At 63.0% G+C, this 50,391-nt stretch carries 38 protein-coding genes, 1 tRNA gene, 1 pseudogene and 1 riboswitch; of the genes and pseudogenes, 21 read left to right on the forward strand and 19 right to left on the reverse strand.

All coding sequences use genetic code 11. The annotated features are described in order from the left end of the window. Nucleotides 1-227 precede the first annotated feature (227 nt). The 3 genes from GXP39_06065 to GXP39_06075 are packed head-to-tail and all read left to right on the forward strand — an operon-like array spanning nucleotide 228 to nucleotide 2,250. On the forward strand, nucleotides 228-590 hold the full coding sequence (locus GXP39_06065; protein ID NOZ27605.1) for a Rubrerythrin: 363 nt from the start codon (nucleotides 228-230) through the stop codon (nucleotides 588-590). A 46-nt stretch (nucleotides 591-636) separates the two neighbouring features. Next, a complete protein-coding gene (locus GXP39_06070) occupies nucleotides 637-1,449 on the forward strand; it encodes a bacteriocin family protein (protein NOZ27606.1) in 813 nt (270 codons plus the stop codon). 45 nt (nucleotides 1,450-1,494) lie between these two features. Continuing rightward, complete coding sequence (locus tag GXP39_06075; protein ID NOZ27607.1) at nucleotides 1,495-2,250, forward strand: hypothetical protein; 756 nt, start codon at nucleotides 1,495-1,497, stop codon at nucleotides 2,248-2,250. 22 nt (nucleotides 2,251-2,272) lie between these two features. On the opposite strand, the gene GXP39_06080 is transcribed toward GXP39_06075, so the two are convergent. Next, nucleotides 2,273-3,433 (reverse strand): hypothetical protein, encoded by a 1,161-nt coding sequence (locus tag GXP39_06080; GenBank protein NOZ27608.1) that lies wholly within the window; start codon nucleotides 3,431-3,433, stop codon nucleotides 2,273-2,275. 315 nt (nucleotides 3,434-3,748) lie between these two features. Further along, nucleotides 3,749-3,991, reverse strand: a pseudogene (locus tag GXP39_06085) (hypothetical protein). Between the two features lie 2,720 nt (nucleotides 3,992-6,711). On the opposite strand from GXP39_06085, the gene GXP39_06090 reads away from it, so the two are divergent. From GXP39_06090 to GXP39_06110, 5 genes are all read left to right on the forward strand, one after another. Then, nucleotides 6,712-8,112, forward strand: a complete 1,401-nt coding sequence (locus GXP39_06090; GenBank protein NOZ27609.1) for an extracellular solute-binding protein — start codon at nucleotides 6,712-6,714, stop codon at nucleotides 8,110-8,112. Between the two features lie 68 nt (nucleotides 8,113-8,180). Beyond that, nucleotides 8,181-9,137 carry a sugar ABC transporter permease gene (locus GXP39_06095; GenBank protein NOZ27610.1) on the forward strand — a complete coding sequence of 319 codons (957 nt, stop codon included), beginning with the start codon at nucleotides 8,181-8,183 and terminating at the stop codon, nucleotides 9,135-9,137. Between the two features lie 4 nt (nucleotides 9,138-9,141). After that, nucleotides 9,142-10,059, forward strand: coding sequence for a carbohydrate ABC transporter permease (locus tag GXP39_06100; protein ID NOZ27611.1), 918 nt, complete (start codon nucleotides 9,142-9,144; stop codon nucleotides 10,057-10,059). Nucleotides 10,060-10,183: 124 nt separating this feature from the next. Beyond that, a complete protein-coding gene (locus GXP39_06105) occupies nucleotides 10,184-11,674 on the forward strand; it encodes a radical SAM protein (protein ID NOZ27612.1) in 1,491 nt (496 codons plus the stop codon). A gap of 14 nt (nucleotides 11,675-11,688) precedes the next feature. Then, nucleotides 11,689-12,699, forward strand: a complete 1,011-nt coding sequence (locus GXP39_06110; protein NOZ27613.1) for a methyltransferase — start codon at nucleotides 11,689-11,691, stop codon at nucleotides 12,697-12,699. Nucleotides 12,700-12,708: 9 nt separating this feature from the next. On the opposite strand, the gene GXP39_06115 is transcribed toward GXP39_06110, so the two are convergent. Then, on the reverse strand, nucleotides 12,709-13,992 hold the full coding sequence (locus GXP39_06115) for a prolyl oligopeptidase family serine peptidase (GenBank protein NOZ27614.1): 1,284 nt from the start codon (nucleotides 13,990-13,992) through the stop codon (nucleotides 12,709-12,711). A 217-nt stretch (nucleotides 13,993-14,209) separates the two neighbouring features. Here GXP39_06115 and GXP39_06120 point away from each other — a divergent pair, with 217 nt between their 5' ends. After that, nucleotides 14,210-15,022, forward strand: coding sequence for a hypothetical protein (locus tag GXP39_06120; protein ID NOZ27615.1), 813 nt, complete (start codon nucleotides 14,210-14,212; stop codon nucleotides 15,020-15,022). Between the two features lie 71 nt (nucleotides 15,023-15,093). Here GXP39_06120 and rsmI read toward each other — a convergent pair whose 3' ends face one another. Continuing rightward, nucleotides 15,094-15,930 carry a 16S rRNA (cytidine(1402)-2'-O)-methyltransferase gene (gene rsmI, locus GXP39_06125; GenBank protein ID NOZ27616.1) on the reverse strand — a complete coding sequence of 279 codons (837 nt, stop codon included), beginning with the start codon at nucleotides 15,928-15,930 and terminating at the stop codon, nucleotides 15,094-15,096. Between the two features lie 31 nt (nucleotides 15,931-15,961). Next, nucleotides 15,962-17,305 carry a hypothetical protein gene (locus GXP39_06130; protein ID NOZ27617.1) on the reverse strand — a complete coding sequence of 448 codons (1,344 nt, stop codon included), beginning with the start codon at nucleotides 17,303-17,305 and terminating at the stop codon, nucleotides 15,962-15,964. A gap of 236 nt (nucleotides 17,306-17,541) precedes the next feature. Between GXP39_06130 and GXP39_06135 the strand changes: the two genes are divergently transcribed. From GXP39_06135 to GXP39_06155, 5 genes are all read left to right on the forward strand, one after another. Next, entirely contained in the window at nucleotides 17,542-17,916 is a 375-nt protein-coding gene (locus GXP39_06135; GenBank protein NOZ27618.1) for a hydroxymethylglutaryl-CoA reductase, read from the forward strand. A 60-nt stretch (nucleotides 17,917-17,976) separates the two neighbouring features. Next, nucleotides 17,977-18,087, forward strand: a riboswitch (glycine riboswitch). Between the two features lie 213 nt (nucleotides 18,088-18,300). Then, complete coding sequence (gene gcvT, locus GXP39_06140; protein NOZ27619.1) at nucleotides 18,301-19,413, forward strand: glycine cleavage system aminomethyltransferase GcvT; 1,113 nt, start codon at nucleotides 18,301-18,303, stop codon at nucleotides 19,411-19,413. Nucleotides 19,414-19,514: 101 nt separating this feature from the next. Continuing rightward, complete coding sequence (gene gcvH / locus GXP39_06145) at nucleotides 19,515-19,910, forward strand: glycine cleavage system protein GcvH (GenBank protein NOZ27620.1); 396 nt, start codon at nucleotides 19,515-19,517, stop codon at nucleotides 19,908-19,910. Between the two features lie 61 nt (nucleotides 19,911-19,971). After that, complete coding sequence (locus GXP39_06150) at nucleotides 19,972-21,336, forward strand: aminomethyl-transferring glycine dehydrogenase subunit GcvPA (protein ID NOZ27621.1); 1,365 nt, start codon at nucleotides 19,972-19,974, stop codon at nucleotides 21,334-21,336. Then, nucleotides 21,333-22,793 carry a glycine dehydrogenase subunit 2 gene (locus GXP39_06155; protein NOZ27622.1) on the forward strand — a complete coding sequence of 487 codons (1,461 nt, stop codon included), beginning with the start codon at nucleotides 21,333-21,335 and terminating at the stop codon, nucleotides 22,791-22,793. Before GXP39_06150 ends, GXP39_06155 begins: the two co-directional genes overlap by 4 nt. Nucleotides 22,794-22,899: 106 nt before the next feature. Here the strand turns inward: GXP39_06155 and GXP39_06160 are convergent, their stop codons facing one another. The 7 genes from GXP39_06160 to GXP39_06190 form a co-directional block, all read right to left on the reverse strand. Beyond that, entirely contained in the window at nucleotides 22,900-26,706 is a 3,807-nt protein-coding gene (locus GXP39_06160) for a tetratricopeptide repeat protein (GenBank protein NOZ27623.1), read from the reverse strand. 53 nt (nucleotides 26,707-26,759) lie between these two features. Next, complete coding sequence (locus GXP39_06165) at nucleotides 26,760-27,077, reverse strand: hypothetical protein (protein ID NOZ27624.1); 318 nt, start codon at nucleotides 27,075-27,077, stop codon at nucleotides 26,760-26,762. 328 nt (nucleotides 27,078-27,405) lie between these two features. Further along, nucleotides 27,406-28,491, reverse strand: a complete 1,086-nt coding sequence (locus GXP39_06170; GenBank protein NOZ27625.1) for an ABC transporter ATP-binding protein — start codon at nucleotides 28,489-28,491, stop codon at nucleotides 27,406-27,408. Then, the gene (locus tag GXP39_06175) at nucleotides 28,488-30,794 is read right to left on the reverse strand and encodes an iron ABC transporter permease (protein ID NOZ27626.1); all 2,307 of its coding nucleotides are present in this window, start codon (nucleotides 30,792-30,794) and stop codon (nucleotides 28,488-28,490) included. Before GXP39_06175 ends, GXP39_06170 begins: the two co-directional genes overlap by 4 nt. Nucleotides 30,795-30,902: 108 nt before the next feature. Then, nucleotides 30,903-31,955 (reverse strand): ABC transporter substrate-binding protein, encoded by a 1,053-nt coding sequence (locus GXP39_06180; GenBank protein ID NOZ27627.1) that lies wholly within the window; start codon nucleotides 31,953-31,955, stop codon nucleotides 30,903-30,905. Between the two features lie 409 nt (nucleotides 31,956-32,364). After that, nucleotides 32,365-33,147 (reverse strand): sugar phosphate isomerase/epimerase, encoded by a 783-nt coding sequence (locus GXP39_06185; protein NOZ27628.1) that lies wholly within the window; start codon nucleotides 33,145-33,147, stop codon nucleotides 32,365-32,367. Between the two features lie 47 nt (nucleotides 33,148-33,194). Beyond that, nucleotides 33,195-34,967, reverse strand: a complete 1,773-nt coding sequence (locus GXP39_06190; GenBank protein NOZ27629.1) for a M3 family oligoendopeptidase — start codon at nucleotides 34,965-34,967, stop codon at nucleotides 33,195-33,197. Nucleotides 34,968-35,296: 329 nt separating this feature from the next. Between GXP39_06190 and GXP39_06195 the strand changes: the two genes are divergently transcribed. Together GXP39_06195 and GXP39_06200 are read left to right on the forward strand one after the other, a co-directional pair. Beyond that, on the forward strand, nucleotides 35,297-36,295 hold the full coding sequence (locus tag GXP39_06195; GenBank protein ID NOZ27630.1) for a class I mannose-6-phosphate isomerase: 999 nt from the start codon (nucleotides 35,297-35,299) through the stop codon (nucleotides 36,293-36,295). Between the two features lie 15 nt (nucleotides 36,296-36,310). Next, nucleotides 36,311-37,705, forward strand: a complete 1,395-nt coding sequence (locus tag GXP39_06200; GenBank protein ID NOZ27631.1) for an SAM-dependent methyltransferase — start codon at nucleotides 36,311-36,313, stop codon at nucleotides 37,703-37,705. A 161-nt stretch (nucleotides 37,706-37,866) separates the two neighbouring features. Here GXP39_06200 and GXP39_06205 read toward each other — a convergent pair whose 3' ends face one another. The 3 genes from GXP39_06205 to GXP39_06215 all read right to left on the reverse strand — a co-directional run bounded on the left by GXP39_06205 (nucleotide 37,867) and on the right by GXP39_06215 (nucleotide 41,251). After that, the gene (locus tag GXP39_06205; protein ID NOZ27632.1) at nucleotides 37,867-38,370 is read right to left on the reverse strand and encodes a rubrerythrin family protein; all 504 of its coding nucleotides are present in this window, start codon (nucleotides 38,368-38,370) and stop codon (nucleotides 37,867-37,869) included. A gap of 147 nt (nucleotides 38,371-38,517) precedes the next feature. Beyond that, the gene (locus tag GXP39_06210) at nucleotides 38,518-39,507 is read right to left on the reverse strand and encodes a hypothetical protein (GenBank protein NOZ27633.1); all 990 of its coding nucleotides are present in this window, start codon (nucleotides 39,505-39,507) and stop codon (nucleotides 38,518-38,520) included. 1 nt (nucleotide 39,508) lies between these two features. Beyond that, nucleotides 39,509-41,251: a GTP-binding protein gene (locus GXP39_06215; GenBank protein NOZ27634.1), complete on the reverse strand. Its 1,743-nt coding sequence runs from the start codon at nucleotides 41,249-41,251 to the stop codon at nucleotides 39,509-39,511. 506 nt (nucleotides 41,252-41,757) lie between these two features. Here GXP39_06215 and GXP39_06220 point away from each other — a divergent pair. The 5 genes from GXP39_06220 (at nucleotide 41,758) to GXP39_06240 (ending at nucleotide 46,783) form a co-directional block, all read left to right on the forward strand. Beyond that, nucleotides 41,758-41,830: transfer RNA gene (locus GXP39_06220), tRNA-Glu, on the forward strand. A 267-nt stretch (nucleotides 41,831-42,097) separates the two neighbouring features. After that, nucleotides 42,098-43,579: a hypothetical protein gene (locus GXP39_06225; GenBank protein NOZ27635.1), complete on the forward strand. Its 1,482-nt coding sequence runs from the start codon at nucleotides 42,098-42,100 to the stop codon at nucleotides 43,577-43,579. 280 nt (nucleotides 43,580-43,859) lie between these two features. Next, nucleotides 43,860-44,630 (forward strand): sugar phosphate isomerase/epimerase, encoded by a 771-nt coding sequence (locus GXP39_06230; protein NOZ27636.1) that lies wholly within the window; start codon nucleotides 43,860-43,862, stop codon nucleotides 44,628-44,630. A gap of 33 nt (nucleotides 44,631-44,663) precedes the next feature. Then, nucleotides 44,664-45,578 (forward strand): DMT family transporter, encoded by a 915-nt coding sequence (locus GXP39_06235; protein ID NOZ27637.1) that lies wholly within the window; start codon nucleotides 44,664-44,666, stop codon nucleotides 45,576-45,578. Beyond that, complete coding sequence (locus GXP39_06240; protein ID NOZ27638.1) at nucleotides 45,575-46,783, forward strand: protein-glutamate O-methyltransferase family protein; 1,209 nt, start codon at nucleotides 45,575-45,577, stop codon at nucleotides 46,781-46,783. The genes GXP39_06235 and GXP39_06240 overlap by 4 nt, the downstream gene beginning before the upstream one ends. Nucleotides 46,784-46,832: 49 nt before the next feature. On the opposite strand, the gene GXP39_06245 is transcribed toward GXP39_06240, so the two are convergent. The 4 genes from GXP39_06245 to GXP39_06260 all read right to left on the reverse strand — a co-directional run bounded on the left by GXP39_06245 (nucleotide 46,833) and on the right by GXP39_06260 (nucleotide 49,695). Continuing rightward, nucleotides 46,833-47,180: a hypothetical protein gene (locus GXP39_06245; GenBank protein ID NOZ27639.1), complete on the reverse strand. Its 348-nt coding sequence runs from the start codon at nucleotides 47,178-47,180 to the stop codon at nucleotides 46,833-46,835. 574 nt (nucleotides 47,181-47,754) lie between these two features. Then, a complete protein-coding gene (locus GXP39_06250; GenBank protein ID NOZ27640.1) occupies nucleotides 47,755-48,072 on the reverse strand; it encodes a type II toxin-antitoxin system VapC family toxin in 318 nt (105 codons plus the stop codon). Nucleotides 48,073-48,076: 4 nt separating this feature from the next. Beyond that, complete coding sequence (locus GXP39_06255; GenBank protein NOZ27641.1) at nucleotides 48,077-48,697, reverse strand: hypothetical protein; 621 nt, start codon at nucleotides 48,695-48,697, stop codon at nucleotides 48,077-48,079. Nucleotides 48,698-48,996: 299 nt separating this feature from the next. Beyond that, nucleotides 48,997-49,695, reverse strand: a complete 699-nt coding sequence (locus tag GXP39_06260; protein NOZ27642.1) for a hypothetical protein — start codon at nucleotides 49,693-49,695, stop codon at nucleotides 48,997-48,999. Between the last annotated feature and the right edge of the window lie 696 nt (nucleotides 49,696-50,391).

Here is a 50,391-nt window from a genome sequence, read left to right on the forward strand (position 1 = left end):
AGAAGATGCGTATACAGACACGACACCTTGCCTCGTCCCTGCAGGCGCCATGTATGCCAATATGGACGTTGGACTTTGAAAAGGCCCTAGGGAGGGCTTCTCTGATAGTGCTTTTGCTCCAAGGGGCAGGGCGCGTTATAATGGAAATGACAGGGATGGATGCCCATCTCCTGCGACGGATCGTTGTTGTGTCCTTCGAGAATCTAGTCAAGCAAGGAGAGAGACCGATGCCCGAGTTCCTGAACCCGTTTACTGGCATGGCCCCCGGCCGTAAGCTGACCCGCTCAGAGCTGGCCAGGACCCTCCGACTCGCCATCGCTGCTGAGGAGGAGGCCGTCCACCTCTATGAGGCCATCGCGGATGCTACCGATCACGATCTTGCCAGGAAGGTCTTGCACGATATCGCGAATGAGGAGCGCGTGCATGTCGGCGAGTTCCAAAAGTTGCTGAACCTGCTGTTGCCGGATGAGGAGGGATATCTGGCAGAGGGTGCCGCCGAGGTAGAGGAGATGATGGAGGAAGACTCGGCGGAAGCGTCTTCGGGCTCGTCCGACGAGGGCTCGCTCACCGTGGGAGACCTGAAGGAGTGATCGTTACAGCGGGTTGTGCAGGATCATAGAACCTAAGGAGGATGCCATGTCGCACCATTTCCTTCATCGCGAGGATGCGCCTTTCGGCGATGAAGTCTGGCAGAAGATCGATGAGACCGTCACGGAGGCGGCCAAGAGTCAGCTATGCGCCCGGCGGTTGCTGCACATAGAGGGTCCCTACGGGCTCGGGTTGAAGACCCTGCCCTCGCGAGATGCTCCCGTTGAGAAGGCGGACGTGGAAGGCGTGAGCCTGGAGGCGAGCAGCGGAACCCCGGTAACGGTCATTCGCGGGGAGTTCGCTTTGGGGACCAGGGACATTGCCGCGTTCGAGCAGACCGGGGTACCCCTGGATCTGAGCTCGGTTGCGGAGGCGGCCATCGCTTGCGCCAGACAGGAAGACGCATTGCTCTTCAACGGGTCGGCATCCCTGGGCGTGAGCGGGTTGCTGAACGCAGAGGGGACCCTGTCTACTCGGCTCAAGTCGTGGGATGAGGTCGGCACCGCTGTCGAGGACATTATCGCCGCCGTCATGAAGCTGGATGAGGCCGGCTTTCACGGCCCCTATGCGCTGGCCCTTTCGCCAGGGCGCTATAACTTGCTGTTCAGGCGGTACCCGCAGGGCAACCAAACGGAGATCGAGCATCTACGTATGCTGGTGACCGACGGGATCGTCAAAGCCCCGGCCATCCCGTCTGGCGGTGTGCTGCTGGCGACGGGACGCCAATACGCCAGCATCGTGATCGGGCAGGACCTCATCGCCGGGTTCATAGGGCCGGCGGGCGGTCGTTACGAGTTCACGCTGTTCGAGAGCGTTGCCCTTCGCCTGCTACAGCCTCAGGCGGTGTGCGTGCTTCGGTAGGTGGGTCGCCCGCCTGGCTGCAACCCGGAAGGGAGCGAGGCATCTGTGGAAACCTGGCTGGCCAGGTTCACTACCCTCAGCGCGTGGAGGACAGAACCCGACTTATGGGTTCTGTCCTCGTTCATCCTCTACCTGTTTGGCGCGCAGATCGCCGTTCGCACGGCGATGTTTCCCCCGCAGCACGATTCCTCTCACGGCGCGCGAGCGCTGGTTTGGTGGGCCATACGCCTGGCATATCTGATCGGCATCCCGTATGCGGCGCTGTTGGTCGGTGCCCTGTCGCCTAAGCGAATGGGGCTGAGCGGGTTGGATTGGGTGCGCACGTTGGGGATGGGGATGCCGTTGGCTATGGCGGCCTGGCTGGCGATCCTCATCGGCTGGCGCCGGGGGACAGGAGCACGAAATCGCGTTCCCCCATCGGGTTCTCACCATCGCCTGCCCGCCGGATGGCCCTCGGCCATCGTGGAGGCCGCAGCACAGCAATGGCACTGGGCCTTTTACCGCAGCGCCGCCATCCGATGGTGGGGGCTTTATTGGGGAACGTGGGCGGGTGTCCTCCTCCTTCTCATCGAGTGGTGTGGTCACCCGTTCACCTGGCAGGCGCTGCGCCATCCTGGCCGGATTGGGCCCATCCTCCTGCGCTTGCTGGTGGCCGTGGTCACGGCCTCCCTCTACCTGGTGGTGCCCAACTGGTGGCTCGGGTGGGGGTTCCATGCGCTTGTCCTGTTGGGCACTGGGGTTCATACCTCTCCTGCCCCGGGACCCCAGATGCTCGGGGCCGAGGGCGTGAAAGGCGGATGAGGACCGTGTTCCTTGGGATCCCTCACGGCGCCTGCCGGATCTGCAAGGGCAGGTAGAGTCGGAAGGCGACGGCCTTACCGTGGCTGACGAAGATATCCCCCGCGCCCGTCTTATCCGGGCTGCTCCACACCGCCCATGCCTCGCCGTTTGTGCCGACCACCAGGGTCGGTTGATTGATGCCGTTGGAGTCCTGCCAGACCGTTTCCGGTGGGCTCCACTGGTCATCGAACCAGCGCATCTGAAGCGTGCCGTTGCTCACCCACGCCTGGGCCAGACGGTCTCCCACGGCCAGCGTAGGCTCGCTTAGATCGATCCCCGTCTGAGCCATGGTGGAGGGTTTTCCCCATCCTGTGGTGAGACGGGAGGCGGTCCAGACCTGCCAGCGCCCGCTGACCTTCTCCTGCCAGGTTGCCCATGGCGTGCCTTTGGGATCCAGGACCAGCGAGCCCCGTGTGGAATCCGCGTTCGGTGTGTTGGACACATACTCCGGCCATGTCCACTCGCTTCCCGTCCACCAGCAGTAGAAAACCTCCAACGGATCATCGAAGCTGTATGGTCCCACCCAGAGCACATGAGGGCGCCCCGTCGCGTCCGTTACAACCTGGGGACCGGTCCCAAAGGCATCTGCGATGGGGCCGCTCTCCCAGACCAGACCGTCCGTGGACTCGGCGTAGAAGATCATGGGATCTGTGAGCGCGTTGTCTACCCAGACCACGTGGCGGCGACTGTTCCCGGAGATGGCGATGCTGGGCGTGGCCGAGGCGGCCGTGGTGCGAGAGACGTTGATGGCTGAGGACCACCCTTTGGTCGCATCCCAGGAGCGATATAGGATCTCCGCGTTGCCGCCGAAGACGGCCACGTAGACCAGATGGAGCTTGTTGCCGTCAGCCGCCACGGCAGGCTCCGATCCGGTGCCGATGGCAGATGCGGTCGACCAGCCCGAGTCCGTTTGATATCGATGGTAGAGTTGATCGCCCTCCTCCCAGATGACGTGAAGGCGCCCGTTCACCAGCGCTGCAGCCGGGCTGGTGGAGTCAGCGGTGGATTGGGAGATGTTCTCGGGCTGCGACCAGCCCAGCGGCGTCTCTGCTGTGGGCTGTGCCTGGGCGATCCCGGGATACATTAGAACCACGATCATCAACCCGCTGATCACAAAGCCAAGTGTTCGCCATAAGACACGCATTTTCCATAACACCTCACACGATATGTTGAATAGGCTGTGAACGCGTCGGGAGGCGGGACGCACGGAGCGTGCCCGCCTCCCACGAGTCCTCAGTGGGGGAGAGGCTTAGCGGCTCCGGACGTAGATCTCTTCCGCCTCTACCTGAGAGGTTGAGAGTACACGTCCTTCCACTTTCGCCATCCTCCCCACAGCCGGCGTGCCCTCGATCTCGGTCTCATCCGTCACCATCACCGGGACGCCGCCGACGTTCCACAGGCCGATCACCCCGTCCTCAGGGAGGCTCAGGATCAGCCCCGCGAACTGCACCGTGGGCGGCTCGGGGGTATCGGTCGGCTCCGGAGTGGCGGTCGGTTGTGGCGTCTCGGTGGGCTCAGGAGTCTCCGTCGGTTCCGGAGTCTCTACTGGCCCAGGGGTCTCCGTGGGCTCAGGAGTCTCGGTCGGCTCCGGAGTCTCGCCCGGCCCAGGGGTCTCGGTGGGCTCGGGGGTCTCGGTAGGTTCCGGAGTCTCCGTGGGCTCTGGCGTCTCTGTCGGCATCGGAGTTCCCGTCGGCGCAGGCGTCGGCGTCTCGCCAGGCTCGGCGGACTCCGCCTGCACCTTCACGGCGACCAGGACGTCCCCCTGCTGGGTCGCGTAGATCTCGACCTCGACGCCCACCGCCGGCGTGCCTTCGATGGTGGCCGTGGGCGGGACCTGCACGGAGATGCCGCCGACCACCCACTGCTCACCGTCCATGCTGTAGATGGTGCCCTCGAGCTTCACCACGGTGGGATCGCCCACGCGGGCCAGGACCTTGATGTGTCGGGCGTGCAGCTCCCAGCCGCCCTCGACGGGAACGGACACCGCCTTCACGGCCACGCGGGCCCCGATCTCAGCCGAGCCTTCGTCGGTGTCGATCCGGGTGAACGTATCCACCATGACCCGGATGCCCGAGATGAGCCAGCTCTCATCGCCCATCTCCTGGATGATCCCGGAGAACTTCACCCGATTCTCATCGGGGACCTCCGTGGGTCTGGGCGTTACCGTGGGCTCTGGGGTCGTTGTCGGTTGGGGCGTCGGCGCCTCATCGGACTCCGAGATCTCGACCTTCACCGCGACCAGGGTGTCCCCCTGGAGCGTGGCGATGACCTCTACCCGATCGCCCACGCCCGGCGCATCCGCCGGCGTATCCTCGATGGTGGCCGTGGGCGGGACCTGCACGGGGATGCCGCCGACCACCCACTGCTCGCCGTCCATGCTGTAGATGGTGCCCTCGATCCCCACCACGGTAGGATCGCCCACGCGAGCCAGGACCTTAATGTGTCGGGCGTGCAGCTCCCAGCCGCCCTCAACGGGGACCACCCGAGCGTGGACGACCACGCGCACGCCCACCTCCGCCGGGCCGCTGCGGGTGTCGATCCGGGTGGAGTCGTCCACCAGGACGGTGACGCTGGAGATCACCCATGTGCCGTCCGCCTGGCTCTGGATGATGCCGGAGAACTCCACATCATCCTCATCGGGCTCAGGCCGGGGCGGCTTGACCACGATGCGCGTGGCCACCAGCGTTCCGTCGTCTCGCACGACCGCGTGTACCTCCGCAACGGCGCCGACTTGCGGCTCGCCGACGATGATCGTCTCATTGGTGACGACGACCGCCCGGCCGCTGATCACCCATGAGCCCTCTCCGATGGACTCGATGACCCCCTCGAACTCGATCTGCGCGGGGCGATCCGCGGTATCTTTCACCTCGATCTTGGTCGCCACAAGCTGTCCGTCACGGTATACGGCGTGGACCTCCGCCAGATCTCCCACGTCGGGGGTTCCCTCGATCACCGTCTCGTTGGTCACGAGGACCGGGACGCGGCCGATGATCCAGACGTCGCCGTTCATGGCTCGAATGATCCCGCGGAACTCGATCTCCTGAGGCGGTGGCGCCTTGTGGCGCACCCGGATGGCCTCGGCCAGCAGGTAGTCCGCGTTCTCACGCTCTCGGGCGATCACCTGGACGTAGTCCCCGCGGGCCGCCGGGCCGTTCACGATGCGCGTGTCCGCCGTGACCTCCACTTGTACTGGCCCGCGCCGCGTCTGGATCGTCCAGACGCCCAGGCCGCCATCGGGCAATTCCTGTACGATTCCGGCAAACCTCACCCGGCGCTCCGCCGGTGGTTCTGTAGAGTCCGCCTGGGCACTGCCTACGATCCCGATCAACAGGACAATGATCAGGCTCATGATAAGTGTTGCTTTGAAACGTCGACGAGTCTTCATAGTAACCCACCCTCCTTACATCCTTGATGTTCTCGGTTGTGATATCCGGTCCTTACTTACCTTGCGGTCGCTCCATCTCGAGGTGCGGAGTGATCCGCTTTGCTTCGCAACGATCTTTATGGCGATGCCGTGCGCTTCGGGGCTGCACGGCGCCGCCAGGCGTTACCGCAGATCTCTATCGCGTGCTGGGAGAGTTTTCTTCTCGCTCTTATGCACCGTTCCAACCTCCTAAGTTTATGCTACCTTTACATTGCTCATGTAGCAACGGGACCAAATGCCTAACTGAGCTTATGCTTAGTGGGGCGATCATCTCGCTTCCGAGAAAGCAAACGCCCCCGTTCGTTACGGGGATACGGCGCTCAGACGCCGTATATGGGGGAAACCCGCCTATCCGCATAGGTCAATTGGCCTATACGCGGGAAGGGAGCCCTTTCTTTTCGCCCCTTCCCAGCCCTGACCTCGCTTGCGTCGTTCCGTTGATGTGCGGAAGGGATCTTAGAGTGTGTCTGAGAAATGCCGTCGCTTCTGCTATGGGGAGGATCCCTCCACACCTCCCCCTGTGGATCTGGTCGTTGAGGGAGTCCCTCAGACACCTTGCCGGTAAACTTTCAGACGCGCTTAGCTTGCCATCCTCTTATCGGGATCTCGGATCGTTTCTGTGATTTTGAACAGTTTCCCGCTTTGGTTTGCATTGACACCCATCTGGCGCCGTGATATAATTTATATGTCCCCTCGCACGGGATGCGCACGCACCCGTGCATATTATGCTTGGCTTCCACGATCCCAACCTGGGGCTGCAAACGAAGAAGTGGGGTATACGGATGTGGGTACCGCAGGATATCTTTACGCCCCAACTGGATAGACGAATCGCACCCGAAACGCAAAGGGAAGGATGATATACCCTTTGCGTTTTTTGGTTATTCGGGGATGGTCTTATCCCCTATCTTGGCGGGAGAGGAGGTGATGAGCAAGGGTACTTCAACAGGATCCTCTCGATAGTATCCGGCAATCACAGCATAGTGTAAGGAGGGAAAAAGATGCTGGAGCGAAAGCTGAGTCGGCGGGACTTTCTGCGCGTCTCGGCTGTGACGGCTGTCGGATCTGCGCTGGCTGCCGCTTGTCAGCCAATGGCAGCTCCTCAAGCCGGTGAGCAGCCCAGTGCACCAGAAAAAGCCCCTCCCAAGCAGGTCGTGCTGACTCACACCTTCTGGGGAAGCCCGGAGGAGTGGAAGCTGTGGGTGGCGTTTGACGACCAGTTCAGCGCCGAGAACCCCGACATCACGGTCACATCTGAGCATATCCCCAGCAACTATGAGGAGCAGATCATGCTCCGCCGGGCGGCCGGGGACATGCCCGACGTGCTGAACATCCAGGATGAGCCCTTCCCCAAGTACGCCGATAAGGGAGTCTACACGGCTCTGGATCCCCTGGTCGAGCGGGACAGCGAAGAGTTGATGCTCGACGACTTCTTCCCCCAGGTACTGGATATGTTCAAGTGGGATTCGGAGGCCAAGGCGTGGATGCAGGGCACCCAGTACGCCATGCCCTGGGACGGCGCGGGGATCCTGTGGTTCTACAACATCGACGTCTTCGAGGAAGCGGGGGTGGAGCCGCCGCCCAACCAGGGCTGGGACTGGACCATGGATGAGTTCCTGGACACGTGCCTGAAGCTCGTAAAGTTCGATGCTAACGGTAACATGGTCCGGGGTGCCTTCCCCTTGCCCGGGTGGGTATACCATATGCCATTCATCTACACCATGGGCGGCCGCTACGTGGACCTGGAGAAGAAGAAGTGCATGCTGAATACTCCTGAGTCCATCGAGGCGGTGCAGTTCTTCGTCGATCTGCGCCTCAAGCACCATGTGACCCCGCTCTCCACCGAGTTCTCCGGCATGGGCAGCACAGACCTCTTCCGGGAGGGCAAGATCGCCATGAACCTGACCGGTCCGTGGTGGTTCCCCGATCTGCGGGCGATCCCGGAGGATGAGCTGCGCTGGGATGTGCTGCACTTCCCCAAGAACCCGGCGACCGGCGAGCGCTACACCCGCCAGAGCTGGGACGCGATGGCCATCGGCGAGGGCACCGAGAATGTGGAGGCTGCCTGGAGGTACATCAAGTTCGTTCTGGCCCCCGAAGGGCAGGCTCGCATCGCCCGGTTGGGTCGAGCCATGCCAGCACGACCCTCCGTGGCCAACTCCCCCGCCTTCTTGAACCCGGATCTGCCGCCCGCACACGAGGAGGTCTTCCTCAAAGCGGTGGAATACTACATCGTCCAGCCCATCAACCTGTACTGGAGCGAGATGTGGACCATCATCGGAAAGTACTGGGAGCAGATGGTGCTGGAGGATGTGCAGATGCCTGTGGCCGAGGCGGTGGAGAAGATCTGCGCCGGGGTGGACTATCTCTTCGAGAACGGGGAGATGCCGCCGGAATTCTAGCCTGCGTTGGGATAGCGGCCATTGGGGGGCGATGTCTCCCCAATGGCCGCTCGGCATTGGAGGTCCTGATGACTACTTTGGTTGATCGGTTGTTCCCTACCTCAAGCCGCCTGAGGCGACAGGAGGCGCTTACCGCGTATGCTCTTATCTCACCCTGGCTGATTGGGTTCATCTGGTTCACGGCCATCCCCATGGGGATCGCCATCTACCTGTCGCTCACCAAGTATCAGATCATCAGCCCGCCCGAGTGGGTAGGACTCTCAAATTTCACCAAGCTTTTCCAGGATCAACGCTTCCGGGTCGCGTTGTTCAACACGGCCTTCTACGCGGGTATCTCCGTGCCCCTGTACCTGGTCGCCTCCTTTGTGGCTGCGCTGGCCATGAACCTGAAGATCCGGGGCATCCGCTGGTATCGGACGATCTTCTACCTGCCGTCGATCACCCCGGCCGTGGCCAACGCGATGCTCTGGCTGTGGATCTTTAACCCTCAGTGGGGGTTGGCGAACTCGGTCCTGAAGTTCTTCGGCATCCCGACCCAGGATTGGCTGCTTGATCCCAAGCTCAGCAAGCCGTGTCTGATCTTCATGGGGTTGTGGGGGATCGGCCCTACCATGATCATTTTCCTGGCCGGCCTGCAGAACATACCCGAGCAGTTGTACGAGGCGGCGATGATCGATGGGGCGGGGCAATGGGCGCGCTTCCGCAACGTCACGCTTCCCATGCTCTCCCCGGTGACCTTTTTCAACCTGATCATGGGCATCATCAACGCCTTCCAGATCTTCACTACCGCCTACATCATGACGACCGGCGGCGCGGGAGGCGAACGCTCTTATGGCGTAGGAGGGGTTCTGGATTCGCTGCTCTTCTACGTGTTGTACCTCTGGCAGAACGCTTTTGAGTTCTGGCGGATGGGATACGCTGCTGCCATGGGATGGGTGTTGTTGTTCATCATTCTGGTTCTGACCTATATCCAGTTTAAGCTGGCAGAGCGCTGGGTCTACTACGAAACGGAACAGGGAGGATAGAGGGATGGTCACTGAGGCTGCCGCGGAAGCCAAAAGCGCAAGACGTGAGCAGGGATGGCTGGATCGGATATGGACGGCGAAGACCAAAAGGGTGCTAAAGGAGCTGATTGCTCACCTGTGCCTGATCCCCATCTCGATCACGATGTTGATCCCGCTTCTCTGGCTGTTCAGCACCTCGCTCAAGCCAAAGGGGATGGTCTTCACCTATCCGCCCCAATTGATCCCCAATCCTGTGCGCTGGCAGAATTATCCAGAGGCTCTGACCGTCTTGCCCTTTCACATCTTCTTCCGCAATACGATGATCATCGTCGTCGCCCGGGTGACCGGGCAGATCCTGGTCTCCACGATGGTGGCGTATGCCTTCGCCCGGTTGCGATTCCCGGGGCGGAACTTCCTCTTCTGGATGGTGCTGATCAAGATGATGCTCCCGGGCTCTGTGACGTTGGTGCCTGAGTACGTCATGTTCAACAAGCTCGGGTGGATCAATACGTTCCTCCCGCTGACCGTGCCCGCGTGGCTGCCAGGCTGGTATAGTTCCTCATTCTACATCTTCTTATGTCGGCAATTCTTTATGGGGATCCCAGCGGAATTAGACGACGCGGCCAAGATAGATGGGGCCAGTCATCTGCGCATCTGGTGGCAGATCATCCTCCCCCTGTCCAAACCCGTGGTCACGACGGTGGGGATCTTCTCCTTCATGATCGCGTGGAACGACTTCATGGGTCCCTTGATCTATATCCAGAAGATGAACCTGCGCCCGCTGGCTCTGGGCCTGCAATCCTTCCAGGGAGCGTTCACCACGGAGTGGCACTGGCTGATGGCTGCCTCGACGACGATGGTCGTCCCGGTCATCTTCCTCTTCTTTGCGGCCCAGCGCTACTTCCTGCAGGGCATCACGATGAGCGGGATCACGGGAAGGTAACCCCGAGCACGATCGATCCCCGTTTCCAGGTGGAGCGTCGGGTATGATGTCATCTCCCATCAGGCCCGGCGCTCCATAGTTCATGCTCCCGATTCCCCCGATCTCATCCTGCGAGAGGGATTTCATGCCCGACGTTTTGTATATTCACCCGACCAAATACGGCATCGCGACCCGGGGGCGAAGGATCAGCACCCCATATCCCATCATGCCCATGGGGATCATCCCCCTATCGAACCTGCTGCGCGAGGAGGGGCTGTCGGTCGTCGGCTTGAACTACCCCCTGGAGCTTCGCATAGACCGTTCCTTCCTTCTGGGGCGATGGGTGGCCTCCCAGGAGGGGGTTCGGCTGATCCTGATGGACTTGCATTGGTACGAGCACTCCTATGGGGTGATGGAGATCGCTCAGATCTGCCGTCAGCTCCACCCGGAGGCATGGATCCTGGTGGGTGGGTTCACCGCGTCCCTGTACGCCAGGGAGATCCTCGAGAACTTCCCTCAGATCGACTTTGTGATCCGGGGGGATGCTGAGGTGCCGCTGCGCATGATCGCCACGCGTTTGGGTCGCCGTTCCTCCGCGTTGCCGGACCTCTCGGACGTTCCCAACCTCTCCTACCGGGAGAGTGGCCGGATCGTGGAGAACGCCTTGACGTATCGCGCCGACGGGGAGATGCTCGACCGGCTGAACTTCGTGGACCTCGACTTCCTGGAGCACGCCGATCGATATGGCGAGCTTCAGTTCGTGGCGACCATGTTGACTGCCTCATCGCCCAGGCCGATGCGGGGGCACTGGCTGAGCATCGGCCGGGGATGTCACTTCGACTGTTCCTATTGCGGCGGGGGGGCGCGAGTGCACAAGGCCATCGCCGGCCGGGAGCAGCTCGTCCTCCGATCCGTGGAGGGTGTCGTGGAGGACATCCAGCGGCTGCAGCGGATGGGGGTCGATCAAGTATCCTTCTCCCTGGATCCCGCCATCCTCGGCGAGGCGTACTGGACGCGCCTGTTCTCCGAGATCCGCAACCGGGGCATCCGGATCGGGATATACAATGAGTTCTTCCAGCTTCCCAGCAAGGAGTTCATTGACGAGCTCGTGCAGACTGTGGACATCACTCGCTCGGAGCTGGCGTTTAGCCCCTTGTCCGGGTCGGAGCCGGTGCGCCGCCTCAACGGCAAGTTCTACACCAACCGAAAGCTGCTCCGGACGCTCTCGCTCTTGAAGAGACACGAGGTGCCCATCTACATCTACTTCTCCCTCAATCTACCGGGCGAGGACGAGAGAGCCTTCAGGAGGACCCTGGACCTGGCCAGACGTATTGGGCATCTCTATCCCTCCCACCTGTTGAAGATGATCAACATGTGTCACACCGTCGATCCCTGCTCTCCCATGAGTCACGATTCCCGACAGTATGGCATCGAGGTGAGCTTCCAGAGCTTCATGGACTATTACACCTACTGTCGCTCCGCCTCCACCGAGCAGTCCAGCCTGGATCAGGAGCAGTTTCGAGGCTTCTGGCTCCGTGATGATCAGAAGAGATCGCTGGAGGACATGGCCAATCGGTGGGAGGCGTTCCGGGCGAATGCGAAGTTCCTCTGCTATCCTGTACCCCGTGCCTGGTAGCCAAGGAGCGCGCCGTGGACAGCCGAGAGCGTGTGCGTCGGACCTTGCTGTTTCAGACGCCGGACCGGGCTCCCCGGGAGTTGTGGACGTTGCCCGGTATCGAGATGTTTCGTCAGGAGGAGCTGACGGCCATGCTGGAGCGCTTCCCCCCTGACTTCGCCTCTCCCGATGTTACCTACGGGCGGGGGGAGCGCGAGCGCGGCGAGCCAGCCGTGGTCGGGACCTATGTGGATGCCTGGGGGTGTCCCTTCACCGTGGCCGAGCCTGGCGTCGTCGGCGAGGTGAAGGACCCGCCTCTGGCCGATTGGTCGCAGTTGGATCGTCTCCGGCCTCCTTACGAAATCCTGGAGAACGCCGACTTCAGCCGGGTGAATGCGTCCTGTGCCGCCACCGATCGGTTCGTCAAAGCGGGCACGACGATCCGGCCCTTCGAGCGGATGCAGTTCCTGCGCGGCACCGAGAATCTGATGATGGACCTGGGGTGGGGGGTGCGGGAGGTCTACCGGCTGCGGGATATGGTGCACGAGTTCTTCCTGCGTGAGCTGGAGATGTGGACCCGGACGGATGTGGACGGCATCTCCTTCATGGATGACTGGGGAGCACAAAAGGGTCTGCTGATCTCGCCCGGGATGTGGCGGGAGTTCTTCAAGCCCCTCTATGCGGAGTACTGTCGCCTGATCCACGGTGCGGGGAAGTTCGCCTTCTTCCACTCCGATGGCGACATCACGGACATTTACCCGGATCTGATCGAGATCGGGATTGACGCGCTGAACTCGCAGTTGTTCTGCATGGATATCGAGGAGCTGGGGCGTCTGTACCGGGGGAAGATCACGTTCTGGGGGGAGATCGATCGCCAGGCCATCCTCCCGTTCGGCACCGTTGAGGATGTGCGTCAGGCGGTACGGCGTGTACGTCGGGCCCTGGACGATGGGCGCGGGGGCGTGATCGCCCAGTGCGAGTGGGGCATCAACGTGCCGGCGGAGAATGTCGCGGCCGTGTTCGAGGCGTGGATGGAGCCGCTTTGAGCGGAGGATTCACTCGCCGGACGGCTCGCCTATCGTGCTTTGCAGGAAGTCGATCATGCGCCAGAAAGCGGCGGTCACCTGTGGCGTTGGGTTCCAGGTGTTCAGATAGTGCGACGTGTCCTCGTACAGGATCAGATCGTGAGGAACGTTCGCATCAGCCAGCGCCTGTGCGAAGCGGACCGATTGATTGTAGGGGATCACCCGGTCGGCCGTGGTGTGCACCACTAGCGTGGGGGGCATGTGTCGGGCGAAGAAAGCCGGTGAGTATTGCATGAACCGCTCGGGATGGCGATCGGGGCGCCCGATTGCGGCGATGGCGGCATCATATGGCGGCGGGATCTCCAGCGTCTCGTCGTACAGGGCCTGCACCCCCAGAAAGGCGTCGCTGATCCCGCCTACGGTGATGACCGCCTTGATCTCCGGCATGTCCGGTAGCACCTGGTAGAAATACAGGGTGCTGAAGCTGCCGGCCAGCACGGCCATCCGATCCGGATCGGCGGCCGGAGTTAGTCGGCCGGCGCGCAGGAGCGTGACCGCTTGCAGGAGATCCAACGCGTGGGCCTGGATATCCAGCCCGCGGGCGGCGACGGGGGCGACGAAGAGGACGGTGAATCCCTGGCTGGCGAAGGCCACCGCGGCCGGCTCCCAGTGTGGCTCGTAGCTGGGGAAGGCGATCGCCAGCGTGGGGCCGGGCGTGCGTCTCCCGACGGGCTGGTAGATGCGGTCCACGGCGATCTCGGTCCCTGCTCGCTCGAACCGGAAGTCGATTCGCTCCGCCTCGACGTCGGGCGATGGAAACGTCCCTGTGACGATCGTGCGGCCGGTGATCGTCACGGGGATCTCGGCCGATAGCCGGATAGGGGGGCGCGGCGGCAGCGCAAAGTCGACGGCTTCCACGGTGGCTCCGGGGCGCACACGGATAGAAGGGGCGATGCGCATCCGATATCCCCACGCGGCGGCCAGTGGGACGTAGCGGCCGGCGGGGACGCCTGTGATCCGATAGCGTCCATCGCCGTCGGTGGCATCGTGATACGTCTCGCCCGTTGCCTCGGCCACCAGCACGATCGCCCCCTCGATCGGCTGGCCCATCGTGTCCATCACTCGCCCCGTTAGCCCTCCTCTCCCCTCCGACGGAACCGTGGGCTTTCCCCAGTGTTGAACGCGCCAGTGGCGGAAACGGAAATCGGCCACGTTGTACGCGCGCTGGCCGGTCGGCGTTTGCAGCGCGAGGAGGCCGGCGAGCGCCAGCACGGCCAACACGATTCCCATCCAGATGCCCCACCGCCTGATCATGTGTCCCTCCGGGGCTTTCTCCCACCCGGGATTATAACATCGGGGAAGGGGTGGACAAGCCGTTCCCCCAGGAGCCGATCGGATTCGCTCGCTTGTGTCCAAATCTCGTAAGAGAATCGTGACGGGAGGGTGATATCGTGGCTGTACGGTAGCCATTGGCGGGATCCCAGCGCCTCTGTGCTCCCGGGGTCCTCGCTCGCATCAGGGGGAGGGGGGCATGCCTGTCGATCGCGATGCGATGTTCCGAGGGCTTGTTGCCTGTTTCGTGCTCGCGGCCGTGCTTATCGTGCCGATCACCGTCGGGACGCCGATGGCGGAGGCGGTTGGCGCCTGTGGCGACATCGTGATCAACGAGGTGAAATTTAAGCAGACCTCCACGAACGATCCCAATTACATCGGCGAGGATGAATGGGTGGAGCTCTTCGTGGTCCGCGCCATTGACGAGCCCACCACGATCACCGTAGATGATTTGGAGACGAGCACCTCCGGTCGGTTCCGCCTCACGTTCACGGTGAACAGCGCATCCGCAAACTCGTACATCATCGTGCACGATAACGAGTCGGCAAGTACCAGCGAGCCACTGCCTCCTCAGGCGACGGACGTACAGGAGTTCTTCGGGGCCGGCACCGATGCGGGCCTTCACCTCAACGACTCGGGAGACAACATCGTGCTCTTGATCGAGGGACAGGCCTGCGAGGAGGTTCATTGGGGTACTCGTGGATCAGGCTCCAATAGCAACCCGAATCCACCCGCGATCGTGTATGCCTTCGGATCGACGACCAACATTGGGGCGGGGGAAAGCATCCAGCGAAGCCCCAATGGGACTGGGGGGAACTGGTATCAGGCCGGGACGGGCGCCCCTGAGGTGGGGTATCCGACCACCATGGGATTCGACAACAACGCGGGTGTCGCCACGGCGGTGATCCTGCAGTCGCTCAGCGCCCATAGTGGCAATGGGGCCTGGGCTTACCCTCTGGTGGGGATCGCTTTCGCCCTCACGCTGGCCGTGGCCGGCAGGCGTCGGTGCTGACGCTTACATCTACCTCCCATCAGGGGTTTCAGGACCTCGGGGGACGCAGCGCTGCGTCCCCCGACCCCTTTTTATCCCTCGGCGGTCATCTCCACAGCCATGCGATAGATCTCCCGGCGCGAGCGCCCGGTGAGCTTGCTCAGAGCGCGAGCGGCTGTGGATGGGGATACGCCCTCGTTCAGCAGGGTGGCCAACGCCGCCCGGACGCGTTCGTCCGGCCACGTCTGCTCGGCTGTCTCCTGAGGGGCTCCCCCGATGACCAAAGTGAACTCACCCCGTGGCTCCTCCGCCTCGAAATGCGCCAGCGCCTCCGTCACCCGACCTCGAAACACGGACTCGAAGCGTTTCGTCAGCTCCTCAGCGACGGCGATGGGGCGATCGCCGAGCACCTCGGCGATATCCGCCAGGGATTGGCGCAGCCGGTGGGGGGCCTCATAGGCCACCAGGGTGCCCGGCTCCGTTGCTACAGACTGCAGCAGCCTGCGGCGCTCCGTCCCTCGCCGGGGGAGGAATCCCAGGAACAGAAAGCGATCTGTGGGGAGTCCGGAGATCACCAGCGCTGTCACGGCGGCCACAGGCCCAGGCACGGGAGTGACCTCATGGCCTGCCGCCAATGCGGCCTGGATCAGCTCGTACCCCGGATCGGACAGACCGGGCATCCCGGCCTCCGAGATCAGGGCTACATCCCCCTCATCCAGGGCGCGCAGAATCCGGTCCAGCTTGGCCAGCTTGTTATGCTCGAAATAGCTGGTGACCGGCGTGTGGATATCGAAGCGGGTGAGGAGCACGCGAGCCGTGCGTGTGTCCTCGGCGGCGATCAGGTTCACCTCTCGCAGGACGCGTACCGCCCGAAAGGTCATATCCTCTAAGTTGCCGATGGGTGTGCCCACTACGTACAGGGTCCCCACGTCTTATCCCCTTATGCCGCTCGGCGATCGGTTATGGGAAGGGACCGCCGACCAGCACGTAATCCCTTCGGCCGTCGGTGATGCGTGGCTCCGGCCACACGCCACTCCCGGGATCCGCTCCCATGTCCGGGAGCTGTTCCCGGATGCGTAGGACCACTTCCTCCAACGCGGCATCCCGGTCGTCCGGGTCGAGCCCCGGATAACGTCCCAGCCGCCAGTTGGTCAGCTCCAACCTCACCAATTCCAGCTCTACCTCGTCAGCTTCCAGGGGGTTGACGAGCTTGGCGGCTTGGTGGCGGAGCAGGATGAAGAGGCTGTTCTGGGCGATGGCCAGCGCCTCCTCGATTTCCGGCTCGCTGCCCTCCCACTCGGATACCAGCTGGATCCCAAAGTGGCCGCGCGCCGCCTGGAGCTTGACCAGAAGCCAGGCGACCTGCTCGGCGAGGAGGGTGACCCGCTGCCCGGCGGTGAGCTTTCCCGCCTGGGAGAGCTCCGTGTACCAGGTCACACGAGCCTGCTCTTCCCGTCGCAGGAACTCGGCGAGATCGGCGCGCTCCGGCCCCACGTCTCCTCCCTCCAGTGCGATCCATTGGTTGATCAGAGTGAGGGCGCGCCGTTGTCGTTCCAGCCGAAGACGCTCTAGATCGGGGTTCAGCGGCAGCGGGGCTGCCAGGGATGCGGCCATAGATCGCCGTGGCGTCTGCTGAGGGCGTAGATCCACATCCTCGCTCACGCGCATGCGTAACCGGTTCGCCTCCTTGGGGCCCTCGATCTCGGCCACCAGGCGCGTCAGCCGCTCCAGGGCCTGTCGCCGTTGTACGGGCTGAAGGAGCGCACTGTAGCGGATCAGCGTCTCCGCCTGCTCCAGGCTCAGGGACAGCCCTACCTCGTCGCCGACAGTGAAACGGCCACGTGCGGCCGACAGTGACAGATCGAATCGGACGATGTCCGCCATGTCCGGGCCGAGGGCGGCCAGATCATGGGCGATCTGGAAGCAGAGGGAGGCATCTTCCCGTCTGTCCATCTCGATGAAGCGCTCTCCCACCAACTCCAGCAGGCCGCCGCGGGTGGCGTTGTCCAGGTCGGTCGCATAGATGACGATGGCGAAAGCGGTATCCGGCTCTCCGGCCTCTAGGGCCTTCCGGGCCGCCGCGTCGGAGGGGATTCCGGCCAGGGGCAGAAGCGCCAGATCGGGGCGTATTCGTTTCGCATCGATGACCTGGATCGGGTCTCTCCAGCCATGTATGGTGGCCGTCCGGTGGGCCAGATAGGCATACGCTACCAGGGATACGACTCCTGTGAGGAACAGGAAGATCGCCCCAGCAATGGAAAGGATCAGCAGCCATTTGCGAGCATGGTCGATGCGTCTCAGCATCCGGAAACCTCAGCGGCGATGACGTCAGAGAGCATGATGCAGTATACCATAGCGCGGAAAGGGGTGTCTATTCCAGGCAGGGTAGGGCTTGTATCCGGAGCGGGCCTTCCCTTCGCGAGCGTGGATCCGTTGGAGATGCAGGCCCTCGTTTGCTTGTCATTCATGCGTTCCTTTGCTATACTTGCGAGAAGGGGCGGCGTGTCGCCCCTTTGATCTGTATTAGGAGGGGTGATCTTATGCCCGAGCTGCCGGCCGGCATGCTCCGGCGCCTCTATCAAAAGGGGAGCTTGCGAAACGTCGAGGATGGCTTCGAGTTCGCTCTGCTGAATACGCTGGCGCCGGGTACGATCATCGGGTTGGGGCCGGTGGAGGTGGATGGGCAGGTGTTCCCGCCTGAGCAGATCACCGTGCTCACAGGGAGGTCGGAGCGCTCGGCGCAGCGGGTGAGCGAGCAGGGGCCGGTGATGTTTCCTGTGAACGGGGTGATTCGCCTGCGGGTGACAGGGGATCCTTTGTCACCGGGCCGACATGTCCTGGTCATCAGCGCAAAGCTGAAGGAGATTGGGGCGCTTCAAATCGAGATAGAGGATCATCTGGTTGCTGACAGGTGAGTCGTTGACATCTTTGGCAGCATATGATACACTTTGCGCGACAATAGCATAACTGGCTGGATGAACGGCGCGAGAGAGAATCCCGTTTGCAAGGGATCGCCGAAGGGGCATGGTCGGACCTGGACCGGGGGGGCTGACGAAACTCTCAGGCAAAAGGATCGCGCCGGGACAGCACTCTGGAGAGTCGTCGCAGGCGGATCTGTGACGCACCGAAGGGGCTAACCCGTCACGTGACGGGGAATCTCTCAGGTACAGGACAGAGGGAGACCGGGTGGCACCCACTCGCGTCTCCCTTTTCGTTTGGGATTCCGGTGAGGCGCGCGAGGGAGTGGGGGATCGCATGGGGGACGATGCCCCGGAACACGGTAGCGGGAGTGGCGAAGGATGGCGGATCAGGCGCTGAAACGAACGCGGTTGTATGACTGGCATGTGCGGGCCGGAGCTCGCATGGTGGCGTTCGCCGGATGGGAGATGCCTGTACAGTATCCCACAGGGCCCATCGAGGAGCACAAACGGGTACGCTCCTCGGCGGGCCTTTTCGATATCGATCACATGGGGCAATTCCGGATGAGCGGCCCGAATGCGGAGGCTTTCCTGCAGAGGATGCAGACGTGGGACGTAAGCCGGACGGCCGTTCACCAGGCCCACTATGGCCTGATGTGCTACGATGATGGCGGCGTCGTGGATGACGTCTTCCTCTACCATCTGCCGGATCACTGGCTCGTGGTCGTCAATGCCGCCAATCGGGAGAAGGATCTGGCCTGGTTGCAGGCGCATGTGGGAGATGCCGACGTGACGTTGCGGGACGTCTCCGAGGAGACGTACATGATCGCCCTGCAGGGGCCGAAGGCCCAGGCGATCCTGCAGCGGGTGACGGATGTGGATCTGAGCCAACTGCCGTTCCACGGCGTCATCGAGGGGACCGTGGCCGGAGTGCCGGCGGTCGTAGGGGCCACGGGATACACGGGCGAGTACGGTTATGAGCTCTTCTTCACGGCGGACGAGGCCGTACATGTGTGGGAGGCGCTGCTGGAGGCGGGGGAGCCGGACGGGCTCATCCCCTGCGGCCTGGCCGCCCGGGATACCTTGCGGGCGGAGGCGTGCCTGCCCCTTTACGGGCACGAGATCCACTCCGAGATCGATCCGATCAGCGCCGGGCTGCGGTTTGCCGTGCGCTTCGACAAGGGGAATTTCCTGGGCCGGGATGCCCTGCTCAAGGTGCACCTGGAGGGGCCGGAATACCGGCTCGTCGCGTTCGAGATGGTGGAGAGGGGGGTGCCCCGGCAGGGATATGAGGTGGTGGCCAACGGCATATCCGTGGGAGAGGTGACTACCGGCCTGTACAGTCCCACCACCGATCGGTATGTGGGGATGGCCTATGTGCCGACGGAATTTGCGGCTGTCGGGACCGAGCTGTCCATCATCATCCGGGATCGACCCCGTGCCGCCCGGGTGGTACGTCGGCCGTTCTACGTGCCCGCCTATCGAAGAAGATAACCCTCCCCCCAATCCCCAACACGCAACACGCAACACGCAACACGCAATACGCAACACGCAATACGCAACACGTAACACGTAACACGCAAAAGGAGGCGAAGATGGATTACAAGTTCGACCCTACCGTGCGATATGGCAAGACCCATGAGTGGGCCCGTGTGGAGGGGGACGAGGTGGTCGTGGGGATCAGCGATTACGCCCAGGACGCCTTGTCCGATGTCGTCTATGTGGAGTTGCCGGAAGTGGGGACCACGGTGAAGCAGGGGGAGCCCTGTGCGGTGGTGGAGTCGGTGAAGGCGGCCGAGGACGTGTATTCGCCCGTGACGGGCGAGGTGGTCGCCGTCAACGAGGCATTGGCGGACACGCCGGAGCTGGTGAACGAGGATCCATATGGCAAGGCCTGGTTCTTCCGAGTCAAGATGGCGGACCCGAGTGAGCTGGACAACTTGATGGATGCCGAGGCATACAAGGCGTACCTGGAGAGCGAGGCGCATTGATCCGGGCACGGAGCGTGGAAGCCCGGATGTGGAACGCAAAGAAGCGCGAGGTGATGTGGAGATGAACTACATACCCAATTCGGACGCGGATCGGGCGGCGATGTTGGAGGTCATCGGCGTGCAGAGCGTTGATGACCTCTTCCGTGATGTGCCGGCCGAATATCGCTATCCCAAGCTGGATCTGCCCGCGCCCGTCTCCGAGATGGAGGTCTTGCAAGAGTTACAGGCTCTCAGCGAGGAGAACATAGATCTGGATCATGTCGCATGTTTCCTGGGCGCTGGTGCCTATCGCCATTTCATCCCCAGCGTGGTGGACTTCGTCCTGTCCCGTTCGGAGTTCTACACGGCCTACACGCCCTATCAGCCGGAGATCAGCCAGGGTACCCTGCAGGCCGCATTCGAGTATCAAACCATGATCTGCGAGCTGACGGGCATGGATGTCTCCAACGCCTCCCACTACGACGGGGCCACGTCCACGGCCGAGGCGGTCATTATGGCGTTGAATGTGCACCGCCATCGGCGCCGCAAGGTAGTGCTGTCCCCGGCCGTGCACCCTCAGTATCGGGAGGTGGTTCGTACCTACACGCAAGGAATGGGGCTGACCATCGTCGGCGATGACGGGGTGGGCAATGGCCCGGAAGACCTGGCGGCACTGTGCGATGAGGATACGGCCTGCGTCGTCGTCCAGTATCCCGACTTCTTCGGGCGTGTGTTGCATCCCGACCGTCTGCGAGCGCTGGCGGAGGACGTGCATGCGCGTGGGGCATTGCTGGTCGTCGTGGCCAATCCCATCGCCCTGGGGCTGTTGCAGCCGCCCGGCGCTTGCGGGGCGGACATCGTCGTAGGCGAGGGGCAGGCCCTGGGCAATCCGCTCAGCTTCGGCGGCCCATATCTGGGTTTCTTCGCCTGTCGACAGGAGCATGTGCGCCGCTCCAGCGGCCGCATCGTGGGTGAGACGGTGGACGCCGAGGGGCGGAGAGGCTATGTGCTCACCCTGAACACCCGGGAGCAGCATATCCGCCGCGCGAGGGCGACGTCGAACATCTGCACCAACCAGGCGTTGAACGCGCTGGCGGCCGCCGTGTACATGTCCGCCTTGGGGCGCCAGGGGCTGCGGCGCGTGGCCGAGCTGTGTTATCACAAGGCGCACTACGCCGCCGCTCAGATCTCGGCATTGCCCGGCTATTCCCTCTGGTCCCAAGACTTCTTCCACGAGTTCGTCGTGCGATGCCCGAAGCCCATCGAGGAGATCAACCGTTACCTCCTGGAGGAGTGGGGCATCATCGGCGGCTACGATTTGGGGCGGGATTATCCGGAGCTGGCTGGACACATGCTGGTGTGCGTGACCGAGGTGAACACGCGAGACGACATCGATGATCTGGTGGAGGCGCTGCGCGAGGTGGCGGAGCAGGAGGGGGAACGATGACGGAACCGTTGATCTTCGAGATCTCTTCGCCGGGGCGGATCGGCGCGTCGCTTCCGGACCTGGACGTGCCGGAGGCCGAGGTGCCGGCCGGATGGGCCCGTGACGACCTGCCCCTGCCGGAGGTCGCCGAGGTGGATGTCGTCCGCCATTTCGTGCGTCTCTCCCAGATGAACTACGGCGTGGATGTGGGCTTCTACCCGCTGGGATCGTGCACCATGAAGTACAATCCCAAGATCAACGAGGTGGCGGCCCGGCTGCCTGGCTTCGCCCACGTCCATCCGCTGCAGGCCCCGGACACCGTCCAGGGGGCCATGGCGCTGATGCACGAGCTCCAGCGCTTCCTGGCCGAGATCGGCGGGTTCGCCGCCGTGACGTTGCAGCCCTCGGCGGGGGCGCACGGTGAGCTCACCGGCGTCCTCATGATGCGCAAGTACCTGTACGATCGAGGGGAGACCCAGCGCACGAAGATCCTGGTGCCGGACTCGGCTCACGGCACGAACCCGGCCTCGACGACCATGTCGGGCCTGGAGGTGATCGAGATCCCGTCCGACGACCGGGGCAACGTGGATCTGGAGGCGTTGAAGGCGCACCTGGACGACAGGGTGGTGGGGCTGATGCTGACGAATCCCAACACGCTGGGCCTGTTCGACGAGCACCTGTTGGAGATCACCCGGCTGGTGCACGAGGCGGGCGGCCTGGTCTACGGCGACGGCGCCAACTTCAACGCCATCCTGGGGATCTGTAAGCCAGGGGAGATGGGCTTCGACGTCCTGCACTATAATTTACATAAAACTTTCTCCACGCCGCACGGCGGCGGCGGTCCCGGCTCCGGCCCCGTGGGGGTCTCCGAGGAGTTGGCCCCGTACCTGCCCGGTCCCATCGTCGATCAGGAGATGACGGACGATGGCCCCAGGTACGTGTGGCGCATGCCGGAGCGCAGCATCGGCCGGGTCAAGAGCTTCTGGGGAAACTTCGGCGTGATGGTGCGGGCGTACACGTACATCCGCATGTTGGGGGCGGAGGGGCTGCGGGCGGTGGCCGAGAACGCCGTCATCAACGCCAATTACCTGGAGGCCCGGCTGAAGCACGTCTACCCGGTGCCGTACAGCCATCGCACGTGCATGCATGAGTTCGTGGCCCAGGGGAAGATCGAGGGGGCGCCGGATGTGCGGGCGTTGGACATCTCCAAGCGGCTCATCGACTACGGCTTCCACCCGCCGACGATGTATTTCCCGCTCATCGTGCGCGAGGCGCTCATGATCGAGCCCACGGAGACGGAGAGCAAGGACATGTTGGATGCCTTCGTGGATGCCATGCTCAAGATCGCCGAGGAGGCCCGCACCGATCCGGAGCTATTGCACACAGCGCCGCACAACGCGCCGGTGCGCCGTCTGGACGAGGTGCGTGCCGCCCGCCATCCCGTGCTGCGGTATCGTAAGCGAGAGCCCCGGCTCTGAAACGAGGTAGGGGCGAAGCATTCCACTCATGATGCCTCTCGGAGAGGGATACTGCATCTGGGCGGGTCCTCTCTGTGCGCGCCAATTTGCGGGGAATGCCTCGCCCCTACCCCAGCGCCTCCAGGATCTTGCGCACGATCAGGGCGTCGATGCGATCCAACCCCTCCGTCAGCGCCCACACGTCCCGCTCGCCCGCCCAGATACGGCGGATGGGGTCTTCCAGCCTGTAGCCGCCCTCGGTCAGTTGCGGGAATGCTGCTTCTACCGCCGCTTTCGCCTCTTCATTGCCCTGGGCGGCCGCCACCACCGCCTGCACCACCGGGCCGAACTGCCGCTGCAGCCGCGCCCAGGAGCCGGGAAATGCGGCGAACGCCTCCTGCTCCTTGCGCCGCCAGGCCCGGGCCGCGGCCGCGTCCCCCTTACGCTCCGCGATCTCAGCCAGGATGGCGTAAGGTGCCCAGATTTCCAGAGATGGATCGTTCAGGGATTCCATGATGGCCACGGCCTTCCGCGCGTACTCCTCCGCCGCGGCCAGGTTCGGCCGCGGGCCGTAGGGGGAATCGTAGGACGTCAGCAGCAGGTCGGCGAGGTTGTTGTAGTCCCTGGCGACTTCTTTGGCATTGCCGATTTCTTCATCCATTTCGATCGCCCGGCGGTACCAGCGCTCCGCCTCGGCCGGCCGCCCCGCACCCTCCGCTACGATGGCCAGTTGGTTGCAGGTCTTCGTCGCATTCGCCTTGTCGTCGATACGTTCCCATATGTGAAGTGCCTCGCGGTAACAGTGCTCCGCCTCGGCCCAGTCCCGCCCCTCCTCCGCCACCCTGCCCAACTGGTGCCAGGCAATGGCCTGGCTGCGTTCCTCGCCCAGCGCCCGGAAGCGTGTCAGCGCCTCGCGGTAGCGCCGCCGCGCCTCGGCCAGGTCCCCCTGCAGCATCGCCAGGGTGCCCAGTTGGCCCTGAACAACGGCGATGCCCCGTTCTTCGCCACCGAGTTCCTGCTTGATTGCCAGCGATGCCTCATACTCCGCCCGGGCCTCGGCATAGCGCCCCTGGTCGCGCAGCACGTCCGCCAGGTCGGTGTGGACAATGCCAGTCTCTCGCCGCACCTGGTCCGTCTGCTCCAGCGCTGCCAGAGCTGCTAGTTTCTGCCGGTACACCGCCTCGGCCTCGCCCGCCCGGCCCTGGGCTGCCAGGCTGCGGCCCAGGCGTCCCAGGGTCAGGCAGCGATCGTAGCCCGTATCATAGTCCGCGCCCGCGTCCATGAGCGCCAGCAGGCGGCGAAACACCCCCTCCGCCTCCCGCGCCTGCCCCCGGCTTCGTAGCATCTCCCCCCGCTGGCTTTCCAGCAGGAACTCCGCCTTCGTCAAGAGCCCCTCGTTGCCCCGTCGCCTCGTCGCCTCGTTCCTCACCCTCTCCATCATCACATCCCGCTCCCGCCAGCGCCCGAACAGGTCCAGGAAGTAGGCAATATCGTCGGCCAGGTCCACCGCCGCGTCCCAATCGTGGGCGGCCAGGTGCAGGTCCAGCGCCCGGCGCAGATTGGGCAGCTCCCGCACGGCGATGGCCCGGGTGGGGATAGGGTCCCGGTTGTCGGCGTGGTAGAGGTAGGTTGCCACCGCGTGGTATCGCTTCCGGAATCGTTCTTCCAGGTCGGCCCGCCGCTGAGGATCTAGCAGTCGCGCCAGGTGGGGCGCCAGGGTGGGGTGGAAGTGAGTGTAAGGATATTGAATACCGGGCAGGTGTTCAAGCGTAATCAGGCTTGCCTGCCTCAGCTCCTCCCGAGCAATTCGCCACAAATCTTCATCAAATTCGGTGACGGCCAGTAGATCGTCCTCCATGGCCCGCCCCTGAAATACGGCCAGCGCGGGCAGCAGGGCCCGGGTCTCCTGGCCCAGGCGGCGCAGGGAAAAATCCAGGCTCAGCGTCAGGGACTCGTTGCGCTCCGCGGCCTTGCCCTCCACGAAGCCGGGCAGCATGGCCTCGAACTCGGCGATCAGCTTCCCCACATCGCGTCCGATCTCGGGGTCGGCCAGGTGGGGCAGCACCAGTTGCAGGGACAAGGGATGGCCGCCCAGGAAGCGCAGCAGGTCCTCCAGTTCTCGCCGCGGGGGCCGTTTGATGCCCCGATCCGCCAGGATCTGCCCGGCCAGCTCCAACGCCTCGGCCGGGACCAGGCCGGACAGGGGCAGGTAGGCGGTGGTCGCGCCCGGTTCGAAGGCCGGGTGGCCAAAGTCGGTGTCCCGGGTGGTGATCAGCAGGCGGCTGCCGCCCTGCCCGGCCCAGGTCGCGCCCGCGTCCAGCAGGGCCTTCAGCTCCTCTGGGGGCAACGCCGCGTCGCCCCGGGGCAAAATGGTCTCGAAGTTGTCCCACACCACCAGAGTGGGCTCCGCCGCCAGCGCCTTTGCAATGGCCTGCACCGGATCGCCCTGGTGGATGGTGAAATCCGGGCTCACCAGGGCGTTGCCCAGCTCGCTCAGGGCCAGCTCCAGGCCGCCGCCCCGCTCCAGTGAGAGGAAGACGGCCTGACGGAAGAGGCCGGTGCGCACGAACCAGGCCGCAGCCTCGGTGGCCAGCGCCGTCTTGCCCTGTCCGCCAAAGCCGTGCAGCACCACGACGCGTCGCGTCGCGAAGGTCCGCTCCAGTGTCAACAGCTCCCGGGCCCGACCGTGGAAGCCATGCCGGGGCTTCGGCGGGAAGCCGCCGCGGGCGGGCTGGCGGGGGATGGGATCGGCCGCGATCACCTGTTGCGGCAGGGCGGTCAGGGGCGCGGCCGCAAAGGGTGCGGGGTCGGCCTGCTGCTGGTAGAGCACGGGCAGGAACCAGTCGTGGAGATGGATGATGTCCTCCCGATCGCTGGCGGGGCGGTAGATGCGGTGGCGTTCCGTGTCGGCCAGCAGATCGAAGCGGGCTCGATCCAATGCCTGGCCGATGGTGCGGCCCCGGGCCAGCTCCCGGTAGAAGACGTCAGTGAGACGGCGGGTGGTCTCCACCAGCACGCTGTAGTTCATGGCCAGCACGCTGCCCACGCCCGATTGGATCAGGCGGGCAGCCACGCTGCTGAAGGCGTTGAGGTCGCCCGCCTCGCCCGTCTGGCAGGCGTCCAGCACCATCAGGGGAATGCGGGCCTGGTTGAGCAGGGTGCCCAGGCGGTTGGCGTTCACCGGATCGGGTTGGTGGTCGGGGTCCTCAAAGAGCAGGTAGCCCAGGCCGATGTTGGGATCATAGACGCCGTGGCCGTCGAAGTGGACCACGTGCACCGGCGGTTTGTCGGGGTCGGACAGGCGCTCGGCCAGCGCCTTGAGCGTGGGCGGGCGCAGGAATTCGACCTGGGCCTGATCGCCCAGGGGGGCCAGCGCGTCCAGCAGGGCCACGGCGCTCGAGCGGGGGTCGATGAAGCCCACGCCCTCAGGTCGGCTGATCACCATGAGCACACGCAGGGGCAGGTCGAACTGCACGGGCTGAGCCCGTTTCACCTTGTGCAACCGTCGCCGCACCACGATGGGCGGGCTGGCGTTGAACACGTGGCCATCCTCGTCCGCCAGCAGCTCCCAGGGCAGACGCAGCACGCGCGGCTCCACCGCATCGATGGTGAGCAGTTTGGGGTCATCCGCCGCGTCTAGGAACTGCTGGGCCACGCGCATCGCGTCGGCGTGGCCGAACAGGCTCTGCCACAGGCGGCGGCCCATGTCCTCCAGTCGGCTCTCCAGCTTCTGGGCGCGGGCATAGTCGGGGCCGGTGGGCCAGCGCCAGTACAGTTCCAGGTACCAGCGCAGTTCCGCCAGCTCCTTGTCCGTCAGGGGGGTGATGAAGGGCGCCGGCTCGCTGTCGAGATATAATTCCTGGCAGTGCAGGCTGCAGGTGATGGGGGACTCGGGGTCTTTGGTGTCGGATTGGAAGCGGGCGATGAGCTCCATGGGGACACCTCCGAGGGACAACATGATTGCTGAGGGTGACTGGCCGACTGTTCCTACAAGAGCGTTTTCAATGTCTCCGGGTCGGCTTTGGTCAGTTCGACGCGAGTTCCGTCGGGCCGGATGATGACTATGTCGGGGTGGGAGCCAGGCATGGGATGCTGTCGTGCCCGCCAATCCTGGTAGAAACGATACAGGATGTCCACTGCCTGCAACATGGCCGCGGATACGGTGATGACGACCATCGCGTCTATGCCCTTGGTTACGGTCTGGGATATCACCTGGGCCTGGGCCGTGCCGGCCAGCATGCGTTGCAGCGTTTGGGCGTCGGACGTCGCGTTTGGACCCCTCAGTTCAATCTGAAATTCGAGCATGGTGGTGCTCCTGAAGTATGTATGACGCACTTATTTTGAGTATATCATCGGCAATCATGTCTGCCAAGCGAAGTTTGTGCAAACGGTGGTGTCTCTCTTCCGTAAGAGAGAACCCGGTTCTGAAAGTAAGGGCGAGGCATTCCCTGTAAATTGGCGTGTTCAGAGGGGGTCCGGCGGATGCGACATCTCGTTCTGAGAAGCATCACGGGCGGAATGCCTCGCCCCTACCCCAGCGTTTCCAGGGTCTTGCGCACAGTGCGAGCGTCCGTAACGAAAGAACCCCGGCCTCTCCAAGAAGCCGGGGTTCTGAAGGCGTGCGAAGCCTGCGTCAATGTTCCGGTGGGAGCACGTAGATGCAATCCTCCAGCAGGCCGACGGAGACCTGGCTGCCCTCCGGGTAGATGGTCACCTGACGGGGATCGTACTCCACCGCCGTGATGAGCTGGCCCGCCACCTCGACATCGTACTCCACCTGGCCGCCCAGGTAGGAGGCCCGGCGGACGATGCCCCGGTAGTGGCCTCCCTCCTCCTGCACCCGGATGGCCTCCGGGCGGACCACCAACGTGACCTCCGTCCCAACCGGCGGCGTGTGCTCCACCTTGGGCACGTGTAGCGTCCTCCCCAGCACGTCCAGGCTCACCTGCCCGTCCTCAATTCCCGTCACCCGGCCGCGCATGAAGTTGGTACGGCCGATGAAGTCGGCCACGAAGGCGGTGGCCGGCTGGCGGTAGATCACCTGCGGCGACCCGATCTGCTCGATCCTCCCCTCGTTCATCACCACGATGCGGTCCGAGAGCGTCATCGCCTCGATCTGATCGTGGGTCACGTACACGCTGGTGATCCCCAGCGTCTTCTGGATGCGGCGGAGCTCCGTGCGCATCTGCTCGCGCAGCTTGGCGTCCAGGTTGGAGAGCGGCTCGTCCAACAGCAGGACCTTGGGCTCCATGACCAGGGCTCGGGCCAGGGCCACGCGCTGCTGTTGCCCGCCCGAGAGCTGGTTGGGTGCCCGGTTCTCCAGGCCCGTCAGCTCGGTCAGCTCCAGCACCTGCGCCACCTTCTGCTCGATCTCGCTCCGGCTCAGCTTCTTGATCTTCAACCCGTAGGCGATGTTCTCGAAGACGCTGAGGTGCGGGAAGATCGCGTAGCTCTGGAACACCATGGCCATGTCGCGCTGGTTGGGCGGCAGATCGTTGATCTCCTTCCCGTCCAGGATGATCTGCCCCTTGGTCGGGAACTCAAATCCTGCGATGAGGCGCAGGGTCGTCGTCTTCCCACAGCCTGAGGGACCCAGCAGGGTGATGAATTCCCCCTGCTCGATCTCGATGTTCACGTCGTTGACGGCGACAACCTCTCTCTCTCCGCCGCGCCCGGCGAAGACCTTGCTCAGATTGATTAACCGCAGATACACGCTCATCCTCCACCGATGGTCAAGTCTACGCCTTCCTCGGCTGCGAAGGCCCGCCCGACCAGCAGGTACGTCAGCCCGATGGCGACCAGTACGATAAAGATCAGGATCATCGAGTAGGCGGCGGCCGTACTCATGCCTCCCTGCTCCACCTCGCTCAGGATCCACACGGTCAGGATCGGCCACTCGGCCGTGGTCAGGAAGATGATAGCCGAAAGGCTGGTCATATGGCGGGCGAAGGCGAAGATGAGCCCGGCGATGAACGCGGGCAGGATCAAAGGCATGGTGATGTGTCGGAAGGTGTATTGGGCGTCGGCGCCCAGGCTGGTGGACGCCTCCTCGATGGCCGGGTCGATCTGCTGGAGCGCCGCGACGCCGGCGCGCACCGAGGCCGGCAGGCTACGCACCGCATATGCCGCGATCACGATGTACGGCGTGCCCACCAGCGCCAGCGGTTTCCCGACGAAGGTGAGCGCCGCGCTGAGCGCGAGGAACGACAGCGCGACCCATTGTCTCGCCCCCTCTCGGACGCGAGAGATCGCGTAGATGCCCAGCGCCAGCGAGGTGAAGCCCAGCATGGCCATGGTCGGGCGGGTGAACACCCGGATAGCGGTGCTCGTTCGCGTGATGATCTTGGGCCAGGTGGTCCCGGGAAGCGTGCGGCCCCACGCGGCCAGCGGCTGGGTGATGAGGGGGCTCAGGTTGTATATGGCCAGGAGCGCCGCCATGATGAGCGGCGCCAGCATGGCGCTCCGGCGTCGCTCAGGGGGCGCCCAGCGCGCCGCCGCGGCGGCGATCCCCAGGAAGGCCGCCATCAGCAGGTAGCGCCAGGCGTCCTCGTACAGGTAGATGCCGGGAAGCCACGTCAGCCCATAGCCGATCAGCGAGCCCACGGCCAGGATGGCGAGCCGCCGGCGCCAATCGGGGACGGTGTTGGCGACCAGGTAACCGGCCAGCATGGCGTAGATCAGCACAACCACCACGATGGGCGCCTTGATGAAGGCGATGATGTAGCCGATGCCCAGGATCGTGCCCGGGACGGCGCCGCCCAAATTGGAGACGAAATCCAGAGCCTGCTTGCCCGAGAAGGCCTTCCGTACGACCAGGAAGGCGATCACCATTCCGGCGATCCCGGCGATGGGGGTGGCCACGGCAGACAGGAACGTGGTGGAGAGGATCGCGTTCAGGCCACGTCCCAGGGCGTCGCCGTAGTGGCTGAGGTCCAGGCTGTAATCAATGCCCCATAGCCGGGTGATGGAGCCGACGAAGATGGAGAGGTAGAGCATGAGGATCAGCAGCAGCATCAGGGTGGCCACTATGATGAAACTCCATCGGATGACCGGCTCCTTGACCTGGAGCTGACCGCCGGTGGGCTTACCGGTGACGGCGATGTAGGAGCGACGGCTGACGTAGTAGCGCTGGAGCAGGAACACGGTCAGCGTGGGGATCAGCAGCACCAGGGAGAGCGCTGCGCCCTTCTGTTGGTCATACTGGCCGTTGATGGCCAGGAAGATCTCCACGGAGAGCACGGTGGTGTTGCCCCCCAGGAGCAGCGGGTTGCCCAGGTCGGCCAGGGATTCCACGAAGAGGAGCAGGAAGGATCCGGCCAGGCCGGGGATCAACAGCGGCAGGGTGACGGTGCGGAAGATGTGGAACTTGCTGGCCCCCAGGCTCAGCGCCGCCTCCTCCACCGACGGATCGAGGCGTTCCAGCATCGCCCGGATGATCAGGTAGGCCACCGAGAAGTAAGTCACGATCTGGACGAAGACCAGGCCGTCCAGCCCGTACACGTCGTTGGCCCCGGGGCCGAATCGCATTCCCAATAATTGCTTGGTGATAAGGCCGTTCCGCCCGAAGAGGAGCACCGTCGCGATGGCGATGGCAAAGGGCGGGGAGATGGTCGGCAGCAACGTCAGGACGTGCAGCAGCCGGGGGAAGGGCACGTTGCAGCGTACGATCGTGTAGGCGAAGATGAACCCCAGTGCCGTGCCCCCGGTGGCCGTCATTAGACCCATGATCATGGTGTCCCGCAGCACCTGAAGGTTATGCGCCTGATAATAGGGATCGAAGTATTGGGCGAAGTACTTCATGCTGAACTCGCCGCTGACCGGGTCGAAGAAGCCCTGCCAGGCGACGCGCAGGAGCGGGTAGGCGACGAATAGGAAGACGAAAATGCCTACCCCCATCAATCCCATGGCCAGGACGGGGTCCTGGCCGATCATCTTCAGCTCACGATAACGTCGCCGCAGGCCCATGCGCCAGCCGCGCGCGCTGACCTCTGCGGCGGTGGGTTGGATGGCGATCTCGCTCATAGGAATTCGCTTTCGGAGTGAGGTGATGGATCGGCCGTGCAGTGCCGATGAGAGCAGTAAGGGGGCGAGTCGGCGACCCGCCCCCATTTCCTGTCGCTTGGCCGCCGATTACTTCTTCAAGTTCTCGGCTCCGGCGATCTCGTTGGTGAACTTGTCGATGAACTCCTTCTTGTGCTCGCCGCACCACTGGAAGTCATAGTCGATGAGCTTGACTTCCAGCAGCTCCGGCCGGGAGGCCTTGGCGCCCTTCACCGTGGGAGCCTGGTAGGCGTGGTACTTGGGGCCGAGCTCCTGGGTCTCGGGCTCCAGCGCCCAGTCGAACCACTTCTTGGCCGCATCCAGGTGCTTGGCGCCCTTGATGATGCCCATGCCACCGATCTCGTAGCCGGTGCCCTCCTCGGGGAAGGTCAACACCAGCGGCGCTCCCTTCTCGATCTCGGCCACGATGTCGTGGGAGAAGACGATGCCGACGGCTGCCTCACCCTGTCCGACGAACTTGGCGGGCGCTGCGCCGCTCTTGGTGAACTGCAGCACCTGGCCGGCGTACTTCTTCAGGAACTCCCAGCCCTCCTCCTCGCCCTTAATCTGCAGGATGGTGCACAGGGCGGTGTAGGAGGTGCCGGAGCTGGACGGATGTGCGACCATGAGCTGACCTGTGAACTCGGGCTTCAGCAGATCATCCCAGCTCCGAGGGGGCTCCACGCCGGGGTGCTCCTCCAGCCAGTTCTTATTGGTGGCGAACCCCAGCGAGCCCACGTAGATGCCGACCCAGTAGTTGTCCGGGTCCTTCATGAGCTTGGGATCCTTGATGTTGGCCGCGTTGGGCGACTCGTACGCCTCGAGCAGGCCCTCGTTCTTGGCGGCGATGAAGCTGTCGATGGGGCCACCCCACCAGATATCGAACTGGGGATTGTCCTTCTCGTTGCGCAGCCGCGTCAGCGACTCACCGCTGGACATGCGCACGAAGTTGACGGTGATGTTGGGGTAGCGCTTCTCGAACTCGGCCTTCATGCCCTCGCACCACTCGACCTGCGGGGTGCAGAGAAGGTTCAGCTCGGTGCTCTCCTGCTGCGCTGGCTGCGCTGCCTGGGGGGGCACGCACGCACCCAACAGCAGAACGAGGATCATCATAGGGGTGATCCACATGAGATGGCGACGCATGGTATACCTCCTTAAGCGTAGTGTCCGATTGGCTGTGGAGCGTTCATTTGAATGCTGTCGTCTGTCCGAAGAAGTATGCGCCGTTGCACCTCCTTATCTTTTCTGTTGTGGTCGATGCTGATATCGAGATCGCAACTTCACGAAAGTGAGGGACACCCAAGACGGGGGATGGTCTGGGTGTCGCAGGGTGAGGCAAAAAGATCACGGAGGGTAATCGTGATGACTTCTTCCGTCCTCGATCTTTATTATAGCATGCCTCGGCGGAGAAACGCAATCGCGGCGAGGCCGTTTTAAAGCTCGAAATGCCCTGCCCCGATACGGCGTAAGCAGAATGTTGCAGGCGGGAGGCTGAAAAAGGGGCGTCCCACCAGGGGAGGCCCCTTTCCCACTGGCGATCGCACCCCTGAGGCTACAGGAGCGCCCGAAGCGTCTCGGCGCTCTCGATGATCTCCGCGGTGGGATCGTGATCGCCGGTCTCGATCTCGATGCTCAGCGGGCCATCGTAGCCGACCATCTTCAGCGCCTGGATCACCCCTTCCACGTCCACGACGCCCTTGCCCAGGGCGCAGCATCGGTGGCCGCCGCCCGGCAGGATATCCTTAAAGTGCACGTGGACGATGTGCCCTTGCAGCTCGTAGATGGCCTTCACCGGGTCACCGCCCGCTGCCGCCATGTTCCCCGTGTCCATGGTCACGCCGATCCAGTTCTCGTAGCCCTGGATGGTTTCCAGCAGCTCCTGGGCCGTCCTCTCCGGGTGGTTTTCCACGCCGACCTTGATCCCGTACTTCTGGCACAAGGGGTAGATCTTGCCGGCCATGTCCCGGTCGATCCAATCGGCGATGACGGGTGCCCCCAACACCCGGGCTGCCTGGAAGGTCACCTCGGTGCGGTCCAGGTTCTCCCGGGCGTCGCCCAGGCCGCTGGCGAAGGAGACCACGCTCAACCCCCGGCGCTCGATGATCTGGCGCAGCGTGACGAAATCGACCAGCTTCCACGTCCAGGGCCCGGCGTGCGCTTTCCACACCTCGACGGCGTTCAATCTCGCCGGCTCCAGTCGATCAAGGAGTTCGGCGAACACCTGGGGAGTCGCGTGCTCGGTGGTGGCGCGCTCGGCCTCCCCCCAATTGAACTCGACGCTCGGGTAACTGATGGCATCGCACACATAGCTGGCGCTGACGAACGAGATCTGCATGGGATCCTCCCCCTCCATGTGCTGTTTGCGTTTTGCTGCTTACGCTTCTATTCCTTCTCCATCGCCTCCAGCTCATCGATCATGCCGGAGATGACGTCGAAGCCGCCCTGCCAGAAGGCGGGCGAGGTGATGTCGATCCCTGCCTCGCTCAGCACTTGCTGGGGGCTCGCCGATCCGCCGTAAGCGAGGATCTTCAGATAGGCGGGTTTGAAGGTTTCTCCCTCCTCTTTGTATCGCTGGTACAGGGAGAGCACCAGCAGTTGTCCGAAGCTGTAGGCGTACACATAGAACGGCGTGTGATAGATGTGTGGAATGGAGACCCACTCCCAGCGGAACTCCTCGCTGATCTCCACGGCGTCGCCGAATTGGTCGTGCAGGTTGGCCAGGTAGCGCTCACAGAGCTGATCCGTGGTTCGTCCCTCGGTGACCAGATCGTGGGCCTCACGCTCGAACAAGGCGAAGTAAGCCTGGCGCAGCACGGTGGCGTAGGTGTCGTCCAGGGCGGAGGCCAGCAGATCTCGCCGCACGGCTGCGTCCTTCTCCTCACGCAGCAGCCGGTCCGTCAGCAGCATCTCGCCGAAGACGGAGGCCGTCTCAGCCAGCGGGAGGGATGGGTGGAAGGTGAGGACGGAGTGGTGGCTGGCCAGGGAGGAGTGGATCGCGTGTCCCAGCTCATGGGCCAGCACGGCCACATCCCGGGCCTTGCCGGTGTAGTTGAGCAGGATGTAAGGGGTGACGCCCGGCAGAACACCGTAGGAGAAAGCCCCTCCCTGCTTGCCCGGCCGCACCTGGGCGTCAATGTGACGATCGGTGAAGACCCGTCGGGCGTGCTCTGCCATCTCCGACGAGAACGCCTGGTAGGTGTCGAGCACCAGATCGACCGCCTCACCGTAGTCGTAGCTCTTCTCCGCGCTGACGATGGGGGCGTAGATGTCGTACCGGCGCAGCCGATCCATGCCCAGCCAGCGGGCCTTCAGCCGGAAGTAGCGCTGGAAGACGCCCGCGTTCTCCCGGCATACCCTCAGCAGGGTATCCACGGCGGCGTCCGGGATGTCATTGGCCAGGTTTCGGACGGCGATGGGGGAGGGGAAGTGGCGCAGTTTCAAGTTCTCATTGTGCCAATCCCGCACCCGATAGGCGTAGATCTGTCCCAGCAGGCCGCCCTGTTCCCCGTAGACCCGATATAGCTCCTGATAGGCGGCCGCGCGGACCTCGGGGCGTGGATCCCGGGCGTACACCATCAACTGCTCACGGGTGAGCAGCTTTTTCTCTCCGTCCACCTCCAGCTCGAAGAGGAAGCGGTTCGTGATCATGTCGTAGAGGGTGATGAGCGCGTTGATCCCGTTGACGTCTTTGATGTTGATGATCTGTTCTTCCGGCTCGCTCAGGGTGTAGGGCTTGAAGCGGCGCAGGCTCTCCAGGAAGTAGCGGTAGTCCCCGGCGTGGCGCATGAGGCGCTGAGCCGGCTCGTCGTCCAGCCCCTTCCACCACAGGCTGAAGAACAGGATCCGATTCTGGACATCGGCGCCCAGTTGCTCGATCCGGCTGCGGAAGGCGAGCGCTTGTTGATCCTGGGTGTCCTCGGAGAACCAGAGGTATGCGTAGCCGCCCAGCCGGTGCAGCGCCTGCGAGATCGCCTCATATTGACGGACGATGGCGAGGAAGTCCTCCTCCTCCATGTCGGGGGATAGCCGATCACGTTGCGCTTCCATCTCCTCCACCAGCCGTTCCAGATCGGCGATGACCTCATCGGCGGCCTCAGGCGAGGTGAGCAGGTCGCTCAGATCCCATCGCGTGGATTCGGATACGAGAGGATGCATACGCAATAGCTCCTTCCATGGATTGTGCTGGGGTAAGCTTTCGTGGATTCTATCATGCCCCGCCTCGTCGCTCCGGTCAAGTTTCTGAGAGTGTGTCTGAGAGATGCCGTTGCTTCTGCCGTGGGGAGGCCCGGAGGGGCTCCGCCCCTCCTGAAAAAGCCCTTCTTCTGCCTTCAACCTGCCTGGCCTCGGCCTGGGCCCTTCGGAAAGGGCCGAGAAAGGCAGGTGCAGGCCGGATGGGGACATCCCTGGCTGCGCTGCCGGGGCAGTTGGCTCTCGATGGCGCTCGTGCTATACTGGAGCCAGTTCTCCATTACAGAGGTAAGCTCATGGCGAAGCACATCTATCCACTGACATTCGAGCCGCAGTTTCGGGATTATATCTGGGGCGGCCGCAACCTGGAGGCGTTCGGGCGTAAGCTGCCGCCCGGGATCGTGGCGGAGAGCTGGGAGATCAGCGGTCATTTCTCATCGCCCACTGCGGTGGACGCGGGGCCGTATAAGGGGCGTCTGTTGACGGAGTTGCTGCCCGAGCTGGGGATAGACCTGGTGGGGAGGCGCAATCAGGCGGCGTTGGAGCGAGGGAAGTTCCCCTTGCTCGTCAAGCTGCTGGATGCGAACCAGGATCTCAGCGTGCAGGTGCACCCGGATGACGAGTACGCCCGGGTGCATGAGAACGGTGAGCTCGGGAAGACGGAGATGTGGTACATCCTGCGCGCTAAGCCGGGGGCCCGCCTCATCTACGGTCTGCGTCGCGGTGTGACCCGCGAGGACTTTCTGCGGGCGTTGCAGGAGGGCGATCTGGAGCGCTGCCTGCATTACCTGCCGGTTCGGGAAGGAGACGTGGTCTTCATCCCGACAGGCACGGTGCACGCCCTGCTGGCGGGCCTGGTGGTGGTGGAGATCCAGCAGAATTCGGATGCGACCTATCGTGTGTACGATTGGAACCGGGTGGGGCCGGATGGCAAGCCACGGCCGCTGCACATCGAGAAGGCGATGGATGTGATCGACTTCAACCGGGTGGAGCCCGGTGCGGTGAGGCCAGAGCCGGTGGAGGTGCGGGATGGCTTCCGGCGTGAGGTCATCACCCGGTGTCCATACTTCATCGTGGAGAAGATCGAGTTGACGGCGGGCGAGCGCTTTTCCGGGGCGTGCACGGGGGACACCTTCGAGATCTGGGGATGCGTTCGGGGCGAGGCGGCGGTCACCTGGGCGGGCGATCCGGTGATCCTGCCCACGGTGCGGTTCACGCTGCTCCCGGCCGCCTTGGGAGAGTTCGCCGTGGAGGCTCGCGAGCCGGCTGTGTTGCTGCGGACGTACGTGGAGTAGCGGGGAGGGCGAGGGGTGGAGCTTCCCGAGGCATTTCTGGAGCGCATGGCCCGCCTGCTGGGCGATGAGTATCCGGCCTTCCTCGCCTCGTATGAGAAGCCGCCCCTCGTTGGGCTGCGGGTTAACACGCTGAAGACGTCGCCGGAATTCCTGCGGGCGTGCCTCCCCTGGCGCCTGGATCCGATCCCCTGGTGCCCGGAGGGGTTCCTCGTCTCCGGTGATGGGCGCCCGGGCCGGCATCCCTATCATGCGGCGGGCTTGTACTACCTGCAGGAGCCGGCGGCCATGGCTGTCGGGACGCTGCTGGCCCCCTGGCCGGGCGAATGGGTGCTGGACCTGTGCGCGGCCCCGGGTGGCAAGGCCACGCATCTGGCGTCGCTGCTCCGGGGGCAGGGGCTGCTGGTGGCCAATGATGTCGATCGGCGCCGGGCGCGCGTCCTGGCGGAGAACCTGGAGCGGTGGGGGGCGCGCAACGTCGTCGTGACCAGCGAGGCGCCGGGACGGCTGGCCGAGCGTTGGGCGGGATGTTTCGATCGGGTGTTGGTCGATGCTCCATGCTCCGGCGAGGGGATGTTCCGGCGCAGTGAGACGGCGCGCCGCGAGTGGAAGCCATCGTCGGTCATTGGGGCTTCCCGACGACAGCGGGCGATCCTGGAGGTCGCCGCCCGGCTGGTGCGCCCGGGCGGGTGGCTGGCTTATGCCACGTGTACCTTCGCTCCGGAGGAGAATGAGGGGGTGATCGCCCACTTCCTGGCCCACCACCCCGAGTTCGATCTGGTGCCGCCACGGCGCTACTCCGGCTTCGCCCCGGGCCGCCCCGACTGGTTGGACGAGGTTTCCCCCGGCCTGAAGGCCGATCTACGGGATACCGTGCGGCTCTGGCCGCATCAGGCCCCGGCGGAAGGGCATTTCATCGCCTTGATGCGTCGCGCCGGGGAGGATGACCCCGGTGATTGTCCGGCGGCCCGGGGGAGCTCACCTCCGGCCTCCGTGCGCCGCCTTTATGAGGCTTTTTGCGCCGATGTATTGGCCGTCGATCTGGATGGGGCGTTGTGGTGGTGGCGGTCGACGCTCTACCTGGTTCCGGATGTGCTTCCGGATCTCCGTGGGGTGCGCGTGCTGCGGCCGGGCTGGCCTCTGGGCGCGTTGCGGAGAGGGCGCTTTGAGCCCGCTCACGCTCTGGCGCTGGGGCTGACCACGGCGGACGTCCAGCGGGTGCTGGATCTCCCGGCGTCCGACTCCCGGGTGTTCGCCTACCTGCGTGGCGAGAGCTTCCCCTCGCCGGGCGAAGATGGTTGGGTGCTGGTGGCGGTGGATGGTCATCCCCTGGGCTGGGGGAGACGGGTGCGAGGCGTGTTGAAGAATCGCTACCCACGAGGCTTACGGGGGGACTACGGCGAGGGTCCATAGAGTAGAGTGGGTGCACAGTGGCGGAAAACCACAAGATGTAGTGGGTAATGTATGTGTTACCTGTAGATGTTGTGCCCTTTCCCTTGCCGTGCAACGGCTCTCACGAAAAAGGGGCGTCACTGGATGACGCCCCGGTCCTCTGTCGTATCTGAAAGCGTGTGCTAGAACTTGACGAATGTGGACTTCTTGGCCTTGCACACCGGGCACTCGTCGGGAGGCTCCCCGATTCCGGTCCAGCCGCAGGTAGGGCAGATGTAGATGTCCCCGATTTCGGCATCCTTGCCGCCTTCGGCGGCCGTCTTGGCATCACCGTACATCTTCGCGTGGATCTTCTCCGCTTCCAGAGCCCAATGGTTGGAGCGGACGGCTGCCTTTTCCTCCTGGAGCTCCGCCACGGCCTTGAAGGCGGGGTACATCTCGTCTACCTCGTAGGTCTCGCCAGCGATCGCCGCCTCCAGGTTCTCCGTCGTCTTGCCGATGTTCCCCAGCGTGCGGAGATGGTTGGTGGCGTGCACCTGCTCGGCGTAGGCGATGGCCCGGAACAGGCGGGCAATGTTGGGGTACCCCTCGCGTTCCGCCCGATCGGCGAAGATCACGTACTTCATGTGGGCCTGGCTTTCGCCGGCGAAGGCTGCCTCCAGGTTGGCTTGCGTCATCTTGCGCATGAGTGCCTCCTCTCTCTTATCAGGACCGTGAGCTTAGACCGTTGCGTGACCCCTGTCCCCTACAGTCCTCGTATGCACATATCATAGTCTGGCTTTGGCCAGATTGTTATGATGAAAGTCATAGTTGCCACTTTGGCCGGGCGGGAGTCATAGATGTTTCCACGCCTCCCAGCGGGCGGGATCCAGGAGCATCCCCTTGAGGAGGAAGACCAGGATCGCCTCGCCGGAGGCTTGATCGGCCTCCCGGCACGCCGCGGCGAACTCCGTGGCCGGATAGGCGTCCGCCGGCTCGATCGCCTCGATGATGGGCCATACCGGCCGGCCGGACCGCTCCTGCACCCATCGGGTTACCCGCCCGATCCAGGCGACGTCTCGGCCGCACAATCGATGGTAGACCATGGGCGAGAGCACGTCCACGTGCGGGGCCAGCTGGGCCGGATCCTGGGCGATGATCCGGATGAAGGCCCCGTCGAAGTCCTGATCGGTCCACGGCACGGTAAAGGCGCCCAGGATCGCTTCAGGCCGGTGCTGGTGCAGTCGGGCGCGCGCTTCCGCTACGAAGGAGGCGATCTGCTGGCAGCGCCAGTCGAACCAGGGCTCGGCGGCGTGGGCCAGGATCCAGCGAGCGGCTTCCGCTGGCTGCTCTGCCTCCTCAGGCAGGGTGATGCCTGTGTCCGTCTGGAACTGGTGCAGCGTGATGGGATCGAAGGAGCTGTGGTAAAGGCGAGGCTGCGCTCGTTCCCAGCGCGCCGGCCAGCGGGTGAAGTCCAGCCACACGCCGTCCACCGGGGCGGATCGGACGAGCTCTTCCAGTTCGTTCAACCGGTGGGCGCGTAGCTCCGGCAGTACGGGGAGGGCGGGCTCGTACCAGTCCTCCCGGGGCGCCGGCGTTCCCTCGTCCGTGATGGGGCGTGAGGCGGGGAATTGCTCCCAGACCCCCTTGCCGGCGAAGATGCCCAACGACGTGTAGACGCGCAGACCCGTCTCGTGCAGGCCGTCCACCCAGGCGGGGTCCGGGTGATGCATAAAGATGCCATCGCATCCCATATCCCGCAGCCGGCGGCCGGCCTCCTCGGGCGTCGTCCCCTCGAACTGGGGGAGGTCGGGCTCGAAGCCGTAAGCGATTCGTAGGGGCATCTCACATCTCCTCAATGGCCAGTCGCGTGCGGTGGAGGTCGGCCTCCACCTGATGCAGGTCGGACTCGATCTGTGCGAGCTTCTCCCGTTCGCTTTGCACGAAGCGGGTGTAGGGCGCTATGGCATCCCGGATGCGGGCCAGCGACCTGCTCAGCTCCTGTTCGAACTGTCGGGTCAGCACGTCGGCCAGGCGTCCTCGCAGCTCATCCACGCGAGTGCGCAACTCCTTTTTGGCTTTGCGCCGCCGGGCCGGGAGCACGTAAAGCCCGAAGGCGGCCACGGCTCCCGCCGCCAGCAGGCCGGTGACATCGGCCAGCGTGGTCGCCAGGATCTTCACCAGCAGCGCCCCCAATCCGACGGCACCCACCTCCACCAGGGCCGTCTGCGCCACGGCCGCCTGCACCGAGGTGGCGATCTCATGCGCCTGGCGTTGATGGTCGTAGCTGCGCACGACCTCTTGGGCCGCGCGCCCGACCGAGTCCAGCAGATCTCGTCGGCGGCTTTCGAAGGCGCCGCCCACCCGTCCGACGATGCGATCCTCGTGCTGTGCGGCCCGGCGGTTGACGTACTCCATCACCGCCTGCCACTGGCGGAAATCCTGGTCGACGAGCCAGTTGATCATCTCGTTGACGTGGGACTCGATCTGGCTGACAGTGTCTGCGATGACGATGCGATCGAACTCGCCGCGCACCCGTTCCGTGTTCAGCAGGTCCAGCAGCCGGCCGAAGCGGATCATCTCGTCGAAGAAGTCCATCCCCCGCATGGTCATCTCGTGCAGCACGTTGTCGATGTGGCTCAGATGGTAGCGGAAGTCACGACGCATGTCGGCCTCGTAGGCGGCCAGCTGGGCCTCGATGGTCTCCAGGGCCTCGATATCCTCGCTCAGCAGCGCCTGGCGGCTGTGGGTGACCTCCAGGTACTGCCGAGTCAGACGTTGGGCGACGCCCAGCGGGCTGAGCAGCTTCAGCCGGATCCGCTCGCTCTCGTCCAATGTGTGCAGAATATAGGCCTCCAGCGGAGCGAAGCGCGACCGTTCCCAGAGGGCGTCCCGCTCCGGGCCAGGCGGTGTGGTCTTGGCGCGCAGCGCCAACCGGGCGGAGAGGGGGAACACCTCGGGGCGCAGCCCCAGCAGCGTCTGCGCGTTCTCCCGGACGAAACCGACGACCTGTTCAACGTCGGCCTCGCTGTCCAGAAGGTCGATCTTGTTGATGACGACGACGACCTTCTTGCCCCAGTCCCGGATATGGGTGAGGAACATCCGCTCTGACTCGGAGAAGGGGCGATCGGCCGAGGTGACGAAGAGGACCAGGTCGCTACGGGGGATGAACGCCTCGGTGATCTCCTGGTGGCGCTGGATGACGGCGTTGGTGCCGGGCGTATCGACCAGGTTGATGTCTCGGAGCCACTCGGCCGGGTGGGAGAGGACCACGACGCCGTCTGTGTTTACATAACGATCGGCGTTGCCATGGCGGAGCAGATGGATCTCCGCCGTGGTGGGGGTGACCCCCTCGGGCAGGAAGGGTTCGCCCAGGAGCGCGTTGATGAAGGCGGACTTGCCGGAGTTGAATTCTCCCACGATCACCAGCAAAAACAGCTCATCCAGCTGACGTCGGGCCTGGCTCAGGGCCTCCAGATCGGCCGGATCAGCGTTTAGTCGCTGGAGGGCGGCCTCCAGCCGGATCAGCGTCTCCCGCTCCTCACGAAGCCATTCGTCTTGCTGGCGGGTCAGGAACCTGCGCAGCACGGATCCTCCGTGGTCTTTGAAGGGTAAGGGCGTGTCTGAGGAGTAAGGTTTCTGTGGAAGGGATTTCCCTTCCACACCTCCCCCAGTGGAGCTTGTAGCTGAGGGAGCCCCTCAAACACCCTGCCGATAGATTTTCTGAGAGCGTGCCTGAGAAATGCCGTTGCTTCGGCTATGGGGAGGCTCAGAGAAGCTTCGCCCCTCCGGACAAAGTCCTTCTCCCGCCTTCGACCTACCCGGCCTCGGCCCAGGTCCCTGTGGGAAGGGCCGAGAAAGGCAGGTGCAGGCCGAGGGAGCCCTCAGATACGCTCTAAGAGAGGGATCTCGATCGATCCCGGGCGGCTGGAGTATAGCATGGAAAGATGGCGGACACAAGGGAAGGGCGATCGGGAGATGTTCGTATAGCCGAAGACGTGTCAGAGAAGATCTCGGCATGAGGATATCAGGTCCCGTCAGGAGTGTCAATTTGACGTGCTACGCCCTTTCGGTTACAATTTGTACGCTTGTGAGCCCCCATCGTCTAGTGGACTAGGACATCAGCCTTTCAAGCTGAAGACGGGGATTCGAATTCCCCTGGGGGCACTATAAACGCCGCGCACCCTCCCCTCCCGGAGGGTGTATTTATCATTATGCTTTTGTGTGGCGGTTGCTCACGAATCCCTGCTTCTCGTGCTGTATCGGACGGACATGGCGCAGCCGATGGGAATGCCCACGCCCTTTCTCTTGTGGTGCGTCGGGCGGGAATGGGGCTGCGGTTGTTCCGCTCGGATCCTCTCTTGGGACTTTCGTTTGCCTGGAGATTGAGGGGAAGGTCATGCGACCTTTCGTGATTCTCCCAGGGGGTGGGTCATGGTCATGACGTTTGTTGGCGGGAAGAAGGACCTCCATCCGTGGTTGCGCACGATCCACGTGGCGTTCATCCCGGGCTCTATGGACGCGGTCCTGCAGCAGACCGTCGAGGGGGTCCTGGAGTATCTGCGGGAGACGGGGCACGAGGTGGTGTCCATCCCGGATGACGAGACGGATGCCATCATCACGACGGCCCGGTTCGGCGAGTTGATTGGGTGGCGCTCCTCGCTGCTCATCACGGCGCGCCGGAGGTACGGGCTTTCTCACAATCCCACGCCGTTCACGTACGTCAGCATTCGGGAGGAGGACTTCCAGCGGTACCTGAAGCTGTTCGAGCAGTTCATCGCGGAGGAGAAGCCGGATCCGGAGCGGTATCAGTTCCCCGGGCTGGCCCCGGGCGCCTATCGTGTGCTTCACGAGCAGGGCCAGCGCGGCGGCCCCATTCTGTCGCTGGAGCGGCTGGTTCAAGCCCAGACCAAGTGCCTCCGGATCGTGTTGATCGTATACAACGATCAGGGGATCAAGGAGGCGTATCACTTCGACCTGGTGGGGGCTTACCCCAGAAGCAAGGCGGACGACCTCCATCGCTTCTATGAGGACATCGCGCTCCGCATGGTGACGGTGTTGAGCACCCAGGAGGTGACGAACCATGAGGTGGTGGGGGACCCGATTCCCCAAGAGGTGTGGGATCGGTTGGAGACCCCGGCGGCCATGATCCGGGCGGCGCAGGAGCTGGATCGTCGAGGGTTCTTCACGGAGATGGTGCGGATCCCTGACCTGGTCCACGTCCCCGCGGTGGGGGATGCCATCGCCAGCCAGTATAGCGAAGGGTGTTTCGCCACGTATGATCCGGTCCTGCAAGGGCTGGTGGCGACGGTGACGGGCAGCGCGCGCCCGGTGGACAAGGGTAAGATCGGCGAGGATGATCTGGCGGTCATCGTGGGGGTGAAGCCGGCCGGGGACGGCGCCCTGGTGCGTCACGTGGTGGGGAAGCGCAACGACCCGCCCTCCTCGGAGGCGGTCGAGATGATGGACATGGACGAATCCCTGCCTCGCATTGAGTGGAGCGACGGCGACGTGGTGGGACAACAGGTGCCCGTGGCGCGCTCCAAACTCCACGGCCATCGTGGGGTGGCCAGCTTCGATCCCCGCTATGTGGAGTTCATCCCGTTGGATCCGCCGTATTACAATTACCTGGTCTCCTGTGCGACTCAGGCCCAGGCGCGTGGGATCAAGCAGGCGTTCGCCCGATCGGAGGCGCTGCGCAATCCGGAGGATCCACGGCAGATGGTGTTCACGATCCTGCCCGGGCATGGGGTCGTGATGGTCGAGAAGTGGGTGCGGGGCAAGGCGCCCTTTGAGGTGATGTTGGAGTACATGGACGCGGGATATATCCAGATCGAAAGTCGCATCCCGCAGGGGAAGTTCACCTACGTCCCGGCGCCGGATGGGAAGATGGTCATCTCTCTCGAGGATGCGTGATCTGCGATTCCGTGATGGAGCGCTTTGTGCACGGACTCTATCCCCTCATTCACATCAGGCGCAGCCGGGCAAGGGGCATCCGCAAGGGCCTCGTCCTGTTTCCGTTCTTCTCGTTGTTTCCTCGATCGCTTTCCCTTTCGCTAGAGGTGAAAACCGCAGAGACGATGGGTGATGCCGGGGCTTCCCAGGAGTGGGGCGGCCCCGGTGGTTCGTTGGCGTGCGTGCACCGGGCCATCGTGCACGACGATCATGAGCGATGACACCATTACGGAGGACGATCATGGAGAAGCCGGTTTTGGCGGCGCAGCTTTATACGGTGCGCCAGTTCACGCAGACCCCGGAGGATCTCGCTGCCACGCTGAAGAAGATCCGGGAGATCGGCTATCGGGCTGTGCAGGTCTCGGCCATCGGCCCCATTGATCCCGCCGAATTGAAGGCGATGCTGGATGGGGAGGGATTGACTCTGTGCATCACCCACACCGGCTATGACCGTTTGCGGAACGATCTGCCGGCGGTGATCGAGGAGCACCATCTTTGGGGATGTAAGCACGTGGCCATCGGAAGTATGCCGCCGGAGTATCGAGAGATGGGGGAGGAGGGCTTCCATCGCTTTGCCGAGGTGGCGAACGAGATCGGTCGGGCCTTGTACGAGGCGGGGCTGACGTTCAGCTACCACAACCACAGCTTCGAGTTCCAGCGCTTTGGCAAGCGCACCGGCCTGGATATCCTCTTCGAGGAGACCGACCCTCGCTACGTGCGGGCGGAGATCGACACCTACTGGGTACAGCATGGCGGCGGCGATCCGGCGGCCTGGATCCGCAGGATGACCAACCGGATGCCCGTGGTGCACCTCAAGGACATGGTGATCCAGGGGAGGGAGCAGGTGATGGCCGAGGTCGGCGAGGGCAACCTCAACTGGCCGGCGATCCTGGAGGCCTGCCGTGACGCCGGAGTGGAATGGTATGCCGTCGAGCAGGATATCTGCCAGCGCGATCCGTTTGAGAGCCTGGCCATTAGCTATCGCAACCTCAAGGCCATGGGGTTAGAGTGATCGGTCATCGCATGCAGGTGTGGGGATGATCTGATGTCGACTGCGATCTCAGCTGCTACATTGCGCAGAGGGGCTCTCGTCTCCACCCTCTCCGCCGTCTGCTATGCGAGCGCCGTGGTCTTTATTCGAAACGCCTACCGTGCCGGGATCACACCCGGCACGGCCGTTTTCCTGCGTTTTGCCCTCGCCTCGGTGACTCTGATCGGCGCCCTCGTGCTGGGACATCGTTGGACATCGCTGGCCCGGCGGCGGGTGATCTCGTTGTTCCTCATGGGGTTCCTGGCGTACACGCTGTTGGGGATCACCTGGTTTGTGGCATTGAGCGTAATACCGGCCTGGCTTGTGTCGTTGTTCATCGCCATGTACCCCCTCTCCATCAATCTGGGAAGCTGGCTCTTCCTGCGGGAACCTCTGCATCGTCAGCAGGTTCTGGCGCTGGCCGCCGTGCTGATGGGAGGGATCGTGCTGTTTGGACGCCCACTGGAGGGCGTGGCCTGGGTGGGGATCCTATTGATGGTCGTCAATATGATCATCCAGACGGCGTATATCCTGGTGGGGCAGCGGTGGACGCGAGGCGTGCAACCGGCCATGAGCACCGTCTGGCAGGTGCTCGGGGCGATGGTGGGGACGTTCTTCTACGCGTGGCTGTCCGGGCAGTTGACCTTCTCCTTCGCCCCGATCGGGTGGGCGTGGGCCGGGCTGTTCGCCGTGGTTTCTACGGCGCTGGCGATCATGCTGTTGTGGTGGGGAATTGGGCTTCTGGGGCCTGGCCGGGCGGCGATCTTCGGGTCCGTGGAGCCGTTCCTGGCCGTGGTGCTGTCGGTGCTCTTCCTGGGTGAGCGGATGGCACCGGCGCACGTGGTGGGGGGCTCGCTGATCCTGCTCGGCATGTTCCTGGCCCAGTGGCAGCCGAGAGGCGAGATGCGACGAGGCGTCGAGGTCCTATGAGCATGCATGTTCCTCCTTCCCGGATCGATCCCCGCACGTTGCCGCCGCCGCTGATGACCTCTGAGCCGGGATCGTTCGCTTACAACACGTTCAAGGTTCGCATCCCGCGCATCGTGGACGAGATTGTCAAGCACAACGCGTTTCCTGAGGAGATCGATCGGGCGCTGGTCGATCTGCGCCTGGAGATCACGGATGGGGTCATTCAGCCACTGCAGGAGGAGGCCGAGGACAGGGCGTTCTGGGAGCAGGTCTCACGTCCTTACTTCGGCCGCACATGGCTGGACGTGCCCTGGTATTGGGCCGAGGCGTACTTCTACCGCCGGGTGCTGGAGGCGACGGGGTACTTTCGGCCGGGGCCGTGGCAGGGGGTCGACCCTTATCGGGACATCAAGCGGACGGAGTGGGAGCCCGACGCTGCGCCGAGGGCGGTGGATGAGCTGTTGCGATCGTTACCTGCTGAGCCCAGCGCCCGCTTCCGCGGCCTGCTCTATGCCAGCCTGTGGGGAAACCGCACCGATCTGAGCTACAACGTGGCGGCGCAGCTGGCGGCCGCCGGCCGGATCGAAGACGAGGAGGCGAACCTGCTGGTGGATGACTGGGAGCGGGTCTGGCGATTCCTGCGAGATCGGTCTGACGCCTGGGTGGTGATGATCCTGGACAACGCGGGCACGGAGTCGCTGATGGATCTGGCCCTGGCGGACTTTCTGCTGTGCGAGCGGCTGGCGGCCCGGGTGGACCTGCACGTGAAATCGCAGCCCTTCTTCGTCTCCGACGCGATGTCGCTCGATGTGCTGGACGGGATTGAGGCGCTTGCCTGCGGGGGCGCGGCCGCGCGTCAACTGGGTGAACGGCTGCGTGGGCACCTGCACGAGGGCCGTCTGTGGCTGTATTCCCACTGGTTTTACACGACCAGCCTGTTCTATTTCCAGCTCCCGGATGATCTCCACGCGAGGCTGACCGAGGCGGACCTGGTGATCTTGAAGGGGGATGTGAACTACCGGCGGTTGTTGGGGGATGCTCATTGGCCGCCCACGACGCCCTTCGAGCGGGCTGTGGCGTACTTCCCGACCTCCTTGCTGGCGCTGCGTACCCTCAAGGCGGAGCTGATCGTGGGGCTTGCCCCGGGCGAGGCGGAGCGGTTGAGCCGGGAGGATCCGGCGTGGATGGTCAACGGCCGGCGGGGGGTGATCCAGGCTCGGCTGTAGAAAAGAAAAAGGCGGGCCGGCTACCACCGGCCCGCCGAGGGCGTGCTTGCTAGTCAAGCTTGACGAGCCGTTTGGCACACTCGTCGATGACTTTGCGGTCGGCCGATTCGTCTCCGAGCATGATGGCCCAGCCGCCCTCCTTTATATAGTCACGTCTCTTCCAGGAGCTCGTCTCTTTCAACTCGCTGAGTCGTGCATCCCTGTTTGGATCCTGCTGGAACTGCGCGACGCAGATCGTCGCCAGCCGGTCTACCACGGCCTTTTCCGTCGCCTTCTCCGCGGTGGCCTGCGCTGATCCGCTGGTCACCACCCATCCCGCCGCGAAAATGACGATCAACGACGCGATTACGCCAACGATCGCGCCCCACACGAACGGCTTTATCCATTCTCTTTCCATGCTCAATATCTCCTCTGAGAGCGTGTCTGAGGAATCCTGTTGCTCTTGCCATGGGGAGGCACGGGGAGGCGAAGCCTATCCGGAGGAAGCCTTTCTTCCGCCTTTGACCTGTCGGATCTCGGGTCAGATCCCTGCGGGAAGAGCCGAGAAGGGCAGATGCAGGTTAGGGAAGCTGGGTTTCCAGGGAGGGGAATCCCCTCCACGCCTTCTATGGGGAGTGGATTTTCAGATGCGCTCTACGTTAGAACCTGAAGTGCGAATTCGCTCTAGCGGTGGGGTACTTCACGTGGGCATATCGCTGAGGTATTCGCGGAGTCTTGGATCCCAAACTCTCGCGTATATTACAGGTGGGTTCCCCCCTTCCAGCAAGTGGGCGTAAAGGGATGCCGCCGGGTGTGCACCGTCACCCGCTTGCGGATGCTCGCTTCTCGTCGCTCTTGCTCGAATGCTCTTCGTGTCGTCCGGGATGGGGCGTGACATCGTGCCCCTGCGGCTCGTTTCGGTGCATGTGCTGCTATCACTACCGCTCACACGTTTCTCACAGCTCCTAGTATACACCCAGCGACCTTATTTGTCAAAGTTTGTATATTCTTGCATGATGTAAAGCGTTTTCTGGCCACTTCCCCAACCACCGTACATCCACCAGTGTCCCCGCCAGATGGCGGACCAGGGTTTCGTCAGCGGTTACCAGGAGCAGGGAGAGACGCCGGGCCAGCGCGACGTAAGCGGCATCGTAGGCTGTGATCCCGTGAGTCATCGCCGCTTTCAATGCCTCAGGGGCCAGCTCCCCGGTGGAGACGGCGCGCAGGGGCAAATGGATCAGATCGATGATGTCCTGATGGGCGTCCTCCGCCGGGTAGCCAAAGCGCTGCGAGACCTTTAGGGTTTCCAAAACCCTAAAGGTCTGCTTCCGGCAAATAAGCCACGATCTGCCTCACATCAACGGCTGTCCGGTGATATACTTCGAACTCCTTTCGTCCACCGAACCAGTCCAGGACCTCCTCCCGCAGCAGACGGGTCTGCCTTGTCGAGAGAAGGGTGTGGTAGGAAGAGAACGGCCAATCGCGGAAATCGTCCACGAAGCCGTGTTTCTGTGGGTTCTGGTGGATATAGGCGATCAGTTGCAGGAAGTAGGCGTCGGTGTCCACTTCGATGCGGCCAAATGGGTGCTCGAATAAGCTTCCGGTCCGATCGTAGGTCTTGTTGAAGGCTTTGGCGTAGGCATTGAAGAGGTTGCTGAACTGTTGGCTCGGATCCAAAACTCTAAAGGTCTCCGAGACCTTTAGAGTTTCAAAATCCCTCCGTTGTTCTTCCTCCGTCTTGATGCGCACCAGAAAATGAAAGTGGTTTTTCAGCAGGCAATAAGCGAAGGTGTACGCCACCGGTTCGACGTACTTTGCATAGCGTTGCATAAAGAAGTGATAATTGCGCTTTTCGCGGAAGATGTTCTCCCCGTTGATGCCTCGATTGAAGATGTGGTAGTACGTACCCATTTGCAGCCGTGGCGGGCCAGCCATTTGTTTCCTCCTCGAAGACCTTTAGGGTTTTCAAAACCCTAAAGGTCTGTTGAAGAACTGGCCCTCTTCCCGGTGACATACTCGGTCCAGGTTGTTCATATCGTGTCTCCTGTTATAGTTTCGCCTTCAACTCCACTCCACAGTGTGATGGCCAGGTCTTGGAAATGGATGTGGCTGCTTTTCCATTCCAGGATTTGGCCCTCAGACGCCTAATACAACTATTCCAGCTCTTGTTTTGTTAACGGCTCGACTGTGTGGGCTCCACAGGTGATGCATTAGCCGCCCTTTCTCAGTGTATTTCAGTTCTCCTCTGGCAGGCCTAGCACATCGGCAGCCCAGTACAAACGTATCATCTCAGCCTGGGCAATCGCAGTTTCTAACCGTTGCCCCCATCCCTGCATGTTGGCAAGGGAGAGTTTGAGTTCACCATCGTAGCTCTCACAAGGCATTACATTCGCGTGCATCTCAACAAGCACTTGCATCGCCTCCAGCAGGGATGGACGCCGTTCCTTCTCTTCCTCTGGGAGATCATTGAAGTAATTCGCCATTTCGGTCATCATGTCCAGTACACGCTGGAAAGTTTCACTAATGTCAGCGCTTAGATCTTTTACATAATCCTGGATTATAATCCTGTCTTGCTCATCTATCACGTCAGGTAACCTTTCAAGATCACAGATATGCGCGACTTGAAACAGTAATTCAGCAACAGCACTTTGCAACTGTGTTGCTATTTCCATACGTGGAATCTCCCATACTGACAGCCCTAGTTGCTCCCACGCTTGGTGCGGAATGGGATGGCGGACATAGTTCCACCAGTCATCTTCACTAAATGCGTTTCTCCAAAGGAACACCCGCATGCTGATCCGCCAAGCGGTTCTGTCCAGGCTCTTTCTTCCTATCAATGGCACGATGACCATCATGGGCCACCAGAAGTCCAGAGCATACCGCTTGAGCTCATTATCTTCAACAGTGCCAATAGCTGTTCTCAGAGCGTCCACTATGGTCTCAAAAGCAGTGTGTAGGTTTACTGCATTAGGGATGTCAAATGCAATCCATAGGGTATGTTGGTCTTCCCACAAGACACTCTCTGACAAGATGGTAGCATGAATACCCTGCCTGTGTAACACGCGAAACCGATGACGGATGTTCCTACGCACTTGCCGCAAGGAGTTATCTAGTCTCCTGCGAGCTTCTTGGTCAGCCTTCTGCCAGATACGATTAGGATGAAAAGCGAATTGATACCAAAGACTCCACGTCTGCATAAAGATATCCCGCTCACGTCTTTCCAACTGGTCTAGGGATTTATCATCAAAGAATGAGGAAAAACGTTCCCTGAACTCTGCTTGGAGGTAAGGCAGCGACTTAACTGCTTTGGCAAAGTTGTAAGTTTACAATTGCTCTAAGTCAGTTCTAATCCCTTGATCGATCGCTGCTTTTCGTACAGCCTCCTTGTTCTCGAGGATAGTTTTTCCCAAGATTGCGTTCAGTACGAGTACGTGTTGAGATTGCTGAAAGAAGTTCGATAGCGAAAAGACAAAGTCTATTAACACAGAAAGATACGGTCTATGTTCCCACAAAGCTAGTGCGTTTTCTGCTCGTTGAAGTTAGCGTCTTGTCAAGTGGTGTAAATTACGGTGGTGCTTCCGGTGGGCACGGTCGATAGATCCTTCCCCGAGTTCCACCTCCTGGCTAAC

The sequence above is a fragment of the Chloroflexota bacterium genome, assembly GCA_013152435.1.
In the GTDB taxonomy this organism is placed as follows: domain Bacteria; phylum Chloroflexota; class Anaerolineae; order DUEN01; family DUEN01; genus DUEN01.

What these genes read in the sequence shown, in the direction of transcription:
- GXP39_06065 (NOZ27605.1), top strand. Translation starts at nt 228, where the DNA reads ATGCCCGAGTTCCTGAACCCGTTTACTGGCATGGCCCCCGGCCGTAAG.
- GXP39_06070 (NOZ27606.1), top strand. Translation starts at nt 637, where the DNA reads ATGTCGCACCATTTCCTTCATCGCGAGGATGCGCCTTTCGGCGATGAA.
- GXP39_06080 (NOZ27608.1), bottom strand. Translation starts at nt 3,433, where the DNA reads ATGCGTGTCTTATGGCGAACACTTGGCTTTGTGATCAGCGGGTTGATG.
- GXP39_06090 (NOZ27609.1), top strand. Translation starts at nt 6,712, where the DNA reads ATGCTGGAGCGAAAGCTGAGTCGGCGGGACTTTCTGCGCGTCTCGGCT.
- GXP39_06095 (NOZ27610.1), top strand. Translation starts at nt 8,181, where the DNA reads ATGACTACTTTGGTTGATCGGTTGTTCCCTACCTCAAGCCGCCTGAGG.
- GXP39_06100 (NOZ27611.1), top strand. Translation starts at nt 9,142, where the DNA reads ATGGTCACTGAGGCTGCCGCGGAAGCCAAAAGCGCAAGACGTGAGCAG.
- GXP39_06105 (NOZ27612.1), top strand. Translation starts at nt 10,184, where the DNA reads ATGCCCGACGTTTTGTATATTCACCCGACCAAATACGGCATCGCGACC.
- GXP39_06115 (NOZ27614.1), bottom strand. Translation starts at nt 13,992, where the DNA reads ATGATCAGGCGGTGGGGCATCTGGATGGGAATCGTGTTGGCCGTGCTG.
- GXP39_06120 (NOZ27615.1), top strand. Translation starts at nt 14,210, where the DNA reads ATGCCTGTCGATCGCGATGCGATGTTCCGAGGGCTTGTTGCCTGTTTC.
- GXP39_06130 (NOZ27617.1), bottom strand. Translation starts at nt 17,305, where the DNA reads ATGCTGAGACGCATCGACCATGCTCGCAAATGGCTGCTGATCCTTTCC.
- GXP39_06135 (NOZ27618.1), top strand. Translation starts at nt 17,542, where the DNA reads ATGCCCGAGCTGCCGGCCGGCATGCTCCGGCGCCTCTATCAAAAGGGG.
- gcvT (NOZ27619.1), top strand. Translation starts at nt 18,301, where the DNA reads ATGGCGGATCAGGCGCTGAAACGAACGCGGTTGTATGACTGGCATGTG.
- gcvH (NOZ27620.1), top strand. Translation starts at nt 19,515, where the DNA reads ATGGATTACAAGTTCGACCCTACCGTGCGATATGGCAAGACCCATGAG.
- GXP39_06150 (NOZ27621.1), top strand. Translation starts at nt 19,972, where the DNA reads ATGAACTACATACCCAATTCGGACGCGGATCGGGCGGCGATGTTGGAG.
- GXP39_06155 (NOZ27622.1), top strand. Translation starts at nt 21,333, where the DNA reads ATGACGGAACCGTTGATCTTCGAGATCTCTTCGCCGGGGCGGATCGGC.
- GXP39_06160 (NOZ27623.1), bottom strand. Translation starts at nt 26,706, where the DNA reads ATGGAGCTCATCGCCCGCTTCCAATCCGACACCAAAGACCCCGAGTCC.
- GXP39_06165 (NOZ27624.1), bottom strand. Translation starts at nt 27,077, where the DNA reads ATGCTCGAATTTCAGATTGAACTGAGGGGTCCAAACGCGACGTCCGAC.
- GXP39_06170 (NOZ27625.1), bottom strand. Translation starts at nt 28,491, where the DNA reads ATGAGCGTGTATCTGCGGTTAATCAATCTGAGCAAGGTCTTCGCCGGG.
- GXP39_06175 (NOZ27626.1), bottom strand. Translation starts at nt 30,794, where the DNA reads ATGAGCGAGATCGCCATCCAACCCACCGCCGCAGAGGTCAGCGCGCGC.
- GXP39_06180 (NOZ27627.1), bottom strand. Translation starts at nt 31,955, where the DNA reads ATGCGTCGCCATCTCATGTGGATCACCCCTATGATGATCCTCGTTCTG.
- GXP39_06185 (NOZ27628.1), bottom strand. Translation starts at nt 33,147, where the DNA reads ATGCAGATCTCGTTCGTCAGCGCCAGCTATGTGTGCGATGCCATCAGT.
- GXP39_06190 (NOZ27629.1), bottom strand. Translation starts at nt 34,967, where the DNA reads ATGCATCCTCTCGTATCCGAATCCACGCGATGGGATCTGAGCGACCTG.
- GXP39_06195 (NOZ27630.1), top strand. Translation starts at nt 35,297, where the DNA reads ATGGCGAAGCACATCTATCCACTGACATTCGAGCCGCAGTTTCGGGAT.
- GXP39_06205 (NOZ27632.1), bottom strand. Translation starts at nt 38,370, where the DNA reads ATGCGCAAGATGACGCAAGCCAACCTGGAGGCAGCCTTCGCCGGCGAA.
- GXP39_06210 (NOZ27633.1), bottom strand. Translation starts at nt 39,507, where the DNA reads ATGCCCCTACGAATCGCTTACGGCTTCGAGCCCGACCTCCCCCAGTTC.
- GXP39_06225 (NOZ27635.1), top strand. Translation starts at nt 42,098, where the DNA reads ATGGTCATGACGTTTGTTGGCGGGAAGAAGGACCTCCATCCGTGGTTG.
- GXP39_06230 (NOZ27636.1), top strand. Translation starts at nt 43,860, where the DNA reads ATGGAGAAGCCGGTTTTGGCGGCGCAGCTTTATACGGTGCGCCAGTTC.
- GXP39_06235 (NOZ27637.1), top strand. Translation starts at nt 44,664, where the DNA reads ATGTCGACTGCGATCTCAGCTGCTACATTGCGCAGAGGGGCTCTCGTC.
- GXP39_06240 (NOZ27638.1), top strand. Translation starts at nt 45,575, where the DNA reads ATGAGCATGCATGTTCCTCCTTCCCGGATCGATCCCCGCACGTTGCCG.
- GXP39_06245 (NOZ27639.1), bottom strand. Translation starts at nt 47,180, where the DNA reads ATGGAAAGAGAATGGATAAAGCCGTTCGTGTGGGGCGCGATCGTTGGC.
- GXP39_06255 (NOZ27641.1), bottom strand. Translation starts at nt 48,697, where the DNA reads ATGGCTGGCCCGCCACGGCTGCAAATGGGTACGTACTACCACATCTTC.